Annotated in this window: 39 protein-coding genes, 8 tRNA genes, 4 rRNA genes, 1 other RNA gene and 2 other annotated features (1 of these 54 only partly in view); of the genes, 12 read left to right on the top strand and 40 right to left on the bottom strand. The window is 53.0% G+C overall.

The window, feature by feature from the left end; all coding sequences use genetic code 11:
* From BQ2657_RS12310 to BQ2657_RS12360, 11 genes are all read right to left on the bottom strand, one after another.
* On the bottom strand, positions 1 to 256 hold the 5' portion of the coding sequence (locus tag BQ2657_RS12310; protein ID WP_261796531.1) for an RluA family pseudouridine synthase. Its footprint begins 737 nt before the window's first position; only the first 256 of its 993 coding nucleotides appear in the window; the start codon lies at positions 254 to 256; its stop codon lies beyond the left edge, outside the window.
* The gene (gene lspA, locus BQ2657_RS12315; RefSeq protein ID WP_075580886.1) at positions 199 to 657 is read right to left on the bottom strand and encodes a signal peptidase II; all 459 of its coding nucleotides are present in this window, start codon (positions 655 to 657) and stop codon (positions 199 to 201) included. The genes BQ2657_RS12310 and lspA overlap by 58 nt, the downstream gene beginning before the upstream one ends.
* A gap of 43 nt (positions 658 to 700) precedes the next feature.
* Positions 701 to 883, bottom strand: a non-coding RNA gene (gene ssrS / locus BQ2657_RS12320) — 6S RNA.
* Positions 884 to 966: 83 nt separating this feature from the next.
* Entirely contained in the window at positions 967 to 1,755 is a 789-nt protein-coding gene (locus BQ2657_RS12325) for an enoyl-CoA hydratase-related protein (protein ID WP_075580887.1), read from the bottom strand.
* A 167-nt stretch (positions 1,756 to 1,922) separates the two neighbouring features.
* Positions 1,923 to 2,039: ribosomal RNA gene (gene rrf, locus BQ2657_RS12330) — 5S ribosomal RNA — on the bottom strand.
* A gap of 68 nt (positions 2,040 to 2,107) precedes the next feature.
* Positions 2,108 to 5,012, bottom strand: a 23S ribosomal RNA gene (locus BQ2657_RS12335).
* A gap of 273 nt (positions 5,013 to 5,285) precedes the next feature.
* Positions 5,286 to 5,361: transfer RNA gene (locus BQ2657_RS12340), tRNA-Ala, on the bottom strand.
* 71 nt (positions 5,362 to 5,432) lie between these two features.
* Positions 5,433 to 5,509: transfer RNA gene (locus tag BQ2657_RS12345), tRNA-Ile, on the bottom strand.
* A gap of 105 nt (positions 5,510 to 5,614) precedes the next feature.
* Positions 5,615 to 7,171: ribosomal RNA gene (locus tag BQ2657_RS12350) — 16S ribosomal RNA — on the bottom strand.
* The 16S, 23S and 5S rRNA genes sit together here with 2 tRNA genes alongside, the layout of an rRNA operon.
* Positions 7,172 to 7,523: 352 nt before the next feature.
* Positions 7,524 to 9,044 (bottom strand): hypothetical protein, encoded by a 1,521-nt coding sequence (locus BQ2657_RS12355; RefSeq protein ID WP_075580888.1) that lies wholly within the window; start codon positions 9,042 to 9,044, stop codon positions 7,524 to 7,526.
* A gap of 10 nt (positions 9,045 to 9,054) precedes the next feature.
* Positions 9,055 to 9,930, bottom strand: a complete 876-nt coding sequence (locus BQ2657_RS12360) for a DUF2971 domain-containing protein (RefSeq protein WP_187119210.1) — start codon at positions 9,928 to 9,930, stop codon at positions 9,055 to 9,057.
* A gap of 219 nt (positions 9,931 to 10,149) precedes the next feature.
* Here BQ2657_RS12360 and BQ2657_RS12365 point away from each other — a divergent pair, with 219 nt between their 5' ends.
* Entirely contained in the window at positions 10,150 to 10,860 is a 711-nt protein-coding gene (locus tag BQ2657_RS12365) for a LytR/AlgR family response regulator transcription factor (protein WP_075580890.1), read from the top strand.
* A 51-nt stretch (positions 10,861 to 10,911) separates the two neighbouring features.
* Here the strand turns inward: BQ2657_RS12365 and BQ2657_RS12370 are convergent, their stop codons facing one another.
* The 3 genes from BQ2657_RS12370 to BQ2657_RS12380 are packed head-to-tail and all read right to left on the bottom strand — an operon-like array spanning position 10,912 to position 13,927.
* The gene (locus BQ2657_RS12370) at positions 10,912 to 12,300 is read right to left on the bottom strand and encodes an NAD(P)/FAD-dependent oxidoreductase (protein ID WP_075580891.1); all 1,389 of its coding nucleotides are present in this window, start codon (positions 12,298 to 12,300) and stop codon (positions 10,912 to 10,914) included.
* Positions 12,297 to 13,256, bottom strand: a complete 960-nt coding sequence (locus tag BQ2657_RS12375) for a serine hydrolase (RefSeq protein ID WP_075580892.1) — start codon at positions 13,254 to 13,256, stop codon at positions 12,297 to 12,299. The genes BQ2657_RS12370 and BQ2657_RS12375 overlap by 4 nt, the downstream gene beginning before the upstream one ends.
* On the bottom strand, positions 13,253 to 13,927 hold the full coding sequence (locus tag BQ2657_RS12380; RefSeq protein ID WP_187119211.1) for a M48 family metallopeptidase: 675 nt from the start codon (positions 13,925 to 13,927) through the stop codon (positions 13,253 to 13,255). Before BQ2657_RS12380 ends, BQ2657_RS12375 begins: the two co-directional genes overlap by 4 nt.
* A gap of 84 nt (positions 13,928 to 14,011) precedes the next feature.
* Between BQ2657_RS12380 and BQ2657_RS12385 the strand changes: the two genes are divergently transcribed.
* Together BQ2657_RS12385 and BQ2657_RS12390 are read left to right on the top strand one after the other, a co-directional pair.
* The gene (locus tag BQ2657_RS12385; RefSeq protein ID WP_083236271.1) at positions 14,012 to 15,310 is read left to right on the top strand and encodes an HlyC/CorC family transporter; all 1,299 of its coding nucleotides are present in this window, start codon (positions 14,012 to 14,014) and stop codon (positions 15,308 to 15,310) included.
* Between the two features lie 28 nt (positions 15,311 to 15,338).
* Entirely contained in the window at positions 15,339 to 15,869 is a 531-nt protein-coding gene (locus BQ2657_RS12390; protein WP_075580894.1) for a cysteine hydrolase family protein, read from the top strand.
* A gap of 40 nt (positions 15,870 to 15,909) precedes the next feature.
* Here BQ2657_RS12390 and BQ2657_RS12395 read toward each other — a convergent pair whose 3' ends face one another.
* The 7 genes from BQ2657_RS12395 to BQ2657_RS12425 form a co-directional block, all read right to left on the bottom strand.
* Positions 15,910 to 17,226 carry an L-cysteine desulfidase family protein gene (locus BQ2657_RS12395; RefSeq protein ID WP_075580895.1) on the bottom strand — a complete coding sequence of 439 codons (1,317 nt, stop codon included), beginning with the start codon at positions 17,224 to 17,226 and terminating at the stop codon, positions 15,910 to 15,912.
* Positions 17,227 to 17,244: 18 nt separating this feature from the next.
* Entirely contained in the window at positions 17,245 to 17,739 is a 495-nt protein-coding gene (locus BQ2657_RS12400) for a GNAT family N-acetyltransferase (RefSeq protein ID WP_075580896.1), read from the bottom strand.
* A 1-nt stretch (position 17,740) separates the two neighbouring features.
* Positions 17,741 to 19,042 carry an L-cysteine desulfidase family protein gene (locus BQ2657_RS12405; RefSeq protein ID WP_075580897.1) on the bottom strand — a complete coding sequence of 434 codons (1,302 nt, stop codon included), beginning with the start codon at positions 19,040 to 19,042 and terminating at the stop codon, positions 17,741 to 17,743.
* Positions 19,043 to 19,138: 96 nt separating this feature from the next.
* Complete coding sequence (locus BQ2657_RS12410; RefSeq protein WP_075580898.1) at positions 19,139 to 19,390, bottom strand: glutaredoxin; 252 nt, start codon at positions 19,388 to 19,390, stop codon at positions 19,139 to 19,141.
* A gap of 51 nt (positions 19,391 to 19,441) precedes the next feature.
* Positions 19,442 to 20,740, bottom strand: coding sequence for a dicarboxylate/amino acid:cation symporter (locus BQ2657_RS12415; protein WP_075580899.1), 1,299 nt, complete (start codon positions 20,738 to 20,740; stop codon positions 19,442 to 19,444).
* Positions 20,741 to 20,753: 13 nt separating this feature from the next.
* Positions 20,754 to 21,929 (bottom strand): MalY/PatB family protein, encoded by a 1,176-nt coding sequence (locus tag BQ2657_RS12420; protein ID WP_075580900.1) that lies wholly within the window; start codon positions 21,927 to 21,929, stop codon positions 20,754 to 20,756.
* A gap of 54 nt (positions 21,930 to 21,983) precedes the next feature.
* Positions 21,984 to 22,361, bottom strand: a complete 378-nt coding sequence (locus BQ2657_RS12425) for a RidA family protein (protein ID WP_075580901.1) — start codon at positions 22,359 to 22,361, stop codon at positions 21,984 to 21,986.
* A 232-nt stretch (positions 22,362 to 22,593) separates the two neighbouring features.
* On the opposite strand from BQ2657_RS12425, the gene BQ2657_RS12430 reads away from it, so the two are divergent.
* Complete coding sequence (locus tag BQ2657_RS12430; RefSeq protein WP_075580902.1) at positions 22,594 to 23,358, top strand: helix-turn-helix domain-containing protein; 765 nt, start codon at positions 22,594 to 22,596, stop codon at positions 23,356 to 23,358.
* Positions 23,359 to 23,411: 53 nt separating this feature from the next.
* Here BQ2657_RS12430 and BQ2657_RS12435 read toward each other — a convergent pair.
* The 5 genes from BQ2657_RS12435 to BQ2657_RS12455 form a co-directional block, all read right to left on the bottom strand.
* Positions 23,412 to 23,495: transfer RNA gene (locus BQ2657_RS12435), tRNA-Leu, on the bottom strand.
* Positions 23,496 to 23,513: 18 nt separating this feature from the next.
* Positions 23,514 to 23,589: transfer RNA gene (locus BQ2657_RS12440), tRNA-Lys, on the bottom strand.
* Between the two features lie 3 nt (positions 23,590 to 23,592).
* Positions 23,593 to 23,668 (bottom strand) — tRNA-Gln (locus BQ2657_RS12445).
* 18 nt (positions 23,669 to 23,686) lie between these two features.
* Positions 23,687 to 23,762: transfer RNA gene (locus tag BQ2657_RS12450), tRNA-His, on the bottom strand.
* A gap of 96 nt (positions 23,763 to 23,858) precedes the next feature.
* Complete coding sequence (locus tag BQ2657_RS12455; RefSeq protein ID WP_075580903.1) at positions 23,859 to 24,287, bottom strand: HutP family protein; 429 nt, start codon at positions 24,285 to 24,287, stop codon at positions 23,859 to 23,861.
* A gap of 200 nt (positions 24,288 to 24,487) precedes the next feature.
* Here BQ2657_RS12455 and BQ2657_RS12460 point away from each other — a divergent pair, with 200 nt between their 5' ends.
* Positions 24,488 to 24,718 carry a hypothetical protein gene (locus BQ2657_RS12460; RefSeq protein ID WP_075580904.1) on the top strand — a complete coding sequence of 77 codons (231 nt, stop codon included), beginning with the start codon at positions 24,488 to 24,490 and terminating at the stop codon, positions 24,716 to 24,718.
* Positions 24,719 to 24,762: 44 nt separating this feature from the next.
* Here the strand turns inward: BQ2657_RS12460 and BQ2657_RS12465 are convergent, their stop codons facing one another.
* Complete coding sequence (locus BQ2657_RS12465) at positions 24,763 to 25,962, bottom strand: NADP-dependent isocitrate dehydrogenase (RefSeq protein ID WP_075580905.1); 1,200 nt, start codon at positions 25,960 to 25,962, stop codon at positions 24,763 to 24,765.
* A gap of 299 nt (positions 25,963 to 26,261) precedes the next feature.
* Here BQ2657_RS12465 and BQ2657_RS13820 point away from each other — a divergent pair, with 299 nt between their 5' ends.
* Together BQ2657_RS13820 and BQ2657_RS13825 are read left to right on the top strand one after the other, a co-directional pair.
* Positions 26,262 to 26,840, top strand: a complete 579-nt coding sequence (locus tag BQ2657_RS13820; protein ID WP_075579938.1) for a helix-turn-helix domain-containing protein — start codon at positions 26,262 to 26,264, stop codon at positions 26,838 to 26,840.
* Positions 26,810 to 27,682 carry an IS3 family transposase gene (locus tag BQ2657_RS13825; RefSeq protein WP_408607740.1) on the top strand — a complete coding sequence of 291 codons (873 nt, stop codon included), beginning with the start codon at positions 26,810 to 26,812 and terminating at the stop codon, positions 27,680 to 27,682. The genes BQ2657_RS13820 and BQ2657_RS13825 overlap by 31 nt, the downstream gene beginning before the upstream one ends.
* A 90-nt stretch (positions 27,683 to 27,772) precedes the next feature.
* On the opposite strand, the gene BQ2657_RS12480 is transcribed toward BQ2657_RS13825, so the two are convergent.
* The 4 genes from BQ2657_RS12480 to cdaA all read right to left on the bottom strand — a co-directional run bounded on the left by BQ2657_RS12480 (position 27,773) and on the right by cdaA (position 32,284).
* The gene (locus tag BQ2657_RS12480) at positions 27,773 to 28,702 is read right to left on the bottom strand and encodes a manganese-dependent inorganic pyrophosphatase (RefSeq protein ID WP_075580906.1); all 930 of its coding nucleotides are present in this window, start codon (positions 28,700 to 28,702) and stop codon (positions 27,773 to 27,775) included.
* A 175-nt stretch (positions 28,703 to 28,877) separates the two neighbouring features.
* Positions 28,878 to 30,476 (bottom strand): NAD(P)/FAD-dependent oxidoreductase, encoded by a 1,599-nt coding sequence (locus BQ2657_RS12485; RefSeq protein WP_143224890.1) that lies wholly within the window; start codon positions 30,474 to 30,476, stop codon positions 28,878 to 28,880.
* The gene (locus BQ2657_RS12490) at positions 30,457 to 31,428 is read right to left on the bottom strand and encodes a CdaR family protein (RefSeq protein WP_075580908.1); all 972 of its coding nucleotides are present in this window, start codon (positions 31,426 to 31,428) and stop codon (positions 30,457 to 30,459) included. Before BQ2657_RS12490 ends, BQ2657_RS12485 begins: the two co-directional genes overlap by 20 nt.
* Positions 31,415 to 32,284 carry a diadenylate cyclase CdaA gene (gene cdaA / locus BQ2657_RS12495; protein WP_075580909.1) on the bottom strand — a complete coding sequence of 290 codons (870 nt, stop codon included), beginning with the start codon at positions 32,282 to 32,284 and terminating at the stop codon, positions 31,415 to 31,417. Before cdaA ends, BQ2657_RS12490 begins: the two co-directional genes overlap by 14 nt.
* A 165-nt stretch (positions 32,285 to 32,449) precedes the next feature.
* Between cdaA and BQ2657_RS12500 the strand changes: the two genes are divergently transcribed.
* The 4 genes from BQ2657_RS12500 (at position 32,450) to BQ2657_RS12515 (ending at position 35,705) form a co-directional block, all read left to right on the top strand.
* Positions 32,450 to 33,706 carry a M20 metallopeptidase family protein gene (locus BQ2657_RS12500; RefSeq protein ID WP_075580910.1) on the top strand — a complete coding sequence of 419 codons (1,257 nt, stop codon included), beginning with the start codon at positions 32,450 to 32,452 and terminating at the stop codon, positions 33,704 to 33,706.
* A 101-nt stretch (positions 33,707 to 33,807) separates the two neighbouring features.
* Positions 33,808 to 34,581 carry a PhzF family phenazine biosynthesis protein gene (locus tag BQ2657_RS12505; RefSeq protein ID WP_075580911.1) on the top strand — a complete coding sequence of 258 codons (774 nt, stop codon included), beginning with the start codon at positions 33,808 to 33,810 and terminating at the stop codon, positions 34,579 to 34,581.
* 94 nt (positions 34,582 to 34,675) lie between these two features.
* Positions 34,676 to 35,365, top strand: a complete 690-nt coding sequence (locus BQ2657_RS12510; RefSeq protein WP_075581080.1) for an AzlC family ABC transporter permease — start codon at positions 34,676 to 34,678, stop codon at positions 35,363 to 35,365.
* 10 nt (positions 35,366 to 35,375) lie between these two features.
* The gene (locus BQ2657_RS12515) at positions 35,376 to 35,705 is read left to right on the top strand and encodes a branched-chain amino acid transporter permease (RefSeq protein ID WP_390621279.1); all 330 of its coding nucleotides are present in this window, start codon (positions 35,376 to 35,378) and stop codon (positions 35,703 to 35,705) included.
* 36 nt (positions 35,706 to 35,741) lie between these two features.
* On the opposite strand, the gene argH is transcribed toward BQ2657_RS12515, so the two are convergent.
* The 5 genes from argH to argB form a co-directional block, all read right to left on the bottom strand.
* Complete coding sequence (gene argH / locus BQ2657_RS12520; protein ID WP_075580913.1) at positions 35,742 to 37,160, bottom strand: argininosuccinate lyase; 1,419 nt, start codon at positions 37,158 to 37,160, stop codon at positions 35,742 to 35,744.
* A complete protein-coding gene (locus BQ2657_RS12525) occupies positions 37,160 to 38,380 on the bottom strand; it encodes an argininosuccinate synthase (RefSeq protein WP_075580914.1) in 1,221 nt (406 codons plus the stop codon). Before BQ2657_RS12525 ends, argH begins: the two co-directional genes overlap by 1 nt.
* A gap of 80 nt (positions 38,381 to 38,460) precedes the next feature.
* Positions 38,461 to 39,402, bottom strand: coding sequence for an ornithine carbamoyltransferase (gene argF, locus BQ2657_RS12530; protein WP_075580915.1), 942 nt, complete (start codon positions 39,400 to 39,402; stop codon positions 38,461 to 38,463).
* Positions 39,403 to 39,420: 18 nt separating this feature from the next.
* Entirely contained in the window at positions 39,421 to 40,611 is a 1,191-nt protein-coding gene (locus BQ2657_RS12535; protein ID WP_075580916.1) for an aspartate aminotransferase family protein, read from the bottom strand.
* A gap of 30 nt (positions 40,612 to 40,641) precedes the next feature.
* Positions 40,642 to 41,529 carry an acetylglutamate kinase gene (gene argB, locus BQ2657_RS12540; RefSeq protein WP_075580917.1) on the bottom strand — a complete coding sequence of 296 codons (888 nt, stop codon included), beginning with the start codon at positions 41,527 to 41,529 and terminating at the stop codon, positions 40,642 to 40,644.
* A 436-nt stretch (positions 41,530 to 41,965) separates the two neighbouring features.
* Between argB and BQ2657_RS12545 the strand changes: the two genes are divergently transcribed.
* The gene (locus BQ2657_RS12545) at positions 41,966 to 42,760 is read left to right on the top strand and encodes a transglycosylase domain-containing protein (protein WP_075580918.1); all 795 of its coding nucleotides are present in this window, start codon (positions 41,966 to 41,968) and stop codon (positions 42,758 to 42,760) included.
* 37 nt (positions 42,761 to 42,797) lie between these two features.
* On the opposite strand, the gene BQ2657_RS12550 is transcribed toward BQ2657_RS12545, so the two are convergent.
* The 4 genes from BQ2657_RS12550 to BQ2657_RS13860 all read right to left on the bottom strand — a co-directional run bounded on the left by BQ2657_RS12550 (position 42,798) and on the right by BQ2657_RS13860 (position 45,180).
* Complete coding sequence (locus BQ2657_RS12550) at positions 42,798 to 44,237, bottom strand: glucose-6-phosphate isomerase (RefSeq protein ID WP_075580919.1); 1,440 nt, start codon at positions 44,235 to 44,237, stop codon at positions 42,798 to 42,800.
* 121 nt (positions 44,238 to 44,358) lie between these two features.
* Positions 44,359 to 44,475 (bottom strand): 5S ribosomal RNA (gene rrf, locus BQ2657_RS12555).
* A 68-nt stretch (positions 44,476 to 44,543) separates the two neighbouring features.
* Positions 44,544 to 45,857, bottom strand: a sequence feature (mutual gap in cmsearch alignment for this rRNA model is longer than 100).
* A tRNA-Ala gene (locus BQ2657_RS13855) sits at positions 44,957 to 45,032 on the bottom strand. Its footprint overlaps the feature before it by 76 nt.
* Positions 45,104 to 45,180, bottom strand: a tRNA-Ile gene (locus BQ2657_RS13860).
* Positions 45,286 to 45,857 (bottom strand) — a sequence feature (mutual gap in cmsearch alignment for this rRNA model is longer than 100).

A 45,857-nucleotide genomic window follows, 5' to 3' on the forward strand; every position in this document is an offset into this window, starting at 1 on the left:
CCTGGAACACATCGCCAGTTTTCACTTTATAGTTGGCCTTCACTGGCTTTCCTTCCCTGGCGATCAGTCCTTCCTGGATGTCATGCTGGACATTGGACCGGGTGCATCCCAGCCGGGCTGCCAGGAACACGTCCGCCCGCAGGCCTTTTTCTTCTGCCGTGGCCGGATCCGTCACCGTCAGGGCGGCCCCTTCTGGAATCACTTTTTTTTCTCCGGGCTGGTTTTCTTCCCGGATTCGTTCTCCAGCATACTCCATACGATCAGCCCCACTCCCAGACAAATAAAGATATCCGCCACGTTGAACACAGGCCAGAAATGAAAGTCCACAAAATCGATCACATACCCGGTGGCGATCCGATCGATCAGGTTCCCCAAGGCACCTCCCAGGAACAGTCCCGTTCCTAGCCGGGCTTTGGGGCCTTCCCGCCGGATGTGTTCTCGGAGCAGGAAAATGGCTCCTGCCGCAGCCAAGGTAATCACCACAAAGAAGGCCCGCTGGTATTCCAACAGACCGAAGGCGGCTCCCGGGTTCAGTACATAGGTACAGCTGACCACCCCGGGAATCACCGGAAAATTCATGCCGACAGTCATAGTATGGGTAATGAAAAGTTTGGTGATCCGGTCCAGCAGGACCACCAGGAAAATCTGGATGAGCATCAAATGCAATAGGCTCCTTTAGCTATTTTGGTATAAAAAAAGAAAGAGCCCTACAATGCCGTACCAATTCCGAGTTTTGAACCTGCCTAAGCAGGTGGGTGCCCTCCCTGTCATATCTGATGTCCCCTCGAAAGGGCATATCATCAACGGCCGGAGTTCACGGGCTCCCTTATAGAGAGTGTTGGCTCAAAACATATGGAATTCGACTCGCACATCGGAGGGTTGCTCTTTTATCTGTATTATACAGCCTGATGGACAGATTGTCCAGTTTTTCAAAATTTTTTTGGAAGCCAGTCCTTTTTGTATCCTTTATTTTCCTAGGAATACAGGTTTCCGTTTTTCTAGGAAGGCTTTCATGCCTTCTGCCTGGTCCAAAGTGGCAAAGCAGTTTCCAAAGACCTGGGCTTCATAACTGAGAGCCGAAGCAAGGTCCATGGACATGCCATGGTTGATGGCATCCTTGGCAGATCCAATGGCAATGGGACCTTTCTCCATGATCTTCCGGCAGACTTTTTCACAGGTATCCAGCAGCAGTTCCGGAGGAAGAACCCGATTCACAAGCCCGATCCGGTACGCTTCCTGGGCATCGATCAGGTCACCCGTATAGATCATTTCTTTGGCACGCCCCTTCCCAATGAGCCGTGTCAGCGTCTGGGAACCGCCGAAACCGGGAATGATCCCATAGTTGACTTCCGGCTGTCCGAATTTCGCTGTGGTGGATGCATAGCGGAAATCGCAGGCCAAGGCCAGCCCCAGTCCTCCGCCCAGACAGTACCCATTGACAGCACCGATCACCACCATAGGAAGATTTTCGATGGCATTGAACACTTCATGGCCAAAACGAGAAAAGGTCATGGCCTCATGGGCCGTCATCTGACTCATGGCAGTCAGATCCGAACCGGCCACAAAGGCTTTTTCTCCTGCACCCTGCAGGATCACGGCCTTCACCCGTTCGTCATTCCGCAGCCCATCGATACAGCTCTTCAGTTCCTGAAGCGTCAGGATGTCCAGCGCATTCAAGACTTTGGGCCGATTGATACTGACAATGGCCACGCCTTCTCCTTTTATCGTTACTAATAAATTTTTGAATTTTTCCATAGTTCTCTCCATGATTTTAGATTTTTTAGAATATTTTATCCTATTCTTTCCATACTGGCAAGACAGAAAACAAGATTTCTCAAAAAGTTTTTAAAAAGTTTATATTGGCAACTGCTCCTTTACCTACACAAAAACGCCTGCATCTCACGATGCAGGCGTCTTCTCTTAACCGGCAGCTCCCTATCCTCCCGGACCGTTTCCAGTCGAGTACTTTCGGCGTATAAGGGCTTAACTGCTGTGTTCGGCATGGGAACAGGTGGATCCCCTTAGCTATCGCCACCGGATTATATAACTGAAGGCATGAGCCCTCAAAACTTCATGAAGAGACGTTCTTTCATCTAACGGCCCGATTTAAGTCAAGCCCTCGACATATTAGTACAGGTCAGCTTAACATATCACTACGCTTCCACACCCTGCCTATCAACCTGGTCTTCTTCCAGGTGTCTTACCAGCTTATGCTGTGAGAGATCTCATCTTAAGGATGGTTTCACGCTTAGATGCTTTCAGCGTTTATCCGTTCCGGACGTAGCTACCCAACTATACCCTTGGCAGGATAATTGGTACACCAGCGGTCCGTCCACTCCGGTCCTCTCGTACTAGGAGCAGCCCCCTTCAAATCTCTTGCGCCCGCGATGGATAGGGACCGAACTGTCTCACGACGTTCTGAACCCAGCTCACGTACCACTTTAATGGGCGAACAGCCCAGCCCTTGGGACCGACTTCAGCCCCAGGATGTGATGAGCCGACATCGAGGTGCCAAACCTCCCCGTCGATATGGACTCTTGGGAGAGATTAGCCTGTTATCCCCAGGGTAGCTTTTATCCGTTGAGCGATGGCCCTTCCACTTGGATGCCACCGGATCACTAAGCCCTACTTTCGTACCTGCTCGCCGTGTTTGGCTCGCAGTCAAGCTCCCTTCTGCCTTTACACTCCGCGCGCGGTTTCCGTCCGCGCTGAGGGAACCTTTGGGCGCCTCCGTTACTCTTTAGGAGGCGACCGCCCCAGTCAAACTGCCCGCCTAACACTGTCCCGGCGATCGTTGCTCGCCCGGTTAGAATCCCGATAATTGAAGGGTGGTATCCCAACGGCGGCTCCGGCAATCCCAGAGGACTGCCTTCCGTGCCTCCCACCTATCCTGTGCATCAAGTATCAGAACCCAATATTAGGTTACAGTAAAGCTCCATGGGGTCTTTCTGTCCAGTCGCGGGTAACCTGCATCTTCACAGGTATTTCAATTTCACCGGGGCCCTCGTTGAGACAGTGCCCAAATCGTTACACCTTTCGTGCGGGTCGGAACTTACCCGACAAGGAATTTCGCTACCTTAGGACCGTTATAGTTACGGCCGCCGTTCACTGGGGCTTCAGTCGAATGCTTTGGGTCGAACCCGGACATCCTTCTTTAACCTTCCAGCACTGGGCAGGTGTCAGCACCTATACTTCAGATTTCTCTTTCGCAGGCACCTGTGTTTCTGGTTAACAGTCGCTTGGGCCTCTTCTCTGCGACCACACCGGGCTCCAGGAGCAAGTCCCTTCACCTTTGTGGCTACCCTTATCCCGAAGTTACGGGTACATTTTGCCGAGTTCCTTAACGAGGGTTCTCCCGCGCACCTTAGGATTCTCTCCCCGCATACCTGTGTCGGTTTACGGTACGGGCGGCAGCTTTCTCACTAGAAGCTTTTCTCGGCAGCGTAGGCTCAATCCCTTCGGGAACAAGTTCCCTCCGCGTCACGCCTCAGCCTTGGTTACCGGATTTGCCTGGCAACCAGCCTACACGCTTGCACACGATCTACCAATCTCGTGCGGACCTGCCTTCCTGCGTCACTCCTTCGTTCAAACGATCACTGCCGGTACTGGAATATCGACCAGTTGTCCATCTCCTACGCTCTTTGCCTCGGATTAGGTCCCGACTTACCCTGAGACGACGATCGTTGCTCAGGAATCCTTATGCTTTCGGTGGAATGGATTCTCACCATTCTTTTCGCTACTCATGCCAACATTCTCACTTCCCACCAGTCCACCGCACCTTCCAGTACGGCTTCAGCCCGATGGGAACGCTCCTCTACCACGCATGCCTGAGCATGCATCCATAGCTTCGGTTCCATACTTTAGCCCCGGGAATCTTCGGCGCAGGGCCTCTCGACCAGTGAGCTATTACGCACTCTTTAAATGGTGGCTGCTTCTGAGCCAACATCCTGGTTGTTTATGAGACCCCACATCCTTTTCCACTTAGTATGGCATTGGGGACCTTAGCTGATGGTCTGGGCTGTTTCCCTTTTGACAACGGGACTTATCTCTCGTAGTCTGACTCCCAGGCTCTGCAGCATAGCCATTCGTAGTTTGACAGGGTTCGGTAACCATTACAGTCCCTATCCCGATCAGTGCTCTACCGCCTATGCTTACTGCCTGAGGCTAGCCCTAAAGCTATTTCGAGGAGAACCAGCTATCTCTGCGTTCGATTGGAATTTCACCGCTACCCACGATTCATCCGAAAGTTTTTCAACACTCACCGGTTCGGTCCTCCACACGATTTTACCCGTGCTTCAACCTGATCATGGGTAGATCACTACAGTTTCGGGTCTACGAACACCAACTCATCGCCCTTTTCAGACTCGGTTTCCCTACGGCTCCGCATTTCCTGCTTAACCTCGCTGGTGCCCGTAACTCGTTGGCTCATTCTTCAATAGGCACGCCGTCGCTTGCGCTCCGACTGCTTGTAGACATACGGTTTCAGGTTCTCTTTCACTCCGCTCCCGCGGTTCTTTTCACCTTTCCCTCACGGTACTATGCGCTATCGGTCACTAAGGAGTGTTTAGCCTTGGAGGGTGGTCCCCCCGACTTCCCGCAAAATTCCTCGTGCTTCGCGGTACTCTGGATACTGGCCACTCATCCGATCTTTAATCTACCCGGCTCTCACGGTCTGTGGCTCACCTTTCCAGGTGATTCGACTAGATTGGACTTCGCTTATGCCAGTCCGTAACCCCAGGGAGCCGAAGCTCTCTGGTTTAGGCTCTGCCCTCTTCGCTCGCCGCTACTGTGGGCATCTCGTTTGATTTCTCTTCCTCCGGCTACTTAGATGTTTCAGTTCACCGGGTTCCCCTCCCGAAGGATGCCATCCCATGACGGATGGCGGGTTTCCCCATTCGGACATCCACGGATCGAAGCCTGCTTGCGGCTCCCCGTGGCTTTTCGCAGCTTACCACGTCCTTCATCGGCTCTTAGTGCCAAGGCATTCACCGTATGCCCTTAGTAGCTTGACTTAAAATTGCTTCGATAAATTGTCTGCTCCTTTGTCGCTCGTCGTTCGCCATCCTCGACATACTAGAGTATTGTCTCCGGTGGCTCTCTTCCTCGCTTCGCGGATCAGAGCAATTTCTCTTCGCAATTTTTCTGGTTCAGTACTAAGGAACTTACGTTCCCTGGTATTTCTCGTTACTCGTTTCTAAATTCGCATTTAGATCAGAGGTGCTTAGACATTCATCACAATGTCTAAGACTTTGTTTGTCTCTTCTATGAAGTTTTCAAGGTTCATGTGGTGGAGACGAGGAGAATCGAACTCCTGACCCCCTGCTTGCAAGGCAGGTGCTCTCCCAGCTGAGCTACGCCCCCGCTATATTTCGACTGTCGCATGACGGCAGACCGAAAACCATATCATACAATCCATTTCAATTTCAAGAAATTGGTGGGCCTAAGAGGACTCGGACCTCTGACCTCACGCTTATCAGGCGTGCGCTCTAACCAGCTGAGCTATAGGCCCATGGATCGTTTGAGGGTGAAGCCCTCAAAACCGAATATTGTTCTTGACAGATGTGCGTCGACGAAGAATAGAAGCAAGCCCTCAGGCTCCTTCGGTTCTCCCTAGAAAGGAGGTGATCCAGCCGCTCGTTCTCGAACGGCTACCTTGTTACGACTTCACCCCAATCATCGGCCCCACCTTAGACAGCTGACTCCTAAAAGGTTATCTCACCGGCTTCGGGTGTTACCAACTTTCGTGGTGTGACGGGCGGTGTGTACAAGGCCCGGGAACGTATTCACCGCAGTATGCTGACCTGCGATTACTAGCGATTCCAACTTCACGCAGGCGGGTTGCAGCCTGCGATCCGAACTGGGGTCGGGTTTCTGGGATTGGCTCCGCCTCGCGGCTTCGCTGCCCTTTGTTGCCGACCATTGTAGTACGTGTGTAGCCCAAGACATAAGGGGCATGATGACTTGACGTCATCCCCGCCTTCCTCCAGGTTATCCCTGGCAGTCTCCTATGAGTCCCCACCTTCACGTGCTGGTAACATAGGATAAGGGTTGCGCTCGTTGCGGGACTTAACCCAACATCTCACGACACGAGCTGACGACAGCCATGCACCACCTGTTTTCGTGCTTCCGAAGAAGGGGACCTATCTCTAGGTCTTTCACTCAATGTCAAGCCTTGGTAAGGTTCTTCGCGTTGCGTCGAATTAAACCACATACTCCACCGCTTGTGCGGGCCCCCGTCAATTCCTTTGAGTTTCAATCTTGCGATCGTAGTCCCCAGGCGGGGTACTTATTGCGTTAACTCCGGCACAGAAGGGGTCGATACCTCCTACACCTAGTACCCATCGTTTACGGCCAGGACTACCGGGGTATCTAATCCCGTTTGCTACCCTGGCTTTCGCATCTCAGCGTCAGACACAGTCCAGAAAGGCGCCTTCGCCACTGGTGTTCCTCCCAATATCTACGCATTTCACCGCTACACTGGGAATTCCCCTTTCCTCTCCTGCACTCAAGACTTCCAGTATCCAACGCCATACGGGGTTAAGCCCCGCATTTTCACGTCGGACTTAAAAGCCCGCCTACATGCTCTTTACGCCCAATAATTCCGGACAACGCTTGCCACCTACGTATTACCGCGGCTGCTGGCACGTAGTTAGCCGTGGCTTTCTCGTCAGGTACCGTCACTGCCGAAATGTATTGTAGATCGGCACGTTCGTCCCTGACAACAGAGTTTTACAACCCGAAGGCCTTCATCACTCACGCGGCGTTGCTCCGTCAGACTTTCGTCCATTGCGGAAGATTCCCCACTGCTGCCTCCCGTAGGAGTTTGGGCCGTGTCTCAGTCCCAATGTGGCCGTTCATCCTCTCAGACCGGCTACTGATCATCGCCTAGGTGAGCCGTTACCCCACCTACTAGCTAATCAGACGCAGGCCCATCTTCTGGCGATAGCTTACAAGTAGAGGCCATCTTTCATCCCCTCTCCATGCGGAGAGGGGATCACATTCGGTATTAGCATCCCTTTCGGAATGTTGTCCCCAACCAGAGGGCAGGTTGCCTACGCGTTACTCACCCGTTCGCCACTAAGAACATTCCGAAGAAAGTTCTCCGTTCGACTTGCATGTGTTAAGCACGCCGCCAGCGTTCGTCCTGAGCCAGGATCAAACTCTCCCAAATAGATATTTTGAAGAGCCGCTTGGCTCTTGAAAAACTAGCTTTGATTTTTTAACCTGGTTGTCATCCAGGTGACTCGATCTCATCACCGTAAAGGTGACTTGACCCGCACATCTGTCAACAATATTCAGTTCTCAAAGTTCGTCTCGCCGTCTCAGTGACAGCTATTATATATTAGCAGATTTATTCTTCTTTGTCAACAACTTTTTTCTTTCAATGTTTCAACTGAAACATTCCATTGTTGAAAAGCAGATTACCTGCTGCTTCCTCAAAGAGTAAGCTTGTATAGTATAGCAAACACCGGAAAGACTGTCAACTGTTTTTAGTGAAGAAGGAAGAGTGCAGAGCCCTCTCCCTACTTCAACAGCTGTTCCGCTTTTTCCTTTACGTCCTGGTTGTTCTCCCGGACCAGGAGTTTTTCCACCCCATCCCGGATTCCGCCGCTGAGGCTGTATCCCAGATCTTTCCATTGTGTGAGGATTTCCAGGGCGGTATTCCGGTTCATCAGAGCCGGAGATCTTAAGGCGGTGAGGAAGATTTTTTCTCCGGTACCCGGAAAGCCATACAGTTGGCTGAGGATCCGGTTCAGATCCATATATACCCCGTTCAATTGTTCCTGGAGGGACACCTCCCCATCCTGCCGTTCGCCAAAGGCCTTTTCGAATCCGGGGATCAGTTCTTCATACAGTTCCATCACATGATGGTCGTGGTGCTTGTCTCCAGTCAAGGCATAGGGCAGCAGATCCACATGGTCCAAAGGAGCCTGGAGTACCAGTTCCACTGCCTGCTGGACGTAGGGAAGGTCCAGGGTCCGGGCCAAGTCGAAGCCTTCCCCTTTTTTCATGGCCTGCTGGACGGTCTGGGCACAGGCAAAAGATAGGAGCAGTTTGCCGCAGGCCTGTTTCACCGTCTCCTGTTCTTTTCCTTCCAGTTTACCGTGGGCATACTGGAGGATCCGAAGGATCACTCGATAGTCGTCCAGTTCTTTTTCCTGTTCTGCGCAGTGCCGGAGAAATTCAGTGAGCAGCTTTGCCGGCTGGCGGATTTCCGAAATCCCCGGCACCGGTTCATCCACCAGCAGGGCATCCACTAAGGCTTCAGCTCCTTCAAAAGCCTTGGCCGTCAGAGTAGGCCGTTCCAGGACTCCCAGAAGATCCACATGATCTGCCAGGAGCCGGGCAGTGTATTCCGGGTTCACATCATTGTCCCAGCCTTCTTCCAACATCCACTGCCGGATCTGGGCAGTCCGGGGTTCCAGATATTCCAGGGCAGCAATCCGTCCCCAGCCGTATACCTGCCGGGCAGTCTGGAAGATTTCTTCCTGGCCGTCATTCCACTGGAGAAAGTCCCGCACACAGAATAAGGTGAATTCATTGCACCGGGCCAGGAGCCGGATATCTTCCGCCACTTCTTCTTCCTCCTGGAGGTCGAAAAATTCCAGCAGGCTCAGAGCGAACTTGATGATTTCTCCCTGATCCGCCTCTTGGAGCAGCCGATGGGCAAACCAGATCAAAGGTTCTGGATCAAGTTCTTCCCGATGGGCATCGACCCATTGCTGGAGGGGCAGTACATAGGAATTCATGAGATGGCCTTCCCCATCTCCGAAAAAATCCTTCAATCCCTGGACAGCCTGGTCATACTCCCCGCTGAGGACCTGCCGGAGAACTGCTTGGAGTTCCGGGCTTTCTTCTTCTCCTTTTTCCAGGCCGGTGAGGTTCCCTTCCATAAAGCCATCACTATAGAAAAATCCCTGGGCCGGGGCTCCCGGTTCCAATGCCTGCTGCAGGGAAAATTCCCGGGGCAGCCGGCCTCTTTCATCCAAGGCATCGTAGATCCTTTCCAGCACGGAAGGTGCTGTAAAAGCAAAATTCTGCATGTTTTTCTCCTTATCGATAGGAACTCCTGGAAATCCTCAGCCGGATGTTCCGATCGTCATAGCCATTGGCCGCCAGGAACATCTTCAGGATATCCATTTGTTCTTTCATTTCATTTTTCGGTCCCAGGACGATTTCCCGGACACTGCTTTTGGCAAAGGGCATTTCTGTATAAGGGACCAGCCTCCCCGGTTCCGGTCGGAAATGGATCTGCCGATAGGCTTTCCGGTTCCCTGCGGCCATGTTCCCTTGAGCATCTTTCAGCAGGACGGGCAGCCACAAGGCACGAAGCTCTTTTTCCGAAGCAAAGCTGGCATCCTTGCAGTAGTACCGCAGGGAAGAGAACGCTGCATCGTCAGCAATGGCCCGGCGGATTTCCCGTTCGTTCAGATGCCGCCCACGGGTCAGCCGCATGCGGATCCAGTTCTGGGCCAGGGAAAGGAACTGTTCTCCACTGCCTTCCTGCATATAGATGACCTTCTTCAGGTAATATTTATTGGCGAAATCCGCATTCAGGTGGACTGTGGAACAGTCAAAATCCATCTCCCGAGAAGAAAAGCCGATGGCGAATCCCTGCCCGTCATCGGCATACGAACGCCATTGGGGCAGGATATCTCCTTCTTCCGAAAAACAGCCCAAATAGATGAAACAGGCTGAGTGGCGGTAATACAGTTCCCGTGCTGTTCCCACCTGGGCCCTCTGGATCTCGCCAGTTTCCACCAAGCCGGTGAGAGCCTGTTCAAAGACAGGGTCCAGCATCCGGTTCTCCCAGGCATCATTGGTGAAAGATGCTTCTGTCAGCCAAAGACACTGGTTCCGTAAAATGTTAAAGAAACCGCTGGTAGAACAATAGTGGTAAATCATCCGGTCTTCCTGACAAGTCGACATGATGTGCGCCCCTTCTCTCCCAGCCGTAACCTGGACGAATCCGACTGGGGTATAGTCACTCTTAGTATTATACCGTAAGCCAGGGAAATTTGCTTGCAAAAACTTCATGTATCCTTATGGGAAGCACAAAATAAAATAATTTTCTGCTTTTTATGACGATTTGTGATATACTGTACAAGTGTAAACTTTTTAAAATATACAAGAACGGAGGCTTCTATCATGTTCCATATTGCCCTTTGTGACAGTGACCATGCCACTATTGCACGACTCACCCGCTATATCCATCAGCTCCCGCATCCCACTGATGCCATGAAAATCTACCCGTTTTCCAGCGGCAATACCTTGATCGAAACCTGCCGCCGCAAGATCCATTTCAACCTGGTGGTCCTAGGGTCTTTCCAGGGGGAACATCACCATCTGAAAATCGCCCGGGTGCTGCGCCGCTTCGATTCCTTGGTCCCCATTATGGTCATTTCCGATCACATCCAGGATTCCCTGGCCGGCTACGAGATCCCTTTGTACCGTTATTATCACAAATCCGTTGCCCCCTTTCTCTTCCAAAAAGATCTGCAGCATCTGCTGGAAAGCAATTCCTGTCCCCAAAACCATTCCTATCTGTTCAGCAACTGGCAGGGGCTGCACCATGTCCTGCTGAAGGAAATCCTCTTTTTCAAATCAGAGGGATCCCGGATCCTGGTTGCCACCCAGCGGGGCTCTTTCATCTACAGGGATTCCATCCGGAGCCTGGAAGTCCGTCTCCAACGATACAACTTCCTGAGAATCCACCGCAGCTATATGGTGAATCTCCACTGGATCCGGAATATCCGGGGTGAAGAGGTGACCCTGCTGAACGGAAGGATCCTCCCTCTGGCCAAGACCCGTTCCAAGATGCTTCGGGAGAGCATGGTCAGCCAGCTGGGACAGATATGAAAAGAGGTGCTGCCCCAACAGCACCTCTTTCACCGATCCAGTGTCCTTTTTCTACCCTTTCATCCTTTCCCCGATGATCCTGGCTACATAGACACCGCTGGCACTGGCCTGGCTCAGTCCCCGGGTAATGCCTGCGCCATCTCCGATGGCAAAGAAATTGGGCAGCTTCGTTTCCAGCTGGCCATCTAATTCCAACCGGGAACTGTAGAATTTCACTTCCACTCCGTACAGAAGCGTGTCATCATTGGCAGTCCCCGGAGCCACTTTGTCCAGGGCATAGATCATCTCGATGATATTGTCCAGATGCCGTTTGGGCAGCACCAGGCTCAAGTCTCCAGGCACTGCATTGAGGGTGGGCCGAAGAAAGCTCTGCCCCAGCCGATGGGAATTTGTCCTCCGTCCCTTGATCAAATCTCCAAAACGCTGGACCAGGACCCCGCCTCCCAGCATATTGGAAAGGGAAGCAATATGCTTGCCATAGCGATGGGGTTCCTTGAAAGGTTCTGTGAATCGATTGCTCACCAGAAGGGCGAAGTTGGTATTGCCGCTGTTTCTTTTCGGGTCACTGAAACTATGCCCGTTGACGGTGATGATGCCATCGGTATTTTCTGCTACCACATAACCATTGGGATTCATGCAGAAAGTCCGCACCCGATCTCCATATCCCTTGGTCCGGTAGACCAGTTTGGCTTCATAGACTTCATCAGTGATCTCCTGGAATACCGCCGCAGGGACCTCCACCCGGACCCCTACATCTACCTGATTGTTGGTCAGTTCCAGTCCCAGGCCCTCGCACTGATCGGAGAACCATTCAGCCCCAGCCCGGCCGGGAGCGCCGATTAGGTAGGTACACTGAATGCTGTCTTCCCGGTCTTTCAAAAGCACTTCATAGCCTTCGCTGCAGGGGCGGAAAGATTCCACCTGGGTGTCACATTGGATCTCAATGCCATGTTCCAGCAGGAACCGGTAGATGCTGGCCATGAGTTTCCGGTTATTGTCCGTTCCCAGATGGCGCACCTTGGCATTTAAAAGGTGCAGATCCACCCCCAGGGCCTTCCGGCCGATCTTACAGTTTTTGGTGGAATAGACTTCCCCAGGAGCACCATGTTTCAAATTGATGCCATCCACATAATCGATCAATTCCATCACGGTCTTTTTGGGGATATAATCACTGAGCCACCCACCGAATTCCGTAGTAAAGTTGTATTTCCCGTCAGAAAACGCCCCTGCGCCCCCAAAGCCCCGCATGATGCTGCAGGGAGTGCAGCGGACACACTTTTCCACCTTGCCGGCAATGATGGGGCAGTTCCGGAAGTCGATGGCATGGCCTTCTTCCAGGATCAGGACTTTCACTTCAGGATATTTCAGGACAAACTCATATGCTGCATAAATGGAAGCCGGGCCGCCGCCGATAATGGCCACATCGACTTTTTTCTTCATTTCTTGAACACCTCTTTGTCATTGACTGTATTGAAGATAATGGAGGAAATCTGGTTGATGGTCTTCCTGCTTTCTTCCGGACGCACCGCTTTATCCATCAAAATGGCCAACACATATTTTTCCTTCCCGTAAATGATGCCGGCAGAACCCAGGACCGCCCCCCGGTCGGACTGGAGGCCGGCGATTTTCGTCTTCTTAGGCAGCAGGGCTCCCAGCATATCCCGCCCAGGCTGTTTCCGCAGGAGTCCCACCAGATAAGCATCCTGTTTCTGAGATACACATTTCCCCTCATAAAGCCGGGTCAGCAGATTCACCAGATCGTTGACGGAAGTATAGCTGAGCTGCCGTTTCTCCTGAGGGGCCAGAACATCTTCTCCATTTTCCCCAGAGGGCAGCTGATGGATGCCGATGACCGTATCTGCATATCCCTGTTTGGCCAGCCAGCTATTCAGGTCCTCCCGGCCGGCAATCCAGATCAGCTTATACAAAGCTGTAGCATCATTCTGGAGCAGCATGTCCTCCAGCAGATTCTGTACCGTAAGACGGCTGCCTACCGGCAGTTTCCCCAAAACTGGGCTGTCCGGACGGAAATCCTTTTCCCGAAGCGTATAGACTTCGTCCAGTGCCAGTTCCTTGTCTTCCACCTGCCGCAGCACGCCGGCAGCCACATAAAGACGCACCATGTCCCCCGCCGGCATCTTCCCGGAATAATTGTAGAACACATCTTCATTCTCCAGGGAATGGTAATAGACAGAACAGGCGGCTCCGCTCTGGGCGATGACATTGTTCAAATAATCATAGGGCAGTTTGGTATCCTGGGAATGGACCGTCTGTGCCTGCTGAGCCTGCTGCTGCTGTTCCAGATATTTGGGACTCCGGTGGAGAAGGGTGATGGACACCGCCCCCACCACCACAAGAGCGATGAAGCAAAGGAGGATCTTCTTATTAATGCTCATAATGTACTCATGACCTTTCTATGGACCTTCAGCCACTTTTCCCGTTCCCTGTAATCCGGCAGGATCCGGGCCACAGAGAGCCAGAAGGCTTTGTTATGGGACATATTCCGGATATGGCAGAGTTCATGGACCACCACATAGGCAATGACCTCCCGAGGACAGAATACCAGAGGCCAGGAGAAGCCCAGTTCCCCTTTATAATTGCAGTACCCCCAGCGGGATCGGGCCCGGCTGCATTTTACCCGGGGCAGAGGCAGCCCCATGAGGGACGCATACTGGCTGACCATTTCAAACAGTATCGGTGCCAACTGCTGGATCAGGAAGCGGACCAGACTCTCCCGGGTTTCTTCCAGGCCCATAAAAAGGTTCCCTGACTGGAGCCGGAATCCTTTTCCCGGCTGCCGATGCAGGGTGCAATCCTGTCCGAACAGCAGGAAAGTCTCCCCCTCCTCCAGTTCCAGAGTCCGGTGTTCCGACTGTTCCCGGCGGACCTTTTCCTGGGCCCGCTTGATCCATGATTCTTTTTTTGCCACTACCTGTTCCAGCTGCCGTCGGGAAAGGCCGTAAGGGATCCGCAGGACCAAGGTCCCATCTCCGCAGACTTCAAAACCGATACTCCGGCGCCAGGACTGGATGATCCGGGCATTTTTCAACAAAGATTGATCTATCATAGCCTTCCTATTATAGCATAGAACATTGACCACTGTCATACTTTCTCCTATAATATCAGTAACATACGGAGGAAGTGTAATCTCATGGATTCTTTGCATATCCCGACTACAGCGCTGACGCTGATCCTGATTGTCTTTATCTCTTTTTCAGCCTTTTTTTCTGCCTCGGAAACAGCTCTCACCGGTTCCAATAAGCTGCGGCTGAAGAACCAGGCCAAAGGAGGCAGCAAAAAAGCCCGGAAGGCCCTTCGGCTGCTGAACCATTTTGACGATGCCCTGTCCACCATCCTGATTGGGAACAATGTGGTGAACATCGCCACCGCATCCCTGGCTGCCGCTGTCTCCACAGCGGCTTTTGGTCCATCTGGACTGGCGCTGGCTACCGTTTTCACCACCATCGTGATCCTGATTTTTGGAGAAGTGATCCCGAAAAGTGTGGCCAGCGATGCACCGGAAAAATATGCCATGGACTGCTCTGGTCTGCTCAGTGTACTGGTTTTCCTGTTCACCCCGCTGAATTTCCTGTTCCGGCTGCTGAAAAGTGCTTTCAACCGCTGCCTGCGCAAGAAAGTCTCCCACAAGTATGCCACAGAAGATGAACTGCTGCTGATGGTGGATGAAGTGGAAAGTGGAGGCGGCATCAACAAACAGGACAGTCAGCTGATCAAAAGCGCCATTGAGTTCAGTGATATCCGGGTTCGGGAAATCATGACCCCCCGGGTGGACATGGTGGCCATGGATATTTCCGAAGGAAAGGAAGAAGCCTTGAAGCTGTTCAGCGGCCATGGCTTTTCCCGGCTGCCAGTGTTCAAAGATGACTACAGTGAAATCATTGGAGTCCTCCACGCCAAGGATTTCTTTGCGGCCTATCTCCAGGATCCTCATTTCGACCTGAAAAAACAGATTAAAAAAGCAGCCCTGGTCCATCAGTCCACCAAAATCTCCCGGGTGCTGAAGACCCTGCAAGAAGCCAAGGTAGAAATGGCCATGGTGATGGACAGTTATGGTACGGTCCGGGGCCTGGTGACCACCGAAGACATTGTGGAAGAGCTGGTGGGAGAGATTTGGGATGAGCACGACAAGGCAGTTTCTTCATTCCGGAAACTGGGCAAGAACCGGTATCTGGTTTCCTGCTCCTCCAATTCCCAGAACGCCAATCTGTTCGATCTGTTCAAATACCTGGATCTGGATATCGACGATTACGGATTGGAAAACAATTCCATCAGCGGCTGGGTGGTGGATACCCTGGAAACCATCCCCAAGAAAGGGGATACCTTTGACTGCCGGAACCTCCATGTGACCGTGACCCAGGCTAATGAACACCGGGTCCAAGAAATCATCGTGGAGGTGCGGCCGGAGAGAAAAAAGGATAGCGAAGAGTAAAACGTGAAGAGCGAAAGGATGTGTTGGCATGGAAAACCGATTTTTGATCGTAGTCGATATGCAGAATGATTTTGTAGGCGGCAGCCTAGGGTCGGAGGCGGCCCAGGCCATTACTCCGGCCGTCCTGAAAAAAGTGGCTGCCTTCCCCGGGAAGGTGATTTTCACCCAGGACACCCATGGCACAGATTATTTGGAGACCCAGGAAGGCCGCCGGTTGCCGGTGAAACACTGCATCAAAGGGACGCCGGGCTGGCGGCTGATCCCAGGGCTGGAAAAGCTCCAACAGGAACACCACTGGCCCGTGATCCAAAAGCCTTCTTTCGGTTCGGTGAAGCTGGCAGAAACTCTCCAGGAACTGGACCGGAAACAGTCCATCAGCAGCATCGAACTGATCGGCCTGTGCACGGACATCTGTGTGGTGAGCAATGCACTGCTGCTGAAGGCGGCTCTGCCAGAAGTGGAAATCCGGGTGGACAGCCGCTGCTGTGCCGGGGTCACACCGGAAAGCCATCAGGCAGCCCTGGAAACCATGAAAAGCTGCCAAATTGTAGTAGAATAAAAAAGATGGATCCGCTGCGCACGCAGCGGATCCATCTTCTTTATTCTTTTTCTTCCGGCTGGGGCGCCAGCATGATCTTGATGATCTCCTTATCCGTTTCCCGCATGCCTTCCCGACCCAGCTGGCTAACGTTGCGGATGGTGGCTTCCACTCCGTTGTTCACAATGCCGTCTCCGCTCTTGAACTCGTTGCCGCTCTTGTACATGGAGTAGCCCAGGAGCCCGGCTTCCACGCTGGAAGCGATCTTGGCGGCACAGGAGGCCTTAGCCCCGTCACAGATGATCCCGGACACAATGGCCAGAGAATTGACCAAGGTATGGGAAATGGCATCATAGCCTTCCCCATGGAGATAGGCAATGCCGCAGCCAGCGGCGCACCCGGCGCTGACGGCCCCGCAGTAGGCGGACAGCCGACCGATTCCGGTCTTTTCATGGATGGCGATCAGGTTGGACAGAGTGAGAGCCCGGTACAGTTTTTCCTTGGAAACATTCAGTTCCTTGGCGTATTCGATGACAGGCACGGACACGGTGATCCCCTGGTTGCCACTGCCGGAATTGATCACCACCGGCAGTTCGCAGCCGTTCATCCGGGCATCGGACCCGGCCGCCGCCTTGGCCACCGCCCGGTTCTTGATGTCGCTGCCATAGGTCTTCAGCAGCACAGAACCGATGTTGGCCCCATAGTTCCCCAGCAGCCCTTCTTCGGAAATGGCAGTGTTGCACTGGATCTGGGGATCCAGCATGGGCTTCACGTCTTCGATATCACAGGTATTTGCGAAATCCAGGATGTCTCTGATGTTCAGCAGGTTCTTGTCCGCCAGGCCCACCTCTTTGCTTTCGTCTTGACAGCCGGCGCCTCCGTCCTTCTTGGCTTCGTACAGGGTCTTTTCATCCTTCTGGATCAGGACGATGTTGGTGTGGTACTGGGCGATCCGCACCAGGGAAGAATGGTCTTTCTTGTGGAGTTTGACGATGATATCGAAGATCAGTCCATTGTCCACCGCATCCACCTGGATGGGCACGTTCTTCAGGAAGTCCTTCATTTCTTTCTTCTGTTCCGGAGTCACTTCCGCAATGACTTCCAGCTGCTTTTCAGATTTGCCGCCCACGATCCCAGCGGCGGCTGCTGCCTGGATGCCTTTCAGTCCGTCAGTGTTGGGCACCACCACACTCTTTACATTCTTGATGATGTTGCCGCTGACGCCGATTTCCACCTTGTCCGGCAGGGCCCCCAGGATTTCCCGGGCTTTGGCCGCCGCATAAGCAATGGCAATGGGTTCGGTGCAGCCCATGGCCGGCACCAGTTCTTCCTTTAGGATCTGTACATAAGTCCCATATCTTTTATCCGTCTTTTCCATTTGATTCTCCCCTTATTTCTATTTCTTCCGATTGAAAGTCAGCCGCATCTGATGCCACACCACATCTCCGTGGGTGGAATCAGAGATGCCTTCATCCACAAAACCGAATTTGGCGTAATAGTGGACCAGCCTGTCCTTGCAGGTGAGCACCACCCCCTGCCGGCCCTCCGCCTGGGCCGCATCGATGAATTTTTCCAGTACTTCACCGGCCAGGCCCTGTTTCCGACGGTGGGGATCCGTGTCCACCCCGAAGATCATCTGCCAGGCCCCGTCTTCCTGATGCATGTCCGCTTTTTCATACATCTCGTCGGTCAGGTCCGGGTGATCCGTCACCAGGCCGTTTACAAAGGAGACCAGCTGATCTCCGTCCCACAGGAGGAAAAAGTGATTGGGATAGGTCTTCACCCGATCCTGGATGGATTTCCGGGTAGCCGCTTCTGCCTGAGGGAAGCAGGCGGCTTCCAGGTTGGCGATGGCGTCCACATCCTGGGGCTTAGCACAGCGAATTTCCATATCAGTCTTCCTCCTCTTTCCCGCTTTTGTTTTTGTCCTGGAGAATGTCCACAATGGTCTTTTCCGTCCCCGTCATACCGGGAGAGGCGATCCGTCCCATATTCTTCATGGTTTCTTCCGGGGTGGCCCCGTTGATCCCGTGGGCATCGAAGATATAAGCATGGTCCATGGCCAGGGCCGCAGAGGCAAAAGCCATTTCCACCGCCGTCATGCCTTTCATGACGCAGCCCTGGTTGCCTCCGTCGCAGATCATGCCGGTAATGGAGCTGGCCATGTTGTTGAGAGCCCGGGTCATGCCCTCCGCGTCCCCGCCCTTCAGGAACACCAGGGCGCAGGCGGCACCAGTACCGGCGGCAATGGCGCAGCCGCAGAAGGCGGACAGCTTGCCGGAATATTCCTTGATGTACATGCAGATCAGATAACTCAAAGCAGTGGCCCGGAGCAGCTGTTCTTCCGTGCAGTGTTCTACTTTATAGAACGCATAGAGGGGCAGGGTGGCGATGATCCCGTGGGCCCCAGAACCGGTGATGCTCATGGCCGGCTTGTCCAGGCCGATGACCCGGGCTTCGATGGCTCCGTTGCAGATGAGCGCCGCTGTCTTCACCACATCTTCAGAGAAGACCTTCCCTCCGTTCATGGCAAGGAGTACCCGGGCAAAGGTGGTCCGGGGACTGTCCAGTCCTTCCTGGAACAAGGCCATATTCATGGTGAAGGCTTCCCGGATGAAGGAAATCTCTTCCAGAGGCACGGTCCGGGCGTACTCTGCCAGCTGGGCCAGGGTGTACCGGTGGATTACCGGCACCTGTTCCCTCCCCTCCTCTTTCTGGAGTCCAGCCGTCTTGTCCAGCACCGCCCGGCCGTCTTCTGTCACCTTCACAATGTTGGTGTGGGCGTCCCGGATCAGGCAGGAGGCACTGTGGCTCCCGGCAGCTACCCGGGCTTCGATGGAGATCCGGCTGGTGATTTCACTCATGTGGACAGTGATTTTCCCGGCCTTTACCATAGCTTCCGCGGCCTTCACATCTTCTTCCGTGATCCCATCCAGACATAAAAGTCCCTTTTTCGGGTCCGCCGCCAAGGCTCCCAGGGCCGCCGCATAGGCGTTCCCCACATGGCTGGTGCCGGGGATGCCGCAGGTAAAGGCGTTTTTGTAGATGCCGCTGTTCAGGATCAGCTCCACCTTCTCCGGTTTTTCCGGCAGATGGCGACAGGCGGTGGAAACCGCCAGGGCAATGGCTCCAGGTTCCGTCACCCCCAGGGCCGGTTTCATATCCTCACGGATCAGTTGGGTCAAAGCATGCATGGTTGTGATCTCCTTCGTTTTATTGGTAAGGACCCGCCCAAAAGGCGGGTCCTCTCCTTAGGCCGCTGACCGTTGGCAGCTGACCGTTGACAGTCTTTATTTCAGTACTTCCTTCAGATCCAAGGTCTTGCTGCCGTCTTCTTTTACGAAGCAGGGGATCCCCAGACGTTCGGTGCCCCGGATTTCAGCGTACAGCGGATCGCTGTCCCGGAGGGCCAGGTACTGTTTCAGGTCAGCATGGCTGGCCAGGATATCCACAAAGTCGATTTCCGCGCCGGCAGCGGCCAGCTGGTTCAGGGCATAGAGGGTGTCTGGGCAGCAGTGGCTGCCGATTACTTTGATCTGCATAAGTCATCTCTCCTTTTGTTGTACACTGTTTCACAGGTATTATACCAGATTTTATTTGTTCCCGCAGTCGCATCCACTGATCTGGGCGGCAATGGCTGCTTTTTCCGGATCGGTCTTCCGGTCGGACTTCTTATCCATCCAGCCCTTGCCTTCCACCATCCGGCTGATCATCATGGAAGCCACGGTATCCCCGGAAGAGTTCAGGCAGGTAGCCATGGGGTCAACCAGGTAACCGATGGTCACGATGATGGGGAATGCTTCCTGGGGGAAGCCGAACAGGCTGACGATGAGCATTTCGCCTACCATGCCGCCTCCGGGAGCCCCGGACAGGACGAAGGCACTGAGGATGGATACAGCGATGGCTTTGGCGTACACATCGATGCCAGTGAAGGGCATGCCGAAGATTTCAAACAGGAAGGCAATCTTCACAATGGAGCTGAGCACAGAACCATCCATGTGCATGGTGGCACCCAGGGGCAGGACGATGTCGTAGATGTCTTCAGGGACCCCGATTTCATCGCAGGCTTCCATATTGGCCGGGATGGCGGCACAGGAGCTCTGGGTGCCGAAGGCAGTGACCGCCGGTTTCAGGATGTGGCCCCAGAAGGCCCGGACGCCCCGGCTGCCTCCCGCATAATAGGCGTAGGCAGTGAAGAAGATGATGGCGTAGACAACGCACATGGGATAATAGATAGCCATGGTCCGGCCATAATCGCCGATCAGCTGGGGACCGTATTCCCCCACCAGGTTGGCGAAGTAGGCACCCAGGCCGATGGGGGCCAGCTTCATGATCATGTTCACCAGCTTCATGATGATGTCATTCAGGTTGGCCATGAATTTCCCTACAGGAGATTCAGCCCCACCGCACATGCTCATGGCAATCCCCATGGCGATAGCCGCCACGATGTTGGGCAGCATGTTCTTCCGGCTGAACAGGCCTACAAAGTCATCCACGGTCAGTGTCTGGACGAACATCTGCCCGGCAGACAGGGCTTTGCCCACTTTCCCGGCAGAGAGCTGCACGGTGGTGTTGGCAGCCGGCGGCCAGATATTGACCACCACCAGTACCAGGGCGGCGGCAAACATACCGGTGACGATGAAGGTGAATACCAGGCTGCTCAGGATCTTGCCAAGACGTTTCAGGTTCAGCATGCTCCCCACGGCAGTAGCAATGGATACAAAGACCATGGGCACCACAATGGTGAACATCAGGTTGATGAAAATATCCCCCAGGGGTTTCAGGACCGTTGCCTGTTTCCCGAAGACAATCCCGATGATGGCTCCCAGGACGATACCGCCCAGGAGGATCAGCGGAAACCGGTAGCTTTCCCACAACTCCTTCTTGGTCATGACAGGTTCCCCCTTACTTTTTCAGACCGTCTACGGCTTCTTTCAGCTGCTGCATGGCTTTTTCCAAGGTAGCTCTCGGGCAGGCCACGTTCAGTCTCATGTAGCCGTGGAGGGAGCGGCCGAAGGAATGGCCGGGGTTTAGGCCCAGATGAGCCTTGTGGACGAAGAAATCCACCAATTCTTCATTGCCCAGTCCCAATTCCCGGCAGTCCAGCCACATGAGATAGGTAGCATCCGGGCAATTGGGTTTGATCTGAGGAATGTGCTTCTTACAGAAGTCGATCACATAATCGAAGTTGTCAGATACATAGGCCAGCATCTGGTCCAGCCATTCCTGGCCATACCGATAGGCGGCTTCCATGGCCACGGAGCTGAAGGCATTGTTCCGGTGGATATCCATGCTGAACCAGTAATGATCGAAAGTGTCCTTCAGTTCCTTGTTGGGGAAGATCACCGTAGCGGCTTGGAGACCAGCCAGGTTGAAGGTCTTGGTGGCGGATACGCAGGTGATCACCTTGTCCTTGTAGCTGGGATCCACCGTAATGGCTGCCGTATGATGTTTGCCGTGGAAAATCAGATCGGAGTGGATTTCGTCGGAAATCACCAGCACATCATTGGCCAGACAGATATCGATCATCTTTTTCAATTCTTCCGGTTTCCACACCTTCCCCAGAGGGTTATGAGGGTTGCACAGCAGGAAGATCTTGGATTCTTTGGCTTTCTTTTCGAAATCCGCGAAATCTACTTCCCATTCCTCGCCCTTCCGGACCATTTCGCTTTCCGCTACGGAACGGCCGGTGTTTTCGGTGATGTCGTAGAATTCCGCGTAGACAGGGGTCAGGAACAACACCTTGTCCCCGGGTTTGGAACACAGTTTGATGAGGGAAGCCATGGCGGAAACCACACCGATGGTCCAGCTCATGAGAGCCGTATCCGGTTTGTAGTGGTTATGTTTTTCTTCCCATTCCTGGACGGCTTCAAAATAGCTGGCCGGCCGGGAAGTGTAGCCCCAAATCCCTTCCTGGGCTTTTTTCACACAAGCATCGATGATGGGCTGGGCAGTCCGGAAATCCATATCCGCAACCCACAGAGGGATTACATCGTCAGTGCCGAAGACTTTTTTCCGTTCATCGTATTTGGAAGAACGGTTGTTGGAACGGTCGATCACTTCATCAAAATTGTATTTCATTTTTTTCTCCCCTTGTCTGTCAGATGGCGGAGAGGCGCTGCCTCCCCATCCCATTTATTTTACGGCAACAACTTCGATTTCCACTTTGGCGTCTTTGGGCAGGGCTCCCACCTGGAAAGCAGCCCGGGCCGGGAAGGGTTTGGAGAAGTATTCCCCGTACACTTCATTCATGGCACCGAAATCAGCGATGTCCTTCAGCAGCACGATGCTTTTCACCACGTCTGCCATGGTATATCCAGCTTCTTCCAGGATCACCTTGATATTTTCCAGAGATTGGCGGGTCTGGGCGGCAATGTCATCGGCCGGGAAAGCGCCAGTCTTGGCATCGATGGGCAGCTGGCCGGATACATAGATGGTATTGCCTGCCTGGATGGCCTGGGAATAAGGTCCAATGGCTGCAGGAGCCTTCTTGGAAGCAACTTCTTTGTTCATGGTTCAATGATCTCCTTTTCTGTCTATTCAGGAGGTTTTGCCTCCTTTCGATGGCCTTATTGTACGACCATTTGCATTTTTTTGAAAATGCTGTCATTCTCATTTAACGAGACATTTTTTCGTTTTTTATCTCTTGAGAAAAGAAAAACCATTGTTTTTTCCTGTTAAATCTTTTACAATTAATTTATCGAAAGTTTTTTGGCGGATTATTCTATTTATAGGAATCGGGATTATGGATATTGCCAGACAAATCGGGAACAACATCAAACATTACCGGACACGGAAGAATCTGAGTATCCAGGAACTGGCAGACGCTGTGTGCAAGAGCCGGGCTACCATGTACAAATATGAAAACGGCCAGATCATCATGGACATCAATGTGCTGTATGACCTGGCAGAAGTATTGGAAGTACCGGTGGACCATCTGCTGTACCAGCCGCCTATGACCCGTGACGATCCAGGCCTCCAGGCTGTACCGGCCTTCTTTGTGGATCTGAACCGGCTGTATGCCTACTATTATGACGGACGGCGGAAAAAAATCTGTGAAAGCATCATCGACCTGGTGGGAGCAACCGCAGAGGAAGAGCGGGTAGTGCTGCCAGGATTGGAAGAACAGAAAAAGGGCAGCGCTCCCGGAGAAAAGCATTTTGACATCCGGATGTATATGGATATCTTGGACGAGGAGAACATCCAAATCTGTGAACATACCTATACCGGCCGGATCACCCATTATGGTGCCCTGACCAATATGGTGTTCCAGAACTACAACGTCCGGCTGGAACAGTACATGATTTCCGTCCCTTCTCCCTATATCGACGGCGAAAAGAAATGGGCCCTGGCCTTCGGGATCTCCTCCCATCCCCTGATGCCCACTTCCGCCAAACTTCTCTTGAGCAAAAGCCGGCTGGCAAAGACCAGGGATCTGGCCCAGGAATTGGCCATCTCCAAAGAAGACATCCGACTGCTGAAGCTGTACAACATGTTTGTGGTGCTGTAATGGAAAAAGAGGGTGCTGCACAAAATATGCAACACCCTCTTTGATTATGGAATTGGTGCGGCTGACAGGACTTGAACCTGCACGTCGAAGACACCAGATCCTAAGTCTGGCGCGTCTGCCAATTCCGCCACAGCCGCTTTTCAGATACAAAAAAATGGTGATCCACCCGGGATTCGAACCCGGGACACCCTGATTAAAAGTCAGGTGCTCTACCAACTGAGCTAGTGAATCACTTGGCTGGGGCAGCTGGACTCGAACCAACGCATGCGGGAGTCAAAGTCCCGTGCCTTACCGACTTGGCTATGCCCCAAAAAAGATAAAAAAAATATGGGGTGGATAGTGGGGATCGAACCCACGCGTGCCGGAGCCACAATCCGGTGTGTTAACCGCTTCACCATATCCACCATATTTCTTTATCGCCATCCGACGACTTAGTTATTCTAGCATAGACACGTGAAAAGTGTCAAGGCTTTTTTCTTTTTTTCTAAGAAAAAGATGGATCAATCAATCCCGGCCAGGCTTCGGTGTGCCAGCCCCACCCCCAGTTCATTCAGGTTCAGTACCCCCACACTCATATACACCGCCACGCAAAGATGTTCCCCATAGCGGGCTACGCCGATTTTTCCTCCTACATTGAAGCCTGTAGCCTTGGTCATCATCTGCTCCAGGGCTTCATGGGCTGCACCGGCTACCGTCCCCGCTCCTACATGGGAATCTGTGACGATATTCTGCCGTTCCGCAGCTACCACGGCCCGTTCAACGATTTTCTTGATGGAGGGAAGGAATTCCCCTCCGAAATCCACGGCCGCAGCCCGAAAGCCCTGTTCCTTCAATTTCTCCTTCAGCCGATCCTCATCTTCCCGGGTAGCCGTCAAGGCCATCCACAGCGCTGCACGTCCTACATCGATACTGGCAATGGGTCTGTTCATGGTTCCATCCCTTTCCTACAAAATTCTGCTTCTCCATTATACCAAAGATTCCCTTGTCAGGGAATGATGGGGCTGATAGAATGAGGAGATGCAAATATAGTGGTTAAGTGCACCATCCGTAGGGGGCGCAGGCCCGGCCGCCCGATCAGCTCTCCCCCTCTGCACTCTTCACTCGGTTATCCTGAAAGGAGGACACCATCATGTCCGTCATCATGGCTGAAGAACTACAGTCCGGTCTCATTTTAGGAGACAAAGACAATGAACAGTACCTGTACATGCCCGGCAGTGAAATTGGCAGCGACAATCCCATGTGCATCTTCGAAGAGCATGGGAACAAAACCGATCTGCATCTGGAAGAGGCCGTAGAGCTGGCCAAGCGCCTGACCCTGAAACCCACCTCTCACCCGGTGTACGGAAAAAGGGCTTATTGAAAAAAGGGGGGATGCTGCACATTGCGTGCAGCATCCCCCTCCCCTTACATCCTCTCCCGAATGGCTTCCAGGAATTCCTCGCTGTTGACCTTCTTTTTATCTGGCAGGCTGGATACGGCCACCAAGTCCCCTGTCATGATCCCTTCTTCCAAGGTCTGGAGGGTGGCGTTTTCCAACCGGCCCGCAAAATCCACCAGGTCCGGCAGCTGGTCCAGCTGCCCCCGTTTCCTCATGGCTCCCGTCCAGGCAAACAGGGTGGCCACCGGGTTGGTGGATGTCTTTTCCCCCTTCAAGTACCGGTAGTAGTGGCGCTGGACCGTACCGTGGGCTGCTTCGTATTCATAGCAGCCATCCGGAGACACCAGCACGGAAGTCATCATGGCCAGGCTCCCAAAAGCGGTAGCCATCATATCGCTCATCACGTCCCCATCATAGTTCTTGCAGGCCCAGATCATGCCCCCCTTGGACCGGACCACCCGAGCCACCACGTCGTCGATGAGGGTGTAGAAATATTCGATGCCCGCTGCTTCGAACTTTTCTTTGTATTCGGCATCATAAATATCCTGGAAAATGTCCTTGAACCGGTGGTCATAGATTTTGGACACCGTGTCCTTGGTGGCAAACCACAGGTCTTCCTTCTGTTCCAGAGCAAAATTGAAGCAGGAGCGAGCAAAATTGCTGATGGACTGGTCCGTGTTGTAGACTCCCTGGACGATTCCAGCATCCTGGAAGTCCATAATGGTCCGGCGGATTTCCTTTCCATCCGCCCCGGTGACCACCAGTTCCGCCTTGGCAGGCCCATCCACCCGGAGCTCCGCGTTCTTGTAAATATCCCCATAGGCATGCCGGGCAATGGTAATGGGCTTTTCCCAGGTAGGGATCAGGGGACGGATGCCCTTCACCATAATGGGTTTCCGGAACACCGTCCCGTCCAGGATGGCCCGGATGGTACCGTTGGGACTGGCCCACATTTTCTTCAGTCCGTATTCCTTCACCCGGGCCGCGTTGGCCGTAATGGTGGCACATTTCACCGCCACCCCGTATTTTTTGGTGGCCAGGGCCGAATCGACAGTCACCTGGTCGTCCGTATCGTCCCGATGCTTCATGCCCAGGTCGTAATATTCCGTTTTCAAGTCCACATAAGGAACAATCAGGATATCTTTGATCATCTGCCAAAGGATCCGGGTCATTTCATCCCCATCCATTTCCACCAGAGGGGTCGTCATTTTGATTTTATCCGCCATGCCACTCTCTCCCTTCTCAAACAAAGACAGCAGTATATACTGTATTTATCATACCACAGATACGAAAAAGGGAAAAATACGAAAAAAGCAGAGGCAGCTATCGGATAAACTGATGGCAGTAAGGTGGTGAAGTAATCAGGCGGACAGGTGCACCCAACCGTAAGGGCCAGTCCGACGTCTTTTACATTCTAAACCAGATGCCCGGCATCGGTTCTCCTTCAGCCGTACAAAAAAGGAGCTGCTGTGAGCTGACCCCCAATTGTTAGACCAAAAATCTAACAATTGGGGGTCAGTTTTTTATGGCAAAACACAGCTATGAATTTAAGAAAAAAATAGTACTGGAATATTTGAACAGTGACGAAGGGTGTATTTCTATTTCACGTAAATATGGGATGGCAAGTAGCAGCCAGCTGCTAAAGTGGGTTGCTGCTTACAAGGCATTTGGTGATGATGGACTGAAAAGATCCCGCTCTCAAAAAATATACTCTTTCAAAGAAAAACTTTCTGTGGTAGAGTCTTACTTAACAAATGAAATCTCATATCAGGAACTAGCAATTCAAGTAGGGATCAACAACCCATCAATGATTGCCAGATGGGTCAATGAATTTAGAATTGCGGGACCAGATGCTTTACGGTCATATAAAAAAGGCAGGAAGAGAACTTTGAACAAATCTCAAACAAAAAAAACAGATACCCAGGTTCAGCAGCCGATGGTCGACATCAGTGTGGAACATGTCAAGGAGTTAGAGGATGAAAATCTTAAACTCCGTATAGAGAATGCTTTTTTAAAAGAACTGAGGAGACTGCGTTTAGAGGACGAAGCAAAAATGAGAGAGTTGCGAAAATCATCTCCAGTCTCCGAAGATCATTCAAATTGAAAGACCTTCTCTCCTATACTCAAATGCCCAAAGCGACCTATATGTACTGGCAGAAACGGTTTGACCGCGTGAATCCAGACCAGGAAGTAGAGGACAAAATACAGGAAATCCGCAGCCAGCATAAAGATTATGGATATCGGCGCATGACCGGTGAGCTGAAGAATCAAGGGATTTGCGTGAACAAGAAGAAAGTTCAACGTATCATGCAGAAACTGAGCCTTCAGGTAACATCCTTTACCCGGAAAAGCCGTAAATACAGTTCCTATAAGGGTAAGGTAGGGACCATTGCTCCGAATAGAATACATCGTCGTTTTGAGACGAATATCCCACATCAGAAGATTACGACCGATACTTCAGAATTCAAATATTATGAAGTAGATACACAGGGACATCTGACCCTGCACAAGCTTTATCTGGATCCTTTCCTGGACATGTTCGATGATGAAATCATCAGCTATGGAATAGCCAAACGTCCTTCGGCTGAAAGCATACTGGAAGCTCAAGCTGAAGCAATCGAAATTACTGCTGATTGTCCATATCGAAGAACGTTTCACTCCGATCAGGGCTGGGCATACCAAATGAAGGCCTATACCAGGAAACTAAAAAAAGAACGAATTTTTCAGAGCATGTCTCGAAAGGGTAACTGTCATGATAACGCTGTAATGGAAAACTTTTTCGGCTTAATGAAACAGGAAATGTATTATGGAGTGATCTACTACAGCTACGAAGAACTAAAAGCCGCTATCGAACGATACATCAAATACTATAACGAACAAAGGATCAAGGAAAAACTGGGCTGGAAAAGTCCTGTTCAATACAGGCTTTCTTTGCTGGCAGCATAAAAAAGTAACGAGACAGTAAAAACCATCTCGTTACTAAGGTCTAACTTTTTGGGGTCACATCACTGCGCATGCAGCAACCCCTCTTTTTTCTTATCCCTTGAACGCATCCGTCAGAGGCGGTACAATCTGTTTTTTCCGGGACAGCACCTTGGGCAGATGATAATGGCCGTCGGCCTCGGCTTTTCCGAAGGCCTTGTCCAGGATATCCTTGTTCTTCCCGGCCCACAGCAGCTCGGTCACTTCGTCCATGATGTCGGTGACCATCAGCAGGCTGGTATCGGATTCTCCGCCATCTACCATAGCCTGGAGGGCTTTTTGGAGTTCCGGCCATTTGGCTTTGGCGGCTTCTCCGTTCATCACGTTCACCTGAGCCACGGTGACTTTCCCCTGGGGGAAGTCGAATTCCTTCATATCCCCATGGCAGATTTCTTCCGCGCTCATGGAGTTGATGGCGGAACCGGCCTGGAGCATTTCCAGGGCATAGGCCTGGGGATCAGCGATTTCAGCGATCTTAGCCAGGGCACCGGCGGCTTCCTTGTCCTTTTCCGTGGTGGTGGGGGACTTGAAGTACAGGGTGTCGGAGCTGATGGCGGAGAACAGCAGCCCAGCGATTTCTTTGGGCAGGTCCAGCCCATTTTCCACAGCCACATTGTACAGGATGGTGGCGGTGCACCCTACCGGCTGCATCCGGACAAACAGGGGATTGGCGGTAACGATGCCGCCCAGACGGTGATGATCGATGATTTCCAGCAGATTGGCCTTATCCAGACCGTCCACAGCCTGGCTCATTTCATTGTGGTCCACCAGGATGATCTTCTGGCCTTCTTCCACCTTTTCCACCAGTTCCGGAGCCGCCACCTTCCAGTGGTCCAGCACAAACTGGGTTTCCGGGTTCACCTTCCCGGCCCGGCAGGCAGTGACCTTTTCCCCCAGCTGGGTCTTGATCCAGGTATAGCTCAGAGCAGAGCAGATGGAGTCCGTATCCGGGTTCTTGTGCCCGGTAATGATGATGTTTTCCATACAAGCATCTCCTTATTTTTTACTGTCAATCAATATATTATAGCACAGTTTTGAAAGCCCATGAAAGCCAAACACCCCTGGTATTTGGCTTCGTTCCCCTGCAAAGGAACCCGCAGCCCGGGTTCCTTCCTTCGTCCAGTGACCAGTGACGGGGCGGCTGCCCTGCAGCCGTCCCCTATTTCTCCGGTGCAAACCTCCCCATCAGCCTTCTGGCCTGATGGTATCCGTCCATGGCGGCACTCATGATGCCGCCGGCATACCCAGCACCTTCTCCGGTGGGATACAGGCCCCGGCAGTTTACCGACTGACCGTCTTCCCCCCGCAGGATCCGTACTGGTGCAGAAGTCCGGGTCTCCACCCCGATCATCAGCCCCTGGGTGCTGAATCCGGGGAGCTTCCGTTCAAAATCCCGCAGCCCGTGCTCCAGGGATTCCGCCACAAAGTCTGGCAGGATCTTCCGCAAGTCTGCCGGGACCAATCCCGGTCGATAACTGGGCTGGAATGGAATCTCCAGATCTGGCATCTCTTTTTCCATAAAGCTCCGGCTGGTCTGGGCCGGTGCCCGATAATCCCGGCTGACGCTCCAGGCCAGCCGTTCATACTTCCTCTGGAATTCCATCCCTCCCAGGGGCCCAGAAGGGAAGTCTGCCGGATCCACACTCACCACCAGGGCACTGTTGGCCAGTCCCGTATCCCGTTTGAAAGGACTCATGCCGTTCACCACCAAACCTCCCTGTTCAGAAGCCGATGCCACCACCTGTCCTCCCGGGCACATACAGAAGGAATACACCGCCCGGCTCGTTTCCTTGTCGTGATAAATCAGGGCATAATCCGCCGCTCCCAGCTGGGGATGGTTGGCGAACTTCCCGTACTGGGCCCGGTTGATGAGGGCCTGTTCGTGCTCGATCCGCACCCCCACTGCAAAGGCCTTGGCCTCCAGGTGTACGGACCGTTTCAGCAGGGCTGCATAAGTGTCCCGGGCACTGTGGCCGCAGGCCAGGATCACTCCGTTGGTAGCCACCCACTCCCCGCCGTTCAGTTCCACGGCCGTAAGGCCCCGTTCCGGGTCCACCTGGAAATCCGTCACCTGGGTTTCGTATCGGATCTCGCCTCCGGCCTTTTTAATCCGGCTGATGAGCCCGGTGACCATGAGCCGGAGCTTGTCCGTGCCTACATGGGGTTTCTGTTCCGTAAGGATCTCTTTGGGAGCCCCCGCTTCTACAAAAGTCCGGAGCAGATGGCCCATAATGGGGTCGTTCACCCGAGTGGTCAGCTTGCCGTCGGAAAAAGTCCCAGCACCGCCGGCTCCGAACTGTACATTGCTCACTGGATCCAGTTTCCCGGTTTTCCAGAACTGTTCTACATCCTTTACCCGGTGGGATAGGTCCCGTCCCCGTTCCACCACCAAAGGAGCATACCCGTGCCGGGCCAGTTCCAGGGCTGCCACAAGGCCCGCCGGCCCCAAGCCGATCACCACCGGGCGGCCCTGGAGCTTTTCTGTCCCCAGTACAGCCGCCGGTTCTGGTTTTTCTTCCCACAGGGTCACCTGGGAATCCCGGAGAAGCTTTTGGAGTACCGCAGGGGGTACCTCTACTTCCGCCCGGACATGGCAAACCAGACAGATATTGCTTTTCCGCCGGGCGTCCACGGCCTTCCGGACCAAGACCACCTGCCGGAGGGATTTTTCCGGCAGACGGTATTTCCGACTGATGATCTGTTTCAGCGTGTGGTGGCTGTCCAGCCCTACCCGCAGGTTATTGATTCTGATTTCCACCGGCTTTATTGACATCCTGCTGTTCCGTTCCTTTCTGCAAAGTGATCTCCACGATGACGCTGTGCTGGTCAGCCAGTACCTGATCCGGGATCTGGAGAGGCATCTTCAGTTCCACATCACTGGTGATGTTGTTCAGGACAATGGGAGCCGTGAGGATTTCCCGGATGCCGCCCAGGACCTTGGGTTCAGCGGTCAGCCGGACACTGTCCGGTGTGATTTTCACATTCTTGATGGAAACGCCATCCGGCAGCTTCCCGGACATGTTGGCTTTTACAGGGAAGTCATTGGTCCCCAGCTGACGGACAATGGTCACTGTGGTCTTGATCTTGCCCGGTACCACCTTCACATCGTACATTTCCCGTCCCGTCCGGTCCACAGCTACAGCCGTGGCTTCCGCAGAGAAGTTCCGGTCATGGTGGCTGATGTCAACCATCACCAGCACCTTGTCCACCTGAGAAATCCGACCGCTGGCTCCCTTGATGGTCACCTGAGTAGGAGCCAGATCCATCTGGCTGACGGTGACCCCGCTGTTGGGAACGCCTACGATCCGAGGTTCCAGGGTCATGGTCTTTTCCGCTAGAGAATCTGTTTCCAATTGGAGCAGGCTGGGCGTCACTTCCGCCACTTCTCCCAGCCGGACAGAAGCCTGGACGTTATAGGTATTCCGCCCCTTAGGAGCATCTGTAAAGTCGATGAACGCTTTGATATCCCCTTCCCGAAGTACGGCAATCTGAGACCGGGTTCCGCTGACCTTCACATTGACGGTTTCCGGCAGGTCTTTCACCACCATGTCTTCTGCCAAGTTCTGGGCCGTAAGAGGTACCTGGAAAGTCTTGGTAGTAATGGGATTCTGTTCATTCATCACATAGACCCACAGGATGCAGGCACAGACCACGGACATGATCCGCACCAGCCAGGAATTCCGGTTGGGCGTCTGGTTATCTTTCACCATGGCTGCCGCCTCCTTTCTGGTCATCGGAAGTGGAGTGTTTCTTTCCCAGTTTGGCCAGGATGGTATCCTTCCAGTTCAGCATAGGCGTCTTCATCACCGGCCGCAGCAGATCCTTCACGTCTCGATGGGTCAGATAGCGCTGGAGCGCCCCTCCCCGAGCCAGGGAAATGGTCCCAGTCTCTTCACTGACCACCAGCACCAGGGCATCGGTCTGTTCGGAAAGGCCGATGGCCGCCCGATGCCGGGTTCCCAGTTCCTGGCTCAAGTTCCGGGCTTCTGTCAGGGGCAGGAGACAGCTGGCTGCAGCGATCCGATCCCCCCGGATGATTACAGCTCCGTCATGGAGAGGTGTGTTGGGGATGAAGATATTTTCAAAAAGAGCGGTACTGATCAATCCATCGATAGGGATCCCTGTTTCGATGTAATCATCCAGACCGGTCTCCCGTTCAAAGACCATCAGCGCGCCGATCTTGTTCCGGCTCAGGTCGTCTGCCGTGGTAGCCACTGCTTCCAGCATATTTTCCACCTGGATTTCATTGAGCACTGTGCTCCGGCGGAAGAGCTTTCCCCGGCCGATCTGTTCCAAGGCCCGGCGGAGTTCTGGCTGGAACACCACCGGCAGAGCGATCATGACCACCGTCATGAATTTTTCCAGGATCCAGTTGATCACATACAGGTTCAGCCATTTGCTGATCAGCATGATCACCAGCAGCATCAGGAGCCCTTTCACCAGGGATGCCGCTCGGGTATTCTTCAGCATCTGATACAGTTTATTCAGGAAAAATGCCACCACCAGGATATCGATCACATCCAGCATGGTCACGGTATGGATCAAACCAAGGACATGTCCTCCCATACTTCAGCCTCCTTCATTGTATGGTTTTCTTCTATCTAGTTCATTCCAATACAGAAAATCTCATACATATAATATTATAATTATACGCTGAAGTCGAAAAAATGACAATCATCCGTGGTATACTAGGTAAAAAGTCGCAATTTCCACAGAGAAAGGAACCTGCTTATGAATATCCTTGCACTGGCAAAAGCGGAATATCCTGAAACGGTGCGGCTGCGCCGTCATTTCCATGAAAACCCGGAGCTGAGCTGCCGGGAAGTGAAAACCATCGCCTTTCTAGAAGCCTACCTGAAGGAGTTGGGAATCCTTACCATCAATATCCCCGATGGCGGCCTTTTGGGAATCATCGACAGCGGCAAACCCGGGAAGACCCTGCTCATGCGGGCGGATACCGATGCCCTCCCCATTGCCGAAAACCCGGAAAACCTGAAGGAAAAGAAAGTCTGCATCTCCCACGTGCCCGGAGTCTCCCATGCCTGCGGCCACGACGGCCACATGGCCATGCTGCTCACTACCGCTCGGATCCTGGCAGCCCACAAGGAAGCCTTTACCGGGAAAGTGGTGCTGTGCTTTGAACGGGGAGAAGAAGAAAGCGGGGACATCCAGAACCTGCTGCCCTATATCGTGAAGGAATCCGGACTGAAGATCGACGGCTGCTACGCCACCCATGTGCGGTGGGATTTGCCGGCCGGGAAAGTTTCTATCACCCCCGGAGCTGTCATGGGAGGGGGCTGTTCCTTTGTGATCCGGCTGAAGGGGACCTTCGGCCATGGGGCCCGTCCGGACCTGGCCAACAACCCCATGGACTGCTTTGCCGCCCTGTACCAGCAGCTGAACGAATTCCGCCAACGGAAGGTGGATCCGTTTGAATGTTTGACCTTCTCTCTGGGCTTCGTCCGCAGCGGAGAAAAGTACAATGTGATCCCGGAAGACTTGACCTTCGGCGGCACCGCCCGGTTCTTCAATTACGAAAAGGCCGGGAAGCCTTTTGAGGATTTCCTGAAAAGGGCCCTGGCGGGCAATGCAACGATTTACGACTGTGAGGCGGAGATCCAGCATATGCCTGAAGCCCTATTCGAGGCTCGGAACAATACCGCCTGCGCCCAGCTGGGACGGAAGGCGGTTGCGGACGCCCTGGGCAGCGATGCGCTCCAGGACCCCCAGCCCTGGATGGCCTCAGAATCCTTCGCCTTGTTCCTGCAGGAATACCCTGGAGTCCTGGCCTTTACCGGCATTGCCAATCCAGAAAAGGGCTGCGGAGCCAACCACCACACCCCGGAATTCGACATGGATGAAACAGGCCTCATGACCGGCGCCGCCATGGGGGTAGCCTACGCCCTGGCCTTCCTGAACACCGACTTCGATCCAAAATTCACCCCCAACCCGGAACCAGTGGACCGGTTGGCAAAACGAAATGTGTAAAAAAATGTTGCACATATATTTTTCACGTGCAACATCCCCTTTTTGTCAGCGGTCGATGGATTGAGGGAAAGAGCTGCTCCGCCACTTGGAGGTGCATAGAAATGAAATGTTACATCGTTGATGCTTTTACAAAAGAATTGTTCAAGGGAAATCCGGCTGCCGTGTGCATTCTGGATCATTGGCTTCCTGATGGACTGATGGAACAGATTGCAATGGAAAACAGCCTGTCCGAAACTGCTTTTACCGTCAGAGAAAATGACCACTGGCACCTGCGCTGGTTCACTCCAGGTGGAGAAATCGATTTCTGCGGTCACGCGACTCTGGGCACCGCCTTCGTCCTGGCCAACTTCATCGATCCTGCTGCCAGCCGTTACATCTTCCAGACCCGCAACGGCAAGCTGACCGTTACCCGCAACGGCAGCCAGTTCTCCATGGATTTCCCGGCTTACACTATGAAACCTATCTCTGTAACCGAGGCCATGGAAAAAGCTCTGGGTGTAAAGCCTGTGGAAGCCTATCTGGCACGGGACCTGGTCTGCGTCCTGGCCGATGAATCCCAAGTGATCCATTGCCAGCCCAATCTGGAAAAAATAAAACAGCTGGATGGTCTGCTCTGCCACATAACGGCCATAGGAACCAAATATGATACGGTCAGCCGTTCTTTTGCCCCCAAACTTTCTGTCGCTGAAGATCCTGTCTGCGGAAGCGGTCACTGCCATATCATTCCCGTGATGGCTTCCAAACTTGGCAAGCATGACCTTATTTCTTATCAGGCCTCCAAACGGGGCGGTGAACTGTACTGCCATTTGGAAAACGGGCGCATCGCAATGGCCGGCTATGCTGTACTGTATGCTGAATCCACTTTAAAGATCTGAAAGTCTGCCACATAGGATTTCCCTCATTGACTGTGCATCCATTTTCTACGTATAATGATTCATTGACAAATCTTATGGGAGGTTTTTGTCCATCTTGAAACGCAAAGCTTTTCTGGCTGCTTTTCCCCATACCCTGCCCATTTTCGCCGGGTTCTGGTTCCTGGGGCTGGCTTATGGGATCCTGATGCATTCTGCTGGATTCTCCTTTTGGTACCCCATGTTCATGAGCATGACCATCTTCGGCGGTTCGCTGGAATTCATCGCTGTGCGTCTACTCCTTTCTCCCTTTGCACCCCTCCAGACCCTGGTCGTCAGTCTGCTGGTCCAGGCTCGCCACCTGTTCTACGGCATTGCCATGCTGGACCGGTTCCGGGGAATGGGGTGGAAAAAGCCCTATCTGATCTTCGGTATGTGTGATGAAACTTTTTCCATCAACTACACCGCAGATATCCCCCCGGATGTGGACCGGGGCTGGTTCATGGTGTTCGTCACCCTGCTAAACCAGTTCTATTGGGTCAGCGGGGCCACCTTAGGTGGTCTGGCAGGCGGGCTGCTCCAGTTCAATACCAAAGGTCTTTCCTTTGTCATGACCGCCATGTTCGCCGTGATTTTCCAGGAACAGCTGAAAAAAGAAAAACAGAAAACAACGGCTGCTGTGGGGCTGGGGTGTTCCCTGGTCTGCCTGCTGCTGTTCGGTCCGGATTCCTTCATGATCCCTACCATGGTTTCCATCCTTGCCGTACTGCTGCTCCTGCGGAACAAACTGGAAAAGGAGGGGATCTGATATGACGGATATGCCTTTTGACCAGCAGGTCATCACCATCGCTCTCTGTGCCCTAGGGACCATGCTCACCCGCTTCCTGCCCTTTCTTCTGTTCTCCGGGAAAAAGGCCACCCCGCCCTTCATCCAATATCTGGGCAAGGCCCTGCCCTGTGCAGTCTTCGCCATGCTGGTGGTGTACTGCCTGAAGGATGTGAAACTTCTCTCCGGCAGCCACGGCATCCCGGAAGCCCTAGGTCTTGCGGTCACCCTGGCCCTCCGGCAATGGAAAGGCCAGATGCTCCTTTCCATTGCCGGTGGCACGGTGCTGTACATGGTCCTGGTCCAGACGGTATTTGGGTGAAAAGAGGGGCTGTTGCATCAGCAACAGCCCCTCTTTTCATATCCGTTCCTTCAATTCTTCCAGCTTTTTCTTCTGCTTTTCCACGGTTTCTTTTCCCAGCTTCACCTGTTCAGCGTTATTCTGGGGAGCAGGACCGCCGTAGCTGGTCCGGGCTGCCACGCAGTTCTCCGGTTTCAGGCATTCCAAGAGATCCGCTTCGAACAGCGGGCACATGGCCTTATATTCCTCCATGGTCAGCTGACCCAGCAGTTTGTGCTCAGCGATGGCCTTGGCCACAGCCTGTCCCACTACAGCATGGGCCTTTCGGAAAGGCATCCCTTTCCGTACCAGATAATCCGCTAGATCCGTGGCATTGGAATAATCCTTATGGACCGCTTCCGCCATCCGTGCTTCATTGACCTTGGTGGTCAGGATCATATCCCGATACACATGGAGAGAGAATTTCACCGTATCGATGGTGTCGAAGAATCCTTCCTTATCTTCCTGGAGGTCTTTGTTATAAGCCAGCGGCAGTCCTTTCAGGGTGGTCAGGAGAGCCATCAGGTTCCCATACACCCGGCCAGTCTTGCCCCGGACCAACTCAGAGATATCCGGATTCTTTTTCTGAGGCATCATGGAAGATCCGGTAGCAAAAGCATCGTCCAGCTCGATGAAACCGAATTCCGTAGAAGACCACAGGCACATTTCTTCACTGAACCGGGACAGATGCATCATGAGAAGGGATGCAAAGCCGAGGAATTCCAGCACATAATCCCGGTCGCTGACTGCATCCATGCTGTTCCCATACACCTGGGAGAAGTGCAGTTCCTCCGCTACCTGGAACCGGTCGATGGGCAGGGTAGTGCCTGCCACGGCACCGGCCCCCAGCGGCATGATGTCCGCCCCGTCCCAAACACCCTGGAGACGGCGGAAATCCCGCCGGAACATGTTGAAATACGCCAGCATATGGTGGGCAAAGGTAATGGGCTGGGCCCGCTGGAGATGGGTATAGCCGGGCATCAGGGTCTTCAGGTGTTTTTCCGCCATGGTCAAGAGAGCTTCTTCGAACCGGATCAGCAGCTCCATGATTTCCGTGACTTCCCGCTTCATGTACATATGCATGTCCAGGGCTACTTGGTCGTTCCGGCTCCGGGCTGTATGGAGACGGGCTCCTGCATCCCCGATTTTTTCTGTCAGGGCTGCCTCGATGTTCATATGGATGTCTTCCAGTTCTGTCTTGAACGGGAATTTTCCTTCCTGGATCTCCGCCAGGATCTCTTTCAGGCCCTTTTCAATGGCCGCGCCATCTTCCTGGCTGATGATCCCGGTGCTGGCCAGCATATGGGCATGGGCCATGCTCCCCCGGATATCTTCGTGATACAGTCTCTTGTCATAATCGATGGACGCATTGAAAGCATCTACCAGTGCGTTGGTGTCTTTGCTGAACCGTCCACCCCATAATTTTGTCTTTGCCATTATTTCAACTTCCCTTGTTTCATCAGAGCTCTTACAGTGAGCGGCAGGCCGAACAGATTGATGAAGCCCTGGGCATCTGCCTGGTTGTACACTTCATCTTCTCCGAAAGTGACATATTCCTTGCTGTACAGGGAATATGGGCTGGTGGTGCCGGCCGAAATGATATTGCCCTTGTACAGTTTCATCTTCACCGTACCGGTGACGGTTTTCTGGGTTTCATCCACAAAAGCTTGGAGAGCTTCCCGCAGAGGAGAGAACCACATGCCATCGTAGACCAGTTCCGCATACCGGATGCCGATCTGTTCCTTATAATTATAAGTGGCCCGGTCCAGGCACAGGTTTTCCAGTTCATTGTGGGCATAATAGATGATGGCGCCCCCAGGGGTCTCGTAAACGCCCCGGTCCTTCATCCCCACCAGGCGGTTTTCCACCATGTCAGCAATGCCGATGCCGTTCCGTTTGCCGATTGCATTCAGCGTTTCCATCATTTCCACAGGATCCATCTTTTTCCCGTTCACGGCCACCGGCACTCCCTGTTCAAAATCCAGGGTAATGTATTCGTCTTGATCAGGGGCTGCTTCCGGAGTCTGGCTCATGATATAGATTTCCGATTTGGGTTCATTGGAAGGATCTTCCAGATCGCTGCCTTCGTGGGACAGGTGCCAGATATTCCGGTCCATGCTGTAATCTTTCTTCTTGGTCACAGGAACCGGGATATTGTGGGCCGCTGCATAGTCGATGGCGTCATCCCGAGATTTGATCTGCCATTCTCTCCAAGGAGCGATCACCTTCAGCTGGGGAGCCAGCGCCTTGATTCCCAGTTCGAACCGGACCTGGTCGTTGCCCTTTCCGGTCGCTCCGTGGGCAATGGCATCCGCCCCTTCTTCCAAAGCGATCTTCACCAGGTATTTGGCAATGATGGGCCGTGCAATGGAAGTCCCCAGAAGATATTTCTTTTCGTAGACGGCACCGGATTTCACCATGGGCCAAGCATATTCCCGGAGGAATTCATCCCGCAGATCCAGGATATACGCCTTGCTGGCCCCGGATTTGATGGCCTTGTCATGGACAGGAGCCACTTCTTCCCCCTGACCGATATCCGCCGTTACGGTAATCACTTCACAATTGTTGTAGTTTTCCTTCAGCCAAGGAATGATGCAGGAAGTATCCAGCCCGCCTGAATAAGCCAGGACGACTTTTTTGATGTCTTTTTTATCCATTGTACGTCTCTCCTTTATGGGCGTGTCATAGGTCATACGCCGCTTGACAGCGGTGGATTCTCCACAGCCCTTCTTTTATTTTACAGCACCGCGTCACTCATCAGCAAGGCCATGATGGCTTTCTGTACGTGGAGCCGGTTTTCCGCTTCGTCGAACACCGCTGACTGGGGGCCTTCGATCACTTCATCGGTAATTTCTTCTCCCCGGTGAGCCGGCAGGCAGTGGAGCACCATAGCGTCCGGACGGGCCAGATCCAGCAGATGCTGGTTGATCTGATATTCATGGAGGGCTTTTTTCCGTTCTTCCCGCTGGGCTTCTTCTCCCATGCTGGCCCAAACATCCGTATAGAGAACATCGGCCCCCTTGGCCGCATCTTCCATGTCTTCCTGGACGGTGATGGTGCAGCCGGTGATGGCCGCATCCATTTTTGCCTGGGCCACGATATGGGGATCCGGCTGGTACCCTTTGGGGCTGGCGCAGACCATATTCATCCCCACTTTGGCACAAGCGAACATCAGGGAATGGGCCATGTTGTTCCCATCTCCTACATAGACCAGCTTCCGTCCCTTCAGCACATCTTTATATTCCAAGATGGTGAACATATCCGTCAGTGCCTGACAGGGATGGAGCAGATCCGTCAGTCCGTTGATCACCGGGACCGTAGCATAATCTGCCAATTCCTTCACCGCTTCATGGGAGAAGGTCCGGATCATGATGCCGTCTACGAAACGGGACAGGACCCGTGCTGTATCTTTGACTGGTTCACCTCGGCCGATTTGGGAAGTGGCTTCACTCATATAAATGGGATGTCCGCCCAGTTGGTGGAACCCCGTTTCAAATGAGACCCGGGTACGGGTAGAAGCTTTGGAAAAGATCATGGCCAGTGTTTTCCCCTTCAGGTATTCATGGGGTTCTCCCAGCTTCTGCTTCTTCTTCAGTTTTCTGCTTACGTCCAGGATGGTGGCAACTTCGCCCACTGACAGATCATGGATGGAAATCAAATCCTTATTTCTTAAAGCCATAGTATTCCCTCTTCTTCGTTAAAATTCTGCCAAAAGCTCGTCCAGTCCTTTCAGCAGTGCATCAATATCCTTTTCGCCGATGATCAGCGGCGGTACGAACCGCAGCACATTCCCCGCCGTGCAGTTGATGATGAACCCTTTCTGCAGGGCTCCCTGGACCAGGGAAGCACCTGGTTTGGCCAATTCCATTCCCAGGATCAGCCCCATGCCCCGGACATCTTTTACCTTGCCCGGATACTTGGTTTTCAGGGTTTCCAGCCCTTTCTTGAAGTAAGCTCCGGTTTTCGCAGCCTTCTTATCCAGTTCCAATTCTTTCATGGCCTTGATGGCCGCATAGCAGGAAGCACAGGAAAGAGCATTTCCCCCGAAAGTGGAACCATGGTCCCCGGGAGCGAATACATGGGCCAGCCGTTCCTGCACCAGGAACGCTCCCATAGGGAAGCCGCCTCCAATGGCTTTGGCTAAGGTCAGGACATCCGGCTTTACCCCACTGTGCATCCAGGCGAACCAATATCCGGTCCGGCATACCCCGGTCTGGATTTCATCGAAGATCAGCAGGGCATCATGGGCTTTGCACAGGGCCTGGACCTTTTCCAAATAGCCGTCCGGCGGCACGTGGACCCCGCCTTCCCCTTGGATCGGTTCCAGAAGGACGCCGCACACATCATCATCCATGGCCTCTTCCATGGCAGCCAGATCCCCAAAGGGAACGTAGACGAAGCCTTCCGGCAGGGGGCTCAAGCCTTCATGGTAATGATCTTGGCCAGTAGCTGTCAGGGTTTCCATGGTCCGGCCATGGAAGGAATCTTTGGCTGTGATGATCTTGAATTTCTTCGGATCCTTGCTGTGGCCGTATTTCCGAGCCAGTTTGATAGCCCCTTCATTGGCTTCCGCCCCGCTATTGCAGAAGAACACCCGGTCGAAGGTAGTCACCTCACACAGCTGTTTGGCCGCTTTGGCCTGAATTCCATAATAGAACAGGTTGGAACCGTGCATGATCTTGCCAGCCTGTTCGCTCACAGCCTTCACCAGAGGCGGATAGGCATACCCCAGGGCGTTGACCGCGATGCCCGCCAGGAAATCCGTATATTTATTCCCATCCGCATCATACAGATACGGTCCTTCTCCGTGGTCCAGAGCAATGGGGCTCCGTCCAAAGACCGGGAGATAATATTTCTCCGTGGTATCCATGATTTCTTTTGTATCCATCGTGCATCCTCTTTTCACTGGTTTCTTGATTCAGTCTCTGACAACTTCCGTACCCACACCCTCGTCGGAGAAGATTTCCTGGAGGATGGAGTGTTCCTGGCGCCCATCGATGATATGGGTCTTGACGGCGCCCCCGGACAAAGCGGAAATGCAGGCTTTCACCTTGGGGATCATTCCCCCGTCGATACTGCCCTTTACGATCAATTCCTGGGCTTTTTCAAAGGTCAGGGTGGACAGGAAAGTGCTTTCATCAGTGTGGTCTTCGTAAATGCCCTTCACATCGGTAAGCATCAGGAGCTTTTCCGCCTTCAGGGCACCGGCCACTTCCCCAGCCACGCTGTCGGCATTGATATTGTAGGTTTCTCCGTCAGGGCCGATTCCAGTCGGAGCAATCACCGGGATATAATCGTTGGCCAGCAGCAGGTTAATCAGATCCGTGTTGACTTTTTCCACCGTTCCCACGTATCCGATGTCCACCAGGTTCACCTGTCCGTTTTCGTACACATCCGCCAGATGCTTCCGGGCTTCAATGAGTTTGGCGTCCTTGCCGTTGAGGCCGATGGCCTTGCCGCCCAGCATGTTCAGCCGGCGCACCAGATCCGTATTGGTCTTTCCCACTAAGGCCAGTTCTGCAATCTCCACCGTCTCTTTGTCCGTGACCCGCAGACCGCTGATGAATTCGGATTTCTTTCCAGCCGCTTTCAGCATGGCAGTGATTTCCGGCCCGCCGCCGTGGACCACCACCGGGCGCATGCCGGCGCAGCGAAGGAATACAATGTCCTCCAGGACTTTATTTTTGAGATCATCGTTGAGCATGGCATTGCCGCCGTATTTTACGACCACCGTTTTCCCTTTGAAAGCGCTTAAATATGGCAGTGCTTCGACTAATATATTCATTTCATTATTTTTGATCTGCATTGCATTTCCTCCTAATCCAATTCCTCGTGTTTGGGATTTTGCTTCCGAAAATCGGAACCATATAGAATACGCTTGATCAGTCCATGACTTTCTTCTCGCTTTCCAAACAGTTGGCAAAGCAGAAAACGGCTTTCCCCTTCCAACTTCTCACCAAGCCGCCGTCCCTCCTTTATGTTGCATTATTATACGCTTATATGCATAACAATGCAACTATTTTTTTGTTTTTCCCAGGGGAAGTCACATCCTGATAGATGCCTTCATTATAGTACGAAAGAACGGGTTCCATCTACCATTTTTCCGAAAAGAACAGGACAATTTTGTGACCTGCTCCCAGAATTTCTGCAGGTCATGGAGAAATGCAGGCCCAGCAACGGGTTGCCCATGGATTTTTCTCCTGGTTTCAAGTACAATGGAGAAGAAAAGGGGGAGAAAACTTATGCGTAAATTGTTATGCATCCTGGTCCTGCTCGCAGGAGCCCTATGCTACTATGTGACCCGTCCTTCCACCATCCATGAAAAAGTCGGAGCCCCAGCAGAAAGAGCCGTCCTGCAGACCCTGCCAAGAGGAGTGCCCCAAGACAGTTTTGTCCGTGATCTCCCCCGTCCTCTCCAGCTGGCCTGGCAGGGATGGCACATCCGGGAAATCGCCCGCAGCCGGATTCCCCGGGAAGACTGGGTATCCCTCAAAGACATGTCTTCCTGGCTGCCCAAAGCTCAGGTAGCTGTGGAAGACAAACGCTTCTACTCCCACCATGGAGTGGATCCGGATGGCATCATCCGAGCCACCCTGGTCAATATCCAGAATGATGAAGTGGTAGAAGGAGCCAGCACCATCACCCAACAGCTGGTAAAGAATCTGCTGCTGGAGGCAGACCCGTCTCTTCGGCGGAAATTTACGGAAGCGGGGTTGGCTTTCTTGGTGGAAGCCCGATGCAGCAAACAGGAGATCCTGGAAATGTACCTGAATACCACCTTCTTGGGAGCTGGCGCCACGGGCGTCAAACAAGCCTCCCAAGTGTATTTCGGCAAAAAGCCTAAGGACCTGAGCCTGCCCCAATCCGCCACTCTGGCCGGTCTCCCCTATGCACCCACCGCTTTGAATCCCTACAACAATTGGCAGGGCTGCAAAAAGAGACGGAACCTGGTGCTGAACCGGATGGCAGAGCAAGAAATGATTACCCCGGAACAGCTGGAAGATGCCCTGGACAGTCCTTTAGGGATAGGAAAATAGGGAGTGCTGCACGTTCTGTGCAGCACTCCCTATTTTCCTATCCTTTTTTCAATTTTTCTCGCATCAGCCGCTTGTAGATTTCCACTCCTGGTTGATCATAGGCATCTACATCGGCCAGTTCCCCTTCGTAGGCAATGCTCAGCATCAGGAAGTAGAACATCTGGCCCAGATAATACTCGTTCAGTTCCGGCAGGGTATACAGGGCATTCAGCCGAAAATCACTGGCCAGCGCCTCTTCATTGGCCTCCATGGCTACTTTCAGGGCATGGCCGATATCCAGCCCTTCATACTGGGTATATTCCTCGATTTCCTGGAAAGGATTGTGGATATGGATCCGGTTCTTCATGTTGTCGATGAAAAGGAACTGGACCACTTTGTCCCGCCGTCCATCCTGATGGAGCTGGGTCTGTGCATGCATATCCGTGGTCCCGATGGCCACCACCGGCGTCCGTCCGTAAAATACGGTTTCTCCTTCCCGATTTTTCCGTTTTCCCAGAGACTCTGCCAGCAGCTGCACATACCATTCTCCCAGTGCCTTCATCCGCATGGCATAAGGCATGAAGACTTCTGTCACAGCCCCATGGTTCACAGCTCCTGCATATTTCAACACTGCATTGAACAGTGCCAGATTCTGATCCAGCTGACTGCCTCTGCAGGCCTCATCCATTTCCCTGGCTCCTCGGAGCAGATCTTCCAAGTCCATCCCCAGGACAGCAGCTACCACCAGCCCCGGGGTAGAAAGAACGCTGAAACGTCCGCCCACACCCACCGGAATATCGAAAACAGGCCAGGAATATTCCCTTGCCAGACGATTCAAAGGACCTTTTTCCTGCTGTTTGTCCGTAACCACTGCACCGCTGACCTGGAACAAGTGATCCTGTTCCTGGAGATAGCTGTAAAAATGAAGGAATGCTGCCGTCGGTTCCAGTGTTGTACCAGATTTGGAGATGGGAACCAGCAAAACCCGGAGAGGACGCTGCTGAAGGGCTTTGCTCTGCTGGGCCAGCACCATCAAGTGGTTCTTCACCCCATCCATGTCCTCCGCATCCAGGTTATTGCCGCTGAAAAAAATCTGGGGCAGCCGTTCCCGATGCCTCTTGGGCCAATATTCACTGGTATAGCAGTCATAGAGGACCTTTCCTCCCAGATAGGAGCCTCCAACCCCGCAGAAAATCACCGCATCTTCCTGGATCCGTACCTTTTCCCCAAAAGCCTTCAATTCTTGGAGAAGTTCAGGAGTATTGGGGAAGTCTTTTTTTACATAAGGAAGTCTAGTAAAATAAACCGGTTCCGGTGTCCCATCCTTAGAAAGATGATGCTTGGCCTTTCCTTCTGTCCGGATTTTCCGGACTGCCTGAGCGGCCTTTTCAGCCCGGGGCGCTAAGGCTTCCAGCTCCTCCGGCTGGATCCTGTTCTCTCCCAGCATATTGGTCACATCCAGAGAAAAGCCTGAGGGCAAAACGATTTTATGCTGCATGAGTTATACGATGCTCCTTTGTCAATTGACTTCTGTCAGTCCATAAAAAATATCATATCATGTTCCAAGAAAGAGTGCAACTAAAAGACGCCTGCATCTTTCGATGCAGGCGTCTTTTCCTAACCGGCAGCTCCCTATCCTCCCGGACCGTTTCCAGTCGAGTACTTTCGGCGTATAAGGGCTTAACTGCTGTGTTCGGCATGGGAACAGGTGGATCCCCTTAGCTATCGCCACCGGATTATGTAACTGAAGGCATGAGCCCTCAAAACTTCATGAAGAGACGTTCTTTCATCTAACGGCCCGATTTAAGTCAAGCCCTCGACATATTAGTACAGGTCAGCTTAACATATCACTACGCTTCCACACCCTGCCTATCAACCTGGTAATCTTCCAGGTGTCTTACCAGCTTACGCTGTGAGAGATCTCATCTTAAGGATGGTTTCACGCTTAGATGCTTTCAGCGTTTATCCGTTCCGGACGTAGCTACCCAACTATACCCTTGGCAGGATANAGTATTGTCTCCGGTGGCTCTCTTCCTCGCTTCGCGGATCAGAGCAATTTCTCTTCGCAATTTTTCTGGTTCATTACTAAGGAACTTACGTTCCCTGGTATTTCTCGTTACTCGTTTCTAAATTCGCATTTAGATCAGAGGTGCTTACCTGATCATCACATCAGATAAGACTTTGTTTGTCTCTTCTATGAAGTTTTCAAGGTTCATGTGGTGGAGACGAGGAGAATCGAACTCCTGACCCCCTGCTTGCAAGGCAGGTGCTCTCCCAGCTGAGCTACGCCCCCGCTATATTTCGACTGCCGCATGACGGCAGACCGAAAACCATATCATACAATCCATTTCAATTTCAAGAAATTGGTGGGCCTAAGAGGACTCGGACCTCTGACCTCACGCTTATCAGGCGTGCGCTCTAACCAGCTGAGCTATAGGCCCATGGATTGTTTGAGGGTGAAGCCCTCAAAACCGAATATTGTTCTTGACAGATGTGCGTCGACGAAGAATAGAAGCAAGCCCTCAGGCTCCTTCAGTTCTCCCTAGAAAGGAGGTGATCCAGCCGCTCGTTCTCGAACGGCTACCTTGTTACGACTTCACCCCAATCATCGGCCCCACCTTAGACAGCTGACTCCTAAAAGGTTATCTCACCGGCTTCGGGTGTTACCAACTTTCGTGGTGTGACGGGCGGTGNCAGCAAACGGATTTGCCTGTTTGCCAGCCTGCACGCTTGCACACGATCTACCAATCTCGTGCGGACCTGCCTTCCTGCGTCACTCCTTCGTTCAAACGATCACTGCCGGTACTGGAATATCGACCAGTTGTCCATCTCCTACGCTCTTTGCCTCGGATTAGGTCCCGACTTACCCTGAGACGACGATCGNTCCCCTTGCTCTGCCTTTCACCTACCCGGCTCTTACGGTCTGTGGCTCACCTTTCCAGGTGATTCGGCTAGGCCTGACTCGGTTTCTGCCAGTCCGTAACCCCAGGGAGCCGAAGCTCTCTGGTTTAGGCTCTGCCCTCTTCGCTCGCCGCTACTGTGGGCATCTCGTTTGATTTCTCTTCCTCCGGCTACTTAGATGTTTCAGTTCACCGGGTTCCCCTCCCGAAGGATGCCA

Origin of the sequence: Acidaminococcus massiliensis (assembly GCF_900095825.1) — a bacterium.
Taxonomy (GTDB): domain Bacteria; phylum Bacillota; class Negativicutes; order Acidaminococcales; family Acidaminococcaceae; genus Acidaminococcus; species Acidaminococcus massiliensis.

What these genes read in the sequence shown, in the direction of transcription:
- lspA (WP_075580886.1), bottom strand. Translation starts at nt 657, where the DNA reads ATGCTCATCCAGATTTTCCTGGTGGTCCTGCTGGACCGGATCACCAAA.
- BQ2657_RS12325 (WP_075580887.1), bottom strand. Translation starts at nt 1,755, where the DNA reads ATGGAAAAATTCAAAAATTTATTAGTAACGATAAAAGGAGAAGGCGTG.
- BQ2657_RS12355 (WP_075580888.1), bottom strand. Translation starts at nt 9,044, where the DNA reads ATGCAGAATTTTGCTTTTACAGCACCTTCCGTGCTGGAAAGGATCTAC.
- BQ2657_RS12360 (WP_187119210.1), bottom strand. Translation starts at nt 9,930, where the DNA reads ATGTCGACTTGTCAGGAAGACCGGATGATTTACCACTATTGTTCTACC.
- BQ2657_RS12365 (WP_075580890.1), top strand. Translation starts at nt 10,150, where the DNA reads ATGTTCCATATTGCCCTTTGTGACAGTGACCATGCCACTATTGCACGA.
- BQ2657_RS12370 (WP_075580891.1), bottom strand. Translation starts at nt 12,300, where the DNA reads ATGAAGAAAAAAGTCGATGTGGCCATTATCGGCGGCGGCCCGGCTTCC.
- BQ2657_RS12375 (WP_075580892.1), bottom strand. Translation starts at nt 13,256, where the DNA reads ATGAGCATTAATAAGAAGATCCTCCTTTGCTTCATCGCTCTTGTGGTG.
- BQ2657_RS12380 (WP_187119211.1), bottom strand. Translation starts at nt 13,927, where the DNA reads ATGATAGATCAATCTTTGTTGAAAAATGCCCGGATCATCCAGTCCTGG.
- BQ2657_RS12385 (WP_083236271.1), top strand. Translation starts at nt 14,012, where the DNA reads ATGGATTCTTTGCATATCCCGACTACAGCGCTGACGCTGATCCTGATT.
- BQ2657_RS12390 (WP_075580894.1), top strand. Translation starts at nt 15,339, where the DNA reads ATGGAAAACCGATTTTTGATCGTAGTCGATATGCAGAATGATTTTGTA.
- BQ2657_RS12395 (WP_075580895.1), bottom strand. Translation starts at nt 17,226, where the DNA reads ATGGAAAAGACGGATAAAAGATATGGGACTTATGTACAGATCCTAAAG.
- BQ2657_RS12400 (WP_075580896.1), bottom strand. Translation starts at nt 17,739, where the DNA reads ATGGAAATTCGCTGTGCTAAGCCCCAGGATGTGGACGCCATCGCCAAC.
- BQ2657_RS12405 (WP_075580897.1), bottom strand. Translation starts at nt 19,042, where the DNA reads ATGCATGCTTTGACCCAACTGATCCGTGAGGATATGAAACCGGCCCTG.
- BQ2657_RS12410 (WP_075580898.1), bottom strand. Translation starts at nt 19,390, where the DNA reads ATGCAGATCAAAGTAATCGGCAGCCACTGCTGCCCAGACACCCTCTAT.
- BQ2657_RS12415 (WP_075580899.1), bottom strand. Translation starts at nt 20,740, where the DNA reads ATGACCAAGAAGGAGTTGTGGGAAAGCTACCGGTTTCCGCTGATCCTC.
- BQ2657_RS12420 (WP_075580900.1), bottom strand. Translation starts at nt 21,929, where the DNA reads ATGAAATACAATTTTGATGAAGTGATCGACCGTTCCAACAACCGTTCT.
- BQ2657_RS12425 (WP_075580901.1), bottom strand. Translation starts at nt 22,361, where the DNA reads ATGAACAAAGAAGTTGCTTCCAAGAAGGCTCCTGCAGCCATTGGACCT.
- BQ2657_RS12430 (WP_075580902.1), top strand. Translation starts at nt 22,594, where the DNA reads ATGGATATTGCCAGACAAATCGGGAACAACATCAAACATTACCGGACA.
- BQ2657_RS12455 (WP_075580903.1), bottom strand. Translation starts at nt 24,287, where the DNA reads ATGAACAGACCCATTGCCAGTATCGATGTAGGACGTGCAGCGCTGTGG.
- BQ2657_RS12460 (WP_075580904.1), top strand. Translation starts at nt 24,488, where the DNA reads ATGTCCGTCATCATGGCTGAAGAACTACAGTCCGGTCTCATTTTAGGA.
- BQ2657_RS12465 (WP_075580905.1), bottom strand. Translation starts at nt 25,962, where the DNA reads ATGGCGGATAAAATCAAAATGACGACCCCTCTGGTGGAAATGGATGGG.
- BQ2657_RS13820 (WP_075579938.1), top strand. Translation starts at nt 26,262, where the DNA reads ATGGCAAAACACAGCTATGAATTTAAGAAAAAAATAGTACTGGAATAT.
- BQ2657_RS12480 (WP_075580906.1), bottom strand. Translation starts at nt 28,702, where the DNA reads ATGGAAAACATCATCATTACCGGGCACAAGAACCCGGATACGGACTCC.
- BQ2657_RS12490 (WP_075580908.1), bottom strand. Translation starts at nt 31,428, where the DNA reads ATGGTGAAAGATAACCAGACGCCCAACCGGAATTCCTGGCTGGTGCGG.
- cdaA (WP_075580909.1), bottom strand. Translation starts at nt 32,284, where the DNA reads ATGGGAGGACATGTCCTTGGTTTGATCCATACCGTGACCATGCTGGAT.
- BQ2657_RS12500 (WP_075580910.1), top strand. Translation starts at nt 32,450, where the DNA reads ATGAATATCCTTGCACTGGCAAAAGCGGAATATCCTGAAACGGTGCGG.
- BQ2657_RS12505 (WP_075580911.1), top strand. Translation starts at nt 33,808, where the DNA reads ATGAAATGTTACATCGTTGATGCTTTTACAAAAGAATTGTTCAAGGGA.
- BQ2657_RS12515 (WP_390621279.1), top strand. Translation starts at nt 35,376, where the DNA reads ATGCCTTTTGACCAGCAGGTCATCACCATCGCTCTCTGTGCCCTAGGG.
- argH (WP_075580913.1), bottom strand. Translation starts at nt 37,160, where the DNA reads ATGGCAAAGACAAAATTATGGGGTGGACGGTTCAGCAAAGACACCAAC.
- BQ2657_RS12525 (WP_075580914.1), bottom strand. Translation starts at nt 38,380, where the DNA reads ATGGATAAAAAAGACATCAAAAAAGTCGTCCTGGCTTATTCAGGCGGG.
- argF (WP_075580915.1), bottom strand. Translation starts at nt 39,402, where the DNA reads ATGGCTTTAAGAAATAAGGATTTGATTTCCATCCATGATCTGTCAGTG.
- BQ2657_RS12535 (WP_075580916.1), bottom strand. Translation starts at nt 40,611, where the DNA reads ATGGATACAAAAGAAATCATGGATACCACGGAGAAATATTATCTCCCG.
- argB (WP_075580917.1), bottom strand. Translation starts at nt 41,529, where the DNA reads ATGCAGATCAAAAATAATGAAATGAATATATTAGTCGAAGCACTGCCA.
- BQ2657_RS12545 (WP_075580918.1), top strand. Translation starts at nt 41,966, where the DNA reads ATGCGTAAATTGTTATGCATCCTGGTCCTGCTCGCAGGAGCCCTATGC.
- BQ2657_RS12550 (WP_075580919.1), bottom strand. Translation starts at nt 44,237, where the DNA reads ATGCAGCATAAAATCGTTTTGCCCTCAGGCTTTTCTCTGGATGTGACC.